The organism is Acinetobacter sp. IK23 (genome assembly GCF_035615275.1).
Classification (GTDB): Bacteria; Pseudomonadota; Gammaproteobacteria; order Pseudomonadales; family Moraxellaceae; genus Acinetobacter; species Acinetobacter seifertii.
On the sequence record NZ_JANBNX010000011.1, the window covers coordinates 1 to 57,671 of the forward strand.

General features: G+C 38.8%; 56 protein-coding genes, 1 tRNA gene, 1 rRNA gene and 1 pseudogene (1 of these 59 running past the window's edge). 23 read left to right on the forward strand and 36 right to left on the reverse strand.

Going from position 1 to position 57,671, the window contains the following annotated elements:
- Window positions 1-4 precede the first annotated feature (4 nt).
- A 5S ribosomal RNA gene (gene rrf, locus MSG95_RS09795) occupies window positions 5-119 on the forward strand.
- Between the two features lie 176 nt (window positions 120-295).
- Here rrf and MSG95_RS09800 read toward each other — a convergent pair.
- From MSG95_RS09800 to MSG95_RS09810, 3 genes are all read right to left on the reverse strand, one after another.
- Complete coding sequence (locus MSG95_RS09800; protein ID WP_324624783.1) at window positions 296-1,669, reverse strand: dihydrolipoyl dehydrogenase; 1,374 nt, start codon at window positions 1,667-1,669, stop codon at window positions 296-298.
- Between the two features lie 82 nt (window positions 1,670-1,751).
- Window positions 1,752-2,948, reverse strand: coding sequence for a hypothetical protein (locus tag MSG95_RS09805; protein WP_077165222.1), 1,197 nt, complete (start codon window positions 2,946-2,948; stop codon window positions 1,752-1,754).
- A gap of 380 nt (window positions 2,949-3,328) precedes the next feature.
- A complete protein-coding gene (locus tag MSG95_RS09810; RefSeq protein WP_004705641.1) occupies window positions 3,329-3,664 on the reverse strand; it encodes a TIGR01244 family sulfur transferase in 336 nt (111 codons plus the stop codon).
- Between the two features lie 192 nt (window positions 3,665-3,856).
- On the opposite strand from MSG95_RS09810, the gene MSG95_RS09815 reads away from it, so the two are divergent.
- Genes MSG95_RS09815 through MSG95_RS09825 form a run of 3 tightly spaced genes read left to right on the forward strand, consistent with a single transcriptional unit; the run spans window position 3,857 to window position 5,609 of the window.
- Window positions 3,857-4,753, forward strand: a complete 897-nt coding sequence (locus MSG95_RS09815; RefSeq protein ID WP_077165221.1) for an alpha/beta hydrolase — start codon at window positions 3,857-3,859, stop codon at window positions 4,751-4,753.
- Entirely contained in the window at window positions 4,754-5,191 is a 438-nt protein-coding gene (gene trxC, locus MSG95_RS09820) for a thioredoxin TrxC (RefSeq protein WP_002051446.1), read from the forward strand.
- A 1-nt stretch (window position 5,192) separates the two neighbouring features.
- Window positions 5,193-5,609, forward strand: a complete 417-nt coding sequence (locus MSG95_RS09825; protein WP_002051216.1) for an acyl-CoA thioesterase — start codon at window positions 5,193-5,195, stop codon at window positions 5,607-5,609.
- A 49-nt stretch (window positions 5,610-5,658) separates the two neighbouring features.
- Here MSG95_RS09825 and MSG95_RS09830 read toward each other — a convergent pair whose 3' ends face one another.
- From MSG95_RS09830 to MSG95_RS09840, 3 genes are all read right to left on the reverse strand, one after another.
- A complete protein-coding gene (locus MSG95_RS09830; RefSeq protein ID WP_077165219.1) occupies window positions 5,659-6,165 on the reverse strand; it encodes an ester cyclase in 507 nt (168 codons plus the stop codon).
- Window positions 6,166-6,240: 75 nt separating this feature from the next.
- On the reverse strand, window positions 6,241-6,735 hold the full coding sequence (locus tag MSG95_RS09835) for a DUF4442 domain-containing protein (RefSeq protein WP_049063462.1): 495 nt from the start codon (window positions 6,733-6,735) through the stop codon (window positions 6,241-6,243).
- 35 nt (window positions 6,736-6,770) lie between these two features.
- Window positions 6,771-7,259, reverse strand: a complete 489-nt coding sequence (locus MSG95_RS09840) for a YajQ family cyclic di-GMP-binding protein (RefSeq protein WP_002051423.1) — start codon at window positions 7,257-7,259, stop codon at window positions 6,771-6,773.
- Window positions 7,260-7,350: 91 nt separating this feature from the next.
- Here MSG95_RS09840 and MSG95_RS09845 point away from each other — a divergent pair, with 91 nt between their 5' ends.
- The gene (locus MSG95_RS09845; protein ID WP_019457454.1) at window positions 7,351-7,665 is read left to right on the forward strand and encodes a rhodanese-like domain-containing protein; all 315 of its coding nucleotides are present in this window, start codon (window positions 7,351-7,353) and stop codon (window positions 7,663-7,665) included.
- A gap of 52 nt (window positions 7,666-7,717) precedes the next feature.
- Here the strand turns inward: MSG95_RS09845 and mnmC are convergent, their stop codons facing one another.
- From mnmC to MSG95_RS09865, 4 genes are read right to left on the reverse strand one after another with little or no spacing between them, the layout of a single operon-like run.
- Window positions 7,718-9,589, reverse strand: a complete 1,872-nt coding sequence (mnmC, locus tag MSG95_RS09850; RefSeq protein ID WP_324624782.1) for an FAD-dependent 5-carboxymethylaminomethyl-2-thiouridine(34) oxidoreductase MnmC — start codon at window positions 9,587-9,589, stop codon at window positions 7,718-7,720.
- 23 nt (window positions 9,590-9,612) lie between these two features.
- Window positions 9,613-10,092 carry a hypothetical protein gene (locus MSG95_RS09855; RefSeq protein ID WP_077162368.1) on the reverse strand — a complete coding sequence of 160 codons (480 nt, stop codon included), beginning with the start codon at window positions 10,090-10,092 and terminating at the stop codon, window positions 9,613-9,615.
- Window positions 10,093-10,096: 4 nt separating this feature from the next.
- A complete protein-coding gene (locus tag MSG95_RS09860) occupies window positions 10,097-10,399 on the reverse strand; it encodes a YciI family protein (RefSeq protein WP_077165217.1) in 303 nt (100 codons plus the stop codon).
- A gap of 34 nt (window positions 10,400-10,433) precedes the next feature.
- The gene (locus MSG95_RS09865; RefSeq protein ID WP_004705653.1) at window positions 10,434-11,048 is read right to left on the reverse strand and encodes a septation protein IspZ; all 615 of its coding nucleotides are present in this window, start codon (window positions 11,046-11,048) and stop codon (window positions 10,434-10,436) included.
- Between the two features lie 44 nt (window positions 11,049-11,092).
- On the opposite strand from MSG95_RS09865, the gene MSG95_RS09870 reads away from it, so the two are divergent.
- Complete coding sequence (locus tag MSG95_RS09870) at window positions 11,093-11,944, forward strand: PHP domain-containing protein (protein ID WP_077165216.1); 852 nt, start codon at window positions 11,093-11,095, stop codon at window positions 11,942-11,944.
- 7 nt (window positions 11,945-11,951) lie between these two features.
- Here MSG95_RS09870 and MSG95_RS09875 read toward each other — a convergent pair whose 3' ends face one another.
- Both MSG95_RS09875 and radC read right to left on the reverse strand, forming a co-directional pair.
- Window positions 11,952-12,863 (reverse strand): bestrophin family protein, encoded by a 912-nt coding sequence (locus MSG95_RS09875; protein ID WP_077165215.1) that lies wholly within the window; start codon window positions 12,861-12,863, stop codon window positions 11,952-11,954.
- 62 nt (window positions 12,864-12,925) lie between these two features.
- Window positions 12,926-13,645, reverse strand: coding sequence for a RadC family protein (gene radC, locus MSG95_RS09880; protein WP_077165226.1), 720 nt, complete (start codon window positions 13,643-13,645; stop codon window positions 12,926-12,928).
- A gap of 100 nt (window positions 13,646-13,745) precedes the next feature.
- On the opposite strand from radC, the gene coaBC reads away from it, so the two are divergent.
- A complete protein-coding gene (gene coaBC / locus MSG95_RS09885; RefSeq protein WP_077165214.1) occupies window positions 13,746-14,999 on the forward strand; it encodes a bifunctional phosphopantothenoylcysteine decarboxylase/phosphopantothenate--cysteine ligase CoaBC in 1,254 nt (417 codons plus the stop codon).
- Window positions 15,000-15,066: 67 nt separating this feature from the next.
- On the opposite strand, the gene secF is transcribed toward coaBC, so the two are convergent.
- From secF to queA, 7 genes are all read right to left on the reverse strand, one after another.
- Window positions 15,067-16,032 (reverse strand): protein translocase subunit SecF, encoded by a 966-nt coding sequence (gene secF, locus MSG95_RS09890; RefSeq protein ID WP_077165213.1) that lies wholly within the window; start codon window positions 16,030-16,032, stop codon window positions 15,067-15,069.
- Between the two features lie 8 nt (window positions 16,033-16,040).
- Entirely contained in the window at window positions 16,041-17,942 is a 1,902-nt protein-coding gene (gene secD, locus MSG95_RS09895; RefSeq protein WP_039253059.1) for a protein translocase subunit SecD, read from the reverse strand.
- 51 nt (window positions 17,943-17,993) lie between these two features.
- A complete protein-coding gene (gene yajC, locus MSG95_RS09900; RefSeq protein WP_000051669.1) occupies window positions 17,994-18,323 on the reverse strand; it encodes a preprotein translocase subunit YajC in 330 nt (109 codons plus the stop codon).
- A 98-nt stretch (window positions 18,324-18,421) separates the two neighbouring features.
- A complete protein-coding gene (tgt, locus tag MSG95_RS09905; RefSeq protein WP_004705660.1) occupies window positions 18,422-19,555 on the reverse strand; it encodes a tRNA guanosine(34) transglycosylase Tgt in 1,134 nt (377 codons plus the stop codon).
- A 243-nt stretch (window positions 19,556-19,798) separates the two neighbouring features.
- Window positions 19,799-20,368 carry a LemA family protein gene (locus MSG95_RS09910; protein ID WP_049064262.1) on the reverse strand — a complete coding sequence of 190 codons (570 nt, stop codon included), beginning with the start codon at window positions 20,366-20,368 and terminating at the stop codon, window positions 19,799-19,801.
- Between the two features lie 86 nt (window positions 20,369-20,454).
- Window positions 20,455-21,483 carry a hypothetical protein gene (locus tag MSG95_RS09915; protein WP_077165212.1) on the reverse strand — a complete coding sequence of 343 codons (1,029 nt, stop codon included), beginning with the start codon at window positions 21,481-21,483 and terminating at the stop codon, window positions 20,455-20,457.
- 153 nt (window positions 21,484-21,636) lie between these two features.
- Window positions 21,637-22,674, reverse strand: coding sequence for a tRNA preQ1(34) S-adenosylmethionine ribosyltransferase-isomerase QueA (queA, locus tag MSG95_RS09920; protein WP_077165211.1), 1,038 nt, complete (start codon window positions 22,672-22,674; stop codon window positions 21,637-21,639).
- Window positions 22,675-22,856: 182 nt separating this feature from the next.
- Here queA and MSG95_RS09925 point away from each other — a divergent pair.
- The 3 genes and pseudogenes from MSG95_RS09925 to MSG95_RS09935 all read left to right on the forward strand — a co-directional run bounded on the left by MSG95_RS09925 (window position 22,857) and on the right by MSG95_RS09935 (window position 24,139).
- A tRNA-Leu gene (locus MSG95_RS09925) sits at window positions 22,857-22,943 on the forward strand.
- Between the two features lie 93 nt (window positions 22,944-23,036).
- Window positions 23,037-23,135 (forward strand): annotated as a pseudogene (locus MSG95_RS09930) (XRE family transcriptional regulator); the annotation flags it as partial.
- A 20-nt stretch (window positions 23,136-23,155) separates the two neighbouring features.
- Window positions 23,156-24,139 (forward strand): hypothetical protein, encoded by a 984-nt coding sequence (locus MSG95_RS09935; RefSeq protein ID WP_077165210.1) that lies wholly within the window; start codon window positions 23,156-23,158, stop codon window positions 24,137-24,139.
- A gap of 15 nt (window positions 24,140-24,154) precedes the next feature.
- On the opposite strand, the gene MSG95_RS09940 is transcribed toward MSG95_RS09935, so the two are convergent.
- A complete protein-coding gene (locus MSG95_RS09940) occupies window positions 24,155-24,370 on the reverse strand; it encodes a hypothetical protein (protein ID WP_077165225.1) in 216 nt (71 codons plus the stop codon).
- A 275-nt stretch (window positions 24,371-24,645) separates the two neighbouring features.
- On the opposite strand from MSG95_RS09940, the gene MSG95_RS09945 reads away from it, so the two are divergent.
- The 7 genes from MSG95_RS09945 to MSG95_RS09975 all read left to right on the forward strand — a co-directional run bounded on the left by MSG95_RS09945 (window position 24,646) and on the right by MSG95_RS09975 (window position 33,507).
- Window positions 24,646-25,917, forward strand: a complete 1,272-nt coding sequence (locus MSG95_RS09945; protein ID WP_077165209.1) for a sensor histidine kinase — start codon at window positions 24,646-24,648, stop codon at window positions 25,915-25,917.
- Window positions 25,918-25,985: 68 nt separating this feature from the next.
- Window positions 25,986-28,736, forward strand: a complete 2,751-nt coding sequence (gene glnE, locus MSG95_RS09950; RefSeq protein WP_324645032.1) for a bifunctional [glutamate--ammonia ligase]-adenylyl-L-tyrosine phosphorylase/[glutamate--ammonia-ligase] adenylyltransferase — start codon at window positions 25,986-25,988, stop codon at window positions 28,734-28,736.
- Window positions 28,737-28,760: 24 nt separating this feature from the next.
- Complete coding sequence (locus MSG95_RS09955) at window positions 28,761-29,687, forward strand: branched-chain amino acid transaminase (protein WP_004705670.1); 927 nt, start codon at window positions 28,761-28,763, stop codon at window positions 29,685-29,687.
- 67 nt (window positions 29,688-29,754) lie between these two features.
- The gene (locus MSG95_RS09960; RefSeq protein WP_077165207.1) at window positions 29,755-30,642 is read left to right on the forward strand and encodes a mitochondrial fission ELM1 family protein; all 888 of its coding nucleotides are present in this window, start codon (window positions 29,755-29,757) and stop codon (window positions 30,640-30,642) included.
- Window positions 30,643-30,655: 13 nt separating this feature from the next.
- The gene (locus MSG95_RS09965; protein WP_004705672.1) at window positions 30,656-31,465 is read left to right on the forward strand and encodes a polysaccharide deacetylase family protein; all 810 of its coding nucleotides are present in this window, start codon (window positions 30,656-30,658) and stop codon (window positions 31,463-31,465) included.
- A 2-nt stretch (window positions 31,466-31,467) separates the two neighbouring features.
- Window positions 31,468-32,451, forward strand: coding sequence for a glycosyltransferase (locus MSG95_RS09970; RefSeq protein ID WP_004705673.1), 984 nt, complete (start codon window positions 31,468-31,470; stop codon window positions 32,449-32,451).
- A 12-nt stretch (window positions 32,452-32,463) separates the two neighbouring features.
- Entirely contained in the window at window positions 32,464-33,507 is a 1,044-nt protein-coding gene (locus MSG95_RS09975; protein ID WP_077165206.1) for an ELM1/GtrOC1 family putative glycosyltransferase, read from the forward strand.
- 107 nt (window positions 33,508-33,614) lie between these two features.
- Here MSG95_RS09975 and MSG95_RS09980 read toward each other — a convergent pair whose 3' ends face one another.
- From MSG95_RS09980 to MSG95_RS10000, 5 genes are all read right to left on the reverse strand, one after another.
- The gene (locus MSG95_RS09980; protein WP_077165205.1) at window positions 33,615-34,634 is read right to left on the reverse strand and encodes a glycosyltransferase family 2 protein; all 1,020 of its coding nucleotides are present in this window, start codon (window positions 34,632-34,634) and stop codon (window positions 33,615-33,617) included.
- Between the two features lie 37 nt (window positions 34,635-34,671).
- A complete protein-coding gene (locus MSG95_RS09985; protein WP_077165204.1) occupies window positions 34,672-35,610 on the reverse strand; it encodes a CgeB family protein in 939 nt (312 codons plus the stop codon).
- Window positions 35,610-35,828: a hypothetical protein gene (locus MSG95_RS09990; protein ID WP_077165203.1), complete on the reverse strand. Its 219-nt coding sequence runs from the start codon at window positions 35,826-35,828 to the stop codon at window positions 35,610-35,612. The genes MSG95_RS09985 and MSG95_RS09990 overlap by 1 nt, the downstream gene beginning before the upstream one ends.
- Before the next feature lie 146 nt (window positions 35,829-35,974).
- Window positions 35,975-37,759, reverse strand: coding sequence for an aspartate--tRNA ligase (gene aspS / locus MSG95_RS09995; protein WP_077165202.1), 1,785 nt, complete (start codon window positions 37,757-37,759; stop codon window positions 35,975-35,977).
- Window positions 37,760-37,929: 170 nt separating this feature from the next.
- Entirely contained in the window at window positions 37,930-38,694 is a 765-nt protein-coding gene (locus MSG95_RS10000; protein WP_077165201.1) for a DUF4184 family protein, read from the reverse strand.
- A 125-nt stretch (window positions 38,695-38,819) separates the two neighbouring features.
- Here MSG95_RS10000 and znuD point away from each other — a divergent pair, with 125 nt between their 5' ends.
- The gene (gene znuD / locus MSG95_RS10005) at window positions 38,820-40,820 is read left to right on the forward strand and encodes a zinc piracy TonB-dependent receptor ZnuD (protein WP_077165224.1); all 2,001 of its coding nucleotides are present in this window, start codon (window positions 38,820-38,822) and stop codon (window positions 40,818-40,820) included.
- A gap of 73 nt (window positions 40,821-40,893) precedes the next feature.
- Window positions 40,894-42,357: a phospholipase D family protein gene (locus MSG95_RS10010; RefSeq protein WP_077165200.1), complete on the forward strand. Its 1,464-nt coding sequence runs from the start codon at window positions 40,894-40,896 to the stop codon at window positions 42,355-42,357.
- 273 nt (window positions 42,358-42,630) lie between these two features.
- Here MSG95_RS10010 and MSG95_RS10015 read toward each other — a convergent pair whose 3' ends face one another.
- Window positions 42,631-43,077 carry a hypothetical protein gene (locus MSG95_RS10015; protein WP_077165199.1) on the reverse strand — a complete coding sequence of 149 codons (447 nt, stop codon included), beginning with the start codon at window positions 43,075-43,077 and terminating at the stop codon, window positions 42,631-42,633.
- A 163-nt stretch (window positions 43,078-43,240) separates the two neighbouring features.
- On the opposite strand from MSG95_RS10015, the gene MSG95_RS10020 reads away from it, so the two are divergent.
- Entirely contained in the window at window positions 43,241-43,603 is a 363-nt protein-coding gene (locus tag MSG95_RS10020; protein ID WP_324624781.1) for an RcnB family protein, read from the forward strand.
- Between the two features lie 48 nt (window positions 43,604-43,651).
- Here the strand turns inward: MSG95_RS10020 and MSG95_RS10025 are convergent, their stop codons facing one another.
- The 4 genes from MSG95_RS10025 to MSG95_RS10040 all read right to left on the reverse strand — a co-directional run bounded on the left by MSG95_RS10025 (window position 43,652) and on the right by MSG95_RS10040 (window position 48,675).
- Window positions 43,652-44,134 (reverse strand): phosphate-starvation-inducible protein PsiE, encoded by a 483-nt coding sequence (locus MSG95_RS10025; protein WP_004705685.1) that lies wholly within the window; start codon window positions 44,132-44,134, stop codon window positions 43,652-43,654.
- A 119-nt stretch (window positions 44,135-44,253) separates the two neighbouring features.
- A complete protein-coding gene (locus tag MSG95_RS10030; protein ID WP_004705686.1) occupies window positions 44,254-46,035 on the reverse strand; it encodes an acyl-CoA dehydrogenase C-terminal domain-containing protein in 1,782 nt (593 codons plus the stop codon).
- A gap of 167 nt (window positions 46,036-46,202) precedes the next feature.
- The gene (locus MSG95_RS10035; RefSeq protein ID WP_004705687.1) at window positions 46,203-48,005 is read right to left on the reverse strand and encodes an acyl-CoA dehydrogenase C-terminal domain-containing protein; all 1,803 of its coding nucleotides are present in this window, start codon (window positions 48,003-48,005) and stop codon (window positions 46,203-46,205) included.
- Between the two features lie 292 nt (window positions 48,006-48,297).
- On the reverse strand, window positions 48,298-48,675 hold the full coding sequence (locus MSG95_RS10040) for a hypothetical protein (RefSeq protein ID WP_077165197.1): 378 nt from the start codon (window positions 48,673-48,675) through the stop codon (window positions 48,298-48,300).
- Window positions 48,676-48,807: 132 nt separating this feature from the next.
- Between MSG95_RS10040 and baeS the strand changes: the two genes are divergently transcribed.
- Window positions 48,808-50,469, forward strand: coding sequence for a sensor histidine kinase efflux regulator BaeS (baeS, locus tag MSG95_RS10045; RefSeq protein WP_077165196.1), 1,662 nt, complete (start codon window positions 48,808-48,810; stop codon window positions 50,467-50,469).
- 19 nt (window positions 50,470-50,488) lie between these two features.
- A complete protein-coding gene (locus MSG95_RS10050) occupies window positions 50,489-51,175 on the forward strand; it encodes a response regulator (RefSeq protein ID WP_019457495.1) in 687 nt (228 codons plus the stop codon).
- Window positions 51,176-51,245: 70 nt separating this feature from the next.
- On the opposite strand, the gene MSG95_RS10055 is transcribed toward MSG95_RS10050, so the two are convergent.
- The 3 genes from MSG95_RS10055 to MSG95_RS10065 form a co-directional block, all read right to left on the reverse strand.
- Window positions 51,246-51,827 carry a L,D-transpeptidase family protein gene (locus tag MSG95_RS10055; protein WP_151819252.1) on the reverse strand — a complete coding sequence of 194 codons (582 nt, stop codon included), beginning with the start codon at window positions 51,825-51,827 and terminating at the stop codon, window positions 51,246-51,248.
- Window positions 51,828-51,891: 64 nt separating this feature from the next.
- The gene (locus tag MSG95_RS10060; protein WP_077165632.1) at window positions 51,892-53,334 is read right to left on the reverse strand and encodes a protein adenylyltransferase SelO; all 1,443 of its coding nucleotides are present in this window, start codon (window positions 53,332-53,334) and stop codon (window positions 51,892-51,894) included.
- Window positions 53,335-53,448: 114 nt separating this feature from the next.
- Window positions 53,449-54,621: an acyl-CoA desaturase gene (locus MSG95_RS10065; protein WP_019457498.1), complete on the reverse strand. Its 1,173-nt coding sequence runs from the start codon at window positions 54,619-54,621 to the stop codon at window positions 53,449-53,451.
- A gap of 208 nt (window positions 54,622-54,829) precedes the next feature.
- On the opposite strand from MSG95_RS10065, the gene MSG95_RS10070 reads away from it, so the two are divergent.
- Complete coding sequence (locus MSG95_RS10070) at window positions 54,830-55,360, forward strand: META domain-containing protein (RefSeq protein ID WP_139344781.1); 531 nt, start codon at window positions 54,830-54,832, stop codon at window positions 55,358-55,360.
- A 28-nt stretch (window positions 55,361-55,388) separates the two neighbouring features.
- On the opposite strand, the gene MSG95_RS10075 is transcribed toward MSG95_RS10070, so the two are convergent.
- From MSG95_RS10075 to MSG95_RS10085, 3 genes are all read right to left on the reverse strand, one after another.
- Window positions 55,389-56,102 (reverse strand): glycerophosphodiester phosphodiesterase, encoded by a 714-nt coding sequence (locus MSG95_RS10075; RefSeq protein ID WP_077165630.1) that lies wholly within the window; start codon window positions 56,100-56,102, stop codon window positions 55,389-55,391.
- A gap of 73 nt (window positions 56,103-56,175) precedes the next feature.
- The gene (locus MSG95_RS10080; RefSeq protein WP_077165629.1) at window positions 56,176-56,754 is read right to left on the reverse strand and encodes a cob(I)yrinic acid a,c-diamide adenosyltransferase; all 579 of its coding nucleotides are present in this window, start codon (window positions 56,752-56,754) and stop codon (window positions 56,176-56,178) included.
- A 96-nt stretch (window positions 56,755-56,850) separates the two neighbouring features.
- Window positions 56,851-57,671, reverse strand: partial view of a TonB-dependent receptor plug domain-containing protein gene (locus MSG95_RS10085; RefSeq protein WP_077165628.1) — the 3' portion only. 1,030 nt of this gene lie beyond the right edge of the window; only the last 821 of its 1,851 coding nucleotides appear in the window; its start codon lies off the right edge, out of view — the gene reads right to left on this strand; it ends in the stop codon at window positions 56,851-56,853.

Consider the following 57,671-nt stretch of genomic DNA (forward strand, 5'->3'; position numbering starts at 1 on the left):
TTGTGCTGGCGACCATAGCAAGAGTGAACCACCTGATCCCTTCCCGAACTCAGAAGTGAAACCTCTTAGCGCTGATGGTAGTGTGGGGTTACCCATGTGAGAGTAAGTCATCGCCAGCTCATTATTCAAACACCCCGGTCTCGAAAGAAACCGGGGTGTTGCTTTATGGATAAAATAAAGATAAAGATAAAAAACAACTCTAAAAGAACATTTGTACAGGTACTCTGTTCTAGAAATTATTAGTGGGAAATGAATAAGAGCTAACTTTAAAATTAAGAAAGCTCTTCTAAATGTATTATTTTAACTGTCTACGTGCATGTTTTAGAGCCGTGCGGAGACCTTCTTCTAAAGTAGGGTGATAGAAAGGCTTTTCTAGAATATCATTTAAAGTTAATCCTTCACCAATAATCCAGCTTAACAAATGCGCCATATGTTCTGTTGCTTCTGTAAATAACTCGGCACCAAGTAGTTTTTGAGTTTCTCGTTCTATATAAACTTCAATAGCACCTTTATTTTTTCCTAGAACAATAGCTCTTCCTTGGCTTTCATAAGAAACTTCACCCGTAACAAACTGTACTCCATTTTCTTTTAGTTGCTTATAACTTTGCCCTACAATTGCCATTTCTGGATGACTGAACACTATTCCTAATGGAGTGAGTGTCTTAACTGGATTAACTTGTGGGTAATTCAAACAGTTATAAACTATTTTTCTACCTTCATGGGCTGCTTCATGTTGCAGTGGCGTTGAAGTATAAGCGTCCCCAGCAATAAAAATTGGATAGTTATCTAGCTGTTTTGTTTTCGCATTTATAGGCAATAATTTAATGTCTTTAAAAGATTTATCAATATTCTCTAATTGTAAGGTCTCTAGTAAGCTTGAACGGCCTGTTGCAGATAACACATACTCAGCTTGAATAGATTTTTCTTTTTCATCAATTTTATAATTTAATATAACGCCATTAGAAGTAGACTTAACTGCGCTAGGTAATGTCTCAAATAAAAAATTTAACTCTTTACTTAACTCTTGTTGAGCAAGTTGCTGTAATTTAGAGCTAGTAAATATTCCAATTCTTTTACTACGAGCAAATATAGTTGTTTCTACACCCAAGCGATGCATGGCTTGGGCAATCTCTAGGGCAATTACTCCACTTCCAATAACGGCAATAGATTTAGGTAGAGTGTCTAATTCAAATATTTGGTCTGTAGTAATAAGGCGATTACCTAATTCTTGTTTCCATGTTTGATCATGATTAGGAGTGGAACCAACCGCCAGAATAAAGCTTTTTGATTGGTATTGTTTACCATTCACTTCAATAGTTTCCGAATCAATAAAACGTACTTTACCTGAAATTCTATGTTCAGTTGGCCATTGCTCTACATCGTTAAGGGTCGCCTTCGTAAAGCGGTCACGTAAGGTTCTTACATGTTCCATAACCTGATCAGTATTAATATCTACTGAAGCATTCAACCCAACTTTTTGAGCATTTTGTATGTCATACATACGATTTGCAGTAGAAATTAAGACTTTACTTGGCATGCAGCCTACACGTGCGCAAGTCGTATCCCATGGCCCATCATTTATAATTAGAAGATTATTGGTGTACTTTACTGCTTCTTTATAAGCGCTAATACCAGCAGTACCTGCGCCAATGATAATAATATCGAACATTGTCATTAAGCTATTTTAATAGATATTTAGAATATATAGAAAAACCCTCTTAAGCAGAGGGTTTGATTCTAATTATTTAGCTTTAAAATGTAAATTTTTGCTCAAAAGGTGATTTTAAAGTAGTTGAAACAGTTCCATTTTGATTAGTAGACTGACCTTCAATATTTATACTATTAATTATATGTTTAAAATTTAATGTGGTTCCATTCGGAGACTGTTTAAAAGTGAAAATATTTTTTCCTTCCAGATAGATGCTACCATTAAATTTTTGCGTATTCGTTGTTGGAGATTGATTCTCAACACGACTTCCTTCAATACCAGTAATACTTGGTAAACTTAATACTTGATTACCGTTGAGTTTCAATTGATATGTCGCATTATTCGTATTGCCTGGAGTCGAATTTACAACAAATGAAATTGGTTCTGCGTAAGGAACATTTGGATTATCATTGATGAGTACGTTAAAACCTGATCCCCCTTGAATTACATATAGATCACCATCAGTTGATGTATTATCTTTATATACACTCATTGCACCTGTAGTGACCTCTTTTTCAGTTGGTTGACCTGTTTGTGGATCTTGAACTGTGGCCGTTGTAGTAATTTTATAATCACTTGTCGTTGAGTTAATTAATACAAATCTTTTTTGCTTGGTTTGTTGGAGTCCCCATGATTGTTGGAATGGGTATGCAAAAGCTCCAGTAATAGTTACATCTTGGAAATTTTTATCCTTATTTTCATTTTCAAAAATATAAATTCTGGTATTAGATTGATATTCCTGTAGATTTGGTGAGATATTGTCAGATGCTAGTTTAATATTCTTTAAATCATCTGCCGTAATATCAAAATCCCAATCGTTATAACCTGTAAGTAATGATTTTATTTCTTCCCCTTTGAAAACGTAGCAAGCGCGATAGTCTGTAGTACTATTAATAAAACATTTGTCACGATAGTGATCTGAATATTGCGTGAGATCTACTTTTCTAATATCTAGAGTTAACTTTAAGGGTCCTTGTGCGAAAGTATCTAATGCATGATCGATATAACCTTTTGATAAGTTTTCATCATTAAGGTCATAGGCACCAAATAAATATTTTCCTTCTTGCTGTACGCTTTTTAAAACAGTAGTAGCCAACTCTTGATCTGTTGATGGTGTGGTTGGTGTCGTTGTAGAGCCAGAATTTGAATTTTGGTTATAGTAGCCATCACCGCCACCTCCACCACAAGCTGTCAAAAAAGCAGCCAGAGTAATTCCACATACCCCATGAGTAAGTTTCATCATTATCCCCAATTAAAATGATAAGTTATTTAAAATAATTTTTTAGATTTATAAAATAACATATATTTCATGAGGTTGCTCATTATATTTATGAGCGGTTAGCTAATCAAATTCTTGTACCCATAGTTACTCCAACCGTAGGTTTTACTTGCATTGAGGAGCATGCTGTAAGAATTAAACAGCTTAAAAGTGCGAATATGAACTTATTCATAAAAATTAATAAATGATTCAACAAAAGACTTAAATACTTTAGATTAATATTATTATTGGTTCTGTTGAATTTGTGCAGACTTATGCAAAATAAGTTATTCAAAATAAGTTATTCAAAAACCCTACTTTAAGGAACAAATAGGGTTTTATAGAATATTAATTTCTTAAGATTAATCGTCTAACAAATCCATTTGTTTTGCTAATTGATAAAGATTGTTTGAACGGTTTCCTGTACGGCAGAACATAAGTACAGGTTTTGGAAGTTCATTATAGTGATTTGCAAAAGTACGGACATCAAGCTCAGTAATTTGACCTGCAACTACAGGTTGGTAAACGTAATCTAGACCTGCTTGACGTGCTGCTTCTTCAATTTGAGCACTTGTTGGTTGTTCTGGACCGCCTTCCATGTCAGGACGGTTATTTATAATAGATTTAAATCCTTTTTCTACAACTTGCTCCACATGTTCTGGACCAATTTGACCTGCGAAACCAACATTATCTGACATTTCGTCACTCCAAAATTTAATAAAACCTCTTATGCTGTATCATAGCATTAAGCTTAACCTGAGATACAAGACACTAAAACGTTGTTCCTACATAGATAAAAATTATGTAAAAGAACAGCTATAGATTTTTAAAAGGCGATCAGGATGTTTTTTGTAAATTCATTACTTCGACCATAATGCCACGGAGCACATATGCACGCTTATACGGTTGAGCCTTTATATGTTCCATGTGATCAGGAAATGATCGCAGCTGACTTTTATATTCCAAAAACAAATAATAAATCTGCGGTAATTATCATGGCACATGGTTTTGCCGGATTACGTCAATTCAAGCTTATCCAATATGCCCAGCGTTTTGCTCAGGCAGGCTATGCCGTTATTTTATTTGATTATCGATATTGGGGAGGGAGTACAGGTAAGCCACGTGAGATGATTTCTATCAATTCTCAAGTTGAAGACTGGAAGACCATTATTCAATACGCGTCTACCTGTAAATTAATAGATAATCGAAGAATTGTTTTGTGGGGTACATCTTTAAGTGGAGGATATGCTTTAAGTCTAGCTTCTGAACTGAAAAATATTCAGGCCATTATGGTACAAATTCCATATGTAGATGGTGCAGAAACTGCAAAACTATATCCGTTACAGCGTTACCCACAAGCTTTGAAGTTATCGAGCCAAGATTATATGGGTTCAAAAATGGGCCTTAATCCAAAGAGATTACCTGTTGTTGATCAACTTAAATTATGTTTTATGCCAACAGCAGATAGTTACTATGGGTATTTGTCGATTGTGAATCCAGATTATTATTGGAGTGGTGAAGTACCAGCTCGTGTCTTTTTTAATTTGATGCGTTACCGTCCAATTCAACTCGTACGTCAGATTAATATTCCCGTTTTATTTATTGCTGCTCAGCATGATTCTTTGATCCCGATTGAGTCGAGTCGTGAAGCTGCGACTAATATTGCACCTTTTGTGAGTTATCATGAATGGGATATGAAACATTTTGATATTTATCATGGCTCATGGTTTGAAAAAGCAGTGACAACCCAATTAGAATTTTTACATCAGCATATAGGAGTGATGTAAATGATTATTGTCTGTGCATCGTGTGGTGCAAAAAATAGAGTGCCAGAGGAAAAACTTAGCGCGCAACCGAGTTGTGGCCAATGCCATCAGCCATTACTTCCGCTTGCACCGATTGAGTTAAATGAACAAAACTTTAGTAACTACATCACGAATAGTGATCTGCCTATTTTGATAGATTTATGGGCAGAATGGTGTGGACCTTGTAAAATGATGGCGCCACATTTTGCACAAGTTGCAAAACAGAATCCACGTGTCATTTTTGCCAAGATTAATACCGAAGAGTCTCCTCGCTTAAGCCAAGCATTTAATGTGAGAAGTATTCCTACCCTTGTATTAATGAATAAAACCACAGAAGTTGCTCGAATGAGCGGTGCATTACGCGCGCCTGAATTGCAACAGTGGCTAGATCAACAACTTCAAACGAATTTCGGGAGCTAAGGTGTCAGAAGCTTATACCAAACCAGAAGGAATTTTATCCTTACAAACGATTGCCATGCCAGCAGATACAAACTGGAGTGGTGATGTGTTTGGTGGGTGGATCGTGTCACAAATGGACTTGGCTGGAGCAATTCACGCGGAGCGTTTTAGTCGTGGACGTTGTGCTACGATTTCCATTAATCAGATGACCTTTTTGGTTCCGGTAAAAGTAGGCTTTGTGATTAGCTGCTATACCAAAATCTTAAAAGTGGGTAATACCTCTATTCAAATGCAAATTGAAGTTTGGGATAGTCATGATGATTCTCGTGCTCCAATTCGTATTACCGAAGGGGTCTTCACTTTTGTCGCTGTTGATGTAAAAGGTAACAAGCGCCAAATTCCAGAAGAGGCGAAACAAAAGTTTTTAGAAACTCAATAATATGTATTATAAAGCCTGAATATCAGTATTCAGGCTTTAATTTTTATCACTAAAACATTGTATTAGAGTTCTTACTTTGCTCTGGAATGTTTTGTATAACATCCCAATGCTCTACAATTTTTCCATTTTCTACACGGAAAATATCAACAATTGCTCTGCCTCGATCTTTTTCGTTTTCAGTAGAATGGACATGTAAAACAACCAAGTTGCCTTCTGCGATTGCACGCTTAATTTCATTTTTTGCTTGTGGATTTTTCTGGAATTTCTCAGTAAAGAAATTAACGAATGGTGCTTTCCCATCAGGAACATTAGGATTATGTTGTATATATTCATGACCAATATAACGGTCGGCATATTCTTTAACTTGATGCTTTAAAAAAACACCTTCATAGAAATCGGTTACGATTTTTTTATTCTGGGCGCTTATTTTATCTGCTGCCTCAGTTTTAGTTTGAATAACTTTACTGGTTTTGTTTGTAGGTTCGGCAGCTTGAGTAGCCACTGCTGTAAATATAAAACTGGTAAATAACGAGGATAAAATCAGTGTTCTTTTCATTGTGACCTCAAGATATAAATTTGTAGTTTTATATCTTGAGGTAAATAACAATCTAAAAATATTTTAAATTAGTTATCATTTCTTACGTTTAGGTAACCATGCCCAGAGCATTTGGCATTGGATTGGTTCATTACCTGCATCATCAATAACTGTAACAGGAATGACAAGTTCGCCTTTTTCATGATCAGCAATATATTTTTGCTGTTCGATAGAGAGCGTAGCCGTTGCTGTTAAACCACCTTCTACCACTTTTAAATAATCAACATGTAATGATTTGATTAATAAAATACGGTTATCAGGAATATGTAAACCCGTTAAAAAACCTGTTGCAGTCTCTGCTAAAAGTGCCATTGCAGCAGCATGAACACCTTTAATATGGTTCTGCATGTTTTTCTGGTTTTCTAAGCGAACAGTCACATGGTTTACATCTACTTCTAGATAGCGAATATTGGCTGTACCCACCATTGGCACAATACGGCCAAATGCCTTGCTCCAAAGCGTACTTCGAACACCTTTAGGAAATTTTGAAGTTGCTTTTACCAGTTTTAATAGTCGATTGGATTGAGACACGGGATTACCTTAACTTTGAATGTCACTAAAAGATATTAATCTTTAAAGTTATTAAACTGTAATGGCACACCAAATTGTTGTTCACGTAAAAAAGTCATGACTTGTTGTAAAGTGTCACGTTTTTTATCGGTTACACGGATTTTGTCGCCTTGAATAGAAGATTGCACTTTAACGCCGCTTTCTTTAATGGCTTTATTAATTTTTTTTGCTGTATCAGAGTCAAGGCCATCTTTAAGTTTAATGACTTGTACAAAATTTTTACCTGAAGCAGCAGCTTTTTGTGGATCTAGTGCTTGCACATCAATTTTACGTTTATAAAAATGGTTTTCTAACATGTTATAAACTTGTTCACACTGGAAATCGCTTTCAGTGCTGATTTTAATCTCTTTATTTTTTTCGTTTAGTTCGATAGAAACATCGTGACCACGGAAGTCAAAGCGTGTTGCAATCTCTTTTTGTGTGTTTTGAACCGCATGATTAACTTCAAATAACTCTAATTCAGAAACAATATCGAAAGAAGGCATGGTTTAGACCTTTACAAAGTGAAAGAATATTTGAGATGCTAAGAGGGTTTTCTTCATTTGCCAAGTGTTGTTTACATCAAAGGAGTGCACAATGATCCGTAAACAAGAAATTACAACATTTGAGTTCCCAGAAAATGCTGTTATCTGGGATGTCCGTGATTCAAGTGCTTATGCAGAAGGGCATGTTAAAGGTGCGATAAGTCGCCCGATTAATGATTTAAATGCTGATATTTTGAGCCAAGTCGCTGCGGATCAGCCGATTTATATTTTATGTGGTGGTGGTAGCAAAGCTCCTCGTGCAGCTGAGAAACTAGAAGACTTAGATGCCTCGCGTGAATATGTCGTGCTGATGGGGGGGACGCGTGCAGCTCGTGATGCAGGTTTACCTCTAGAGCAGGGCGCATAAAAAAAAGCACCTTCGGGTGCTTTTTTATTGGAACCAAATTTTCTCAAGCGCACTATTGAGATTTAAAATAAGGTTTCTTTGATTTAACTTTCTTTTGAAAGCGTCGAGTACTTAATTTCTGTAATAGACTTTCCGGGACAGGACAAGTCTCCCCTAAAATTTCCGCTACAAGTACTTCACTGCAAAGCGGTGCAAATAGAAAACCTTTTGATCCTAACCCTGCAAAAGTTGAAATACGACGTTCACTCTGCATTTTACCTATTACTGGGAAATAATCTGGGCTTTGGGCCCGAACCGCTGCTCGACCTTGCCATTGTTCTACAGGTGGCAATTGTTTTGCATAAGTAGGGAAGATGCTGTGGATTAATTCAAAGTTATGCACATGATCGTCGCTAAGTACATCTTGATCTTCTCGGTTCGGATAGAAAGATGCCCCTAAAATGAGTTGAGATGAGTCAAGCTGCATACAGTAGCCACCATAGCTATACGCTTCATGCAAAGGTAGAGGCGCAAAAGAGTTATTAACCCAGCTCACTTGTCCACGTATGGGCTTTAAAGGGGGATAGTTCTCAAATAAAGCGGCACTTTCTCGGGAACAGCACACGACAACATGATCTGCCTCTGCAATAACATCATTATTAGTCTTTAATTGAACTGTATTGTCAAAAGATGTGAGTGCCGTGATATTAGCAATTTTTAATTTAATACCTGAATGCTGCAAAATTTCATCACGTAACTGGTGTGGAGAAACTGCTCCAGCCTCATTTAATACAATATGGGGATAGTCCGATTCAAGTGAGCTTGTTTGATGCGTAACAATATCAGCAGGATATTGATCAGCAAGATCGAGAAGATCTTGGGCATTTTTTAATGCCATTTGCTGTATTTGAATTGGGCGAAATACTTGAAATTTTTTATAGAAATTCAGCGCATGTTGCCAGCTTAAAGTCATTAGATGCTCATGACTTTGTTCAATTGGGCAGAGCTTTGGGTTGAGCAATGCTAGAGGGTTGCCAGAAGCTCCTGATAAAGGCGCTGTACGCTCGAATAGGGTAACTTGGTGCCCACGCTCAGCAAAAGCCCATGCTGTGCTTAAACCAGCAATTCCTGCGCCAATAACGGCAATATGCTGCTGTTTAAAATTGAAAGTATGGTTATCTGGTTCTAGTGCAGTGTCTTCACTTAACGGTTCTTTCCACACTGCTTTAAGCATTTCACGTTTATGCCCGAAGCCGCGAGGACGTGAAATATCAATGCCATGAGCTTTTAGTCCACGTTTGAGAACACCCGCTACACTAAATGAGGCAAAGGTAGTGCCATAGTCAGAAAGACGAACAATATTGTTTAAAACGTTTTGTTCCCACATGTCTGGATTGCAGGAAGGTGCAAAACCATCTAGGAACCAAGCATTCACTGCTTTCGTTTTTACCATACTTGGAAAAATATCTTGCGCATCTCCTAACCATAGGTCAATGCTAAAACGTTCCTCGGGAAAACTTAAACGATGGCAGCCAGCCAGAGGTAATGGATATTGTTCAATAAGTTGTTTAGCGAGCGGTTTAAGTTCATCCCATACATTGAGAGCACGAATGAGGTCTGTTTTACTTAATGGAAATTTTTCTACACTAATTGCATGTAAATGACTGTAGTTATTGGGGCGGACCTGTTGCCAAAGCTGCCAGAGTGCAAGAATATTTAAACCAGTTCCAAAACCGGTTTCTCCTACACTAAAATATTCAAAGTCTTGTAAATTGGCTAATCGTTCTGATAGGTCATTGCCATTTAAAAATACATGTCTTGTTTCAAGTAGACCATTATCTTTAGAAAAATAGACATCACCAAATTGTTTGGAAATGGGCACCTCAATACCATCAATAGATACCCAATCCAGCTCAGCAGTTTGTATACGATTTGATTTGTTCATTCGGTTTAATAAGTCGCTCAGGTTTACCACTGACGACGACGTTTTGTATGAATATAACTAGCGATAAAGAAACCAAGGAGTACGCCACCCGCTAGAGTTACCGCACCATATAGAAACATTTGTGCGCTACGTTCGCTCTGTAAAACTTGTACCTGAACAGACAAGTTATCATTTTTAAGCTGTAGCTCTTGGTTTTGTGCAAGTGCTTCAAGGTTTGCATGTTCTAGCTGTTTAAGGCGAGATGCTTGATCTTGAACTAAAGCTTTGATTTTTGCATCTTGCTGCTGCTTATTCTTTGCGATTTGTTCTGCTGTAAGCGGCTGTGTTGTGGCTGCCGTCGTGGTAGCCGCAGGTTTAGCAACAGTTGCAGAAGTAGGGGCTGGTTTGGCCGCCTGAGTTGAAGGTGCGGTTGTTGGTGTTGCTGGTGTCGCAGCAGGTTCAACTGCGCCAGCAGTTGAACATATCAAACACAAGCCAAGAAAGCTTTTGGTTGCAAGCTGCATGCGTTTACCCTTTTGGAAATGCTTTATTAAACGGTTTGACATCAATATGGCTATAAATGCCTTCTTTTAAAAATGGTTCTTCTTTTAACCATTCATCTAAAGCTTCACGGCTATCAAACTCTACGATCATGGTACTACCATAAAAACCAGCCTGAGGGTCATTCGGATCTTTAGGCATAGCTCCAGCGGCAACAAGACGACCTTCATCATCAAGCTTTAGTAAACGTTCGATGTGTTGAGGGCGAACTGCTAAACGTTTCTCTAGAGTTCCTTCGTTATCGGTACAGCTTAGAACAAAAAAAGGCATGTCATCGTATCTCTATAATCAAACCGAAATAACATTAAGCTTCTGGTGACTTAAAATGTTTACGTAAAATAATGAACTGAATAATGATAAATGAAAACATGACGATCATGTCACCAAATGCGGTAAATTCGCCCCAATATTTTCCGCCGTGAAATAAAAACGCGAAGAAAATATGTAAACCAGACATGACGACAAACATTGCAGCCCAAGCAAAGTTTAAGTTTTTCCAAGCTTTTTCGCTTAGGTCTAAAATCGGGTCAAATAATCGTTTAATAAGAGGCTTACGTTCTTTACCAAACCAAGGTGAAACCAAGAAAGCACCAGCAAATACCAAGTTCAAAATTGCAGCTTTTAAACGAATATAAAAATCATCGCTTAACATGAGCGTAATACCACCAAAAATAACGGTCATAAACAATACAAACCATTGTTGTTTATCTAGACGGAATTTTTGGAAAATAAATAAGGCGCCATATACCACAAGCATTGAAATAATTAAGCCTGTTGTTGCGACAAGAATATTATTGTTATTTACACCGCCAGCGGAACCGATCAGTTTAAGCAACGGGTGATGAGCATTTGCAGGATCAACAGTTTTATATAAATAGAAGAAAATAATTAATGGAACAAAGTCCAGAAGTGCTTTCATGTTAGAGTATCTGATCAGGTTTGGTGAATGGCATAGTATAAAAGATGCAAGGCATAGATTTACATACACATAGCAATATTTCTGATGGAACTTTGTCTCCGGAATTGTTGGTGCAAGCTGCTGTGGATGTGAAGTTGAATACTTTAGCACTCACGGATCACGACACAATGGACGGCTTGCAACGTGCGAGAAATGCTGCACAAGCTCATGATTTACAAATTATTTCTGGTGTAGAGATTTCAAGCCAATGGTCTAGACCAAGCACAAAAAAAAGCTATGGTGTACATATTGTGGCTTTGAACATGCAGGATGAAGCACCAATTTTGGAAGCATTAGAACAACAAAAAAGAATTAGGGCACAAAGGGCTGAAGTTATTTGCGAACTATTAAAAAAATGTATTGGCTTTGATATTTACCAAGATGTGCTTGATAAAGTTGAAAATCAGCCAGACCGTATTACCAGAACCCATATTGCCAAAGCCTTGGTGGAAAAGAATGTGGTGACTCGTCCTCAACAAGCTTTTGATCGTTTTTTAAAAGAAGGTAAGCGCGCCTTTGTAAAGTTTGAAGGATTGGGCTTAAAAGAAACAATTGAAGTTATTCATAACAGTCAAGGTTTGGCAGTTTTAGCTCATCCAACTCGTTATGATTTGTCGGCAACCAATACGCGATATCTGATTGAGTTATTTGCCAGTTGTGGTGGAGACGCTGTGGAGTTGCCGCCTCCTGTAGATCCATTATCTACTCGCCAAATGATTGATCGTATGATTGATCAGCATCATTTGGCTGTTTCAATTGGCAGTGATTTTCATGGTGAAAATATGCCATGGATTAAATTAGGTAATACCCCTAAACCAAAAAGTGACCAGCAGGGTATTTGGGAGCGTTTTCTCTAATACAGCTCTAGAGCAAGTTGTTATCTTGAGCTTGAATTGGAGGAGGCGTTGGTTTCCCCAGCGTTCCTAAGAGTTCAATTTCGATATTACGTACCATTGCATCTAAAGGTAAATCATTACTTTGAGTACCAAAAGGCTCTTCAATTTCAGAGCTTAGAGCATCTAAACCTAAGAATGTATATGCCAAAATTCCGACTAATAAAGGTGTTGCTAATCCAAGTAAAGAACCTAAACTAAATGGCAACATAAAGCAGAAAAAGTAAACAGTGCGGTTGAGCAAAACTGAATAGGCAAAAGGTATAGGCGTATTTGCAATACGGTCACAGCCAGTCTGTACCACACTTAAATCTGCAACATTTTTATTCATTTGAGCATAAATAATATCTGAGATTTCGCCTTCTTTAAGCGCTTGTAATAATTCCCACTGAATAAGGCTAAGCGTATATTGTGGCGCGTTATTTTGTTGATATAACTGGGTTATTGCTTGTTGACTCATGCCGCTAGTTTGAATTAACTCAGTTGGGTTGGCTGTTTGGCGGCGTAAACGGTCACGTAATACATTTGCAAAAACAATAACATGGTGAATGACACGTTCGCGGCGAGCCTGAGTTAAAATACGGCAGTCACGATCAAAATGACGTGAAGTCGCGATCAGGACACCCCATAGTTTGCGTGCTTCCCACCAGCGGTCATAACATGCAGTATTTTTAAAACCTAAAAAAATAGAAATGACAACGCCAATTAGGGTAAAACTAACTAAAGGAATTTCTGGAAAACGGTAGAGATTGATATATTCAACTCCACCAATGATTGACGAGATCAACATGAGTACCCCTAAAGAGGGTAGAATTTTTGGTAATATCGTCCCTCGCCAAGAGAATAAAACTTTAAAAATACCAGGCTGTTCACGAACAATCATTTTATTTTAAACGTCGCTATTTTTGTTTTTGATATTCTAAGCTTAGTGAAGCTTTGTCAATATCATTGAACGGCTATTGGGATGGAGTTGAGCAGTTGTTGTTCAGCAAATGAAAAGCTACCCTCTGGTGAGATAATAAAATGATCCAGTAAAGGTATTTCAACCAACTGACAAGCCTGCTGAAGTTGCTGTGTAAGTTTAATATCTTCAGGAGAAGGCTGAGCGGAACCAAAAGGATGGTTATGTGCTATTACCAGTTGGCAAGCATGTTGTTGTAAGGCATAACGTAAGGTTTGATTCACTGAAACAGCGCAGTGCTGAATTGATCCAAAAAATAATTTTTTAAAATGCAGTTTTCTTAATTCAGCATCTAAGCAAAGTACTGCGAAGACTTCTTGTTTTTCACCTTTTAATTCATAGCGCAAATAATCCAAAACTAAATCAGAAGAGTGAAGACTAAGATTATTTTTCTGAAAGTGATGATCGAGATAACGCCGTCCAAGTTCTTTTACGGCCATTAATTGCGAATACTTGGTGGCTCCAATACCATTAAATTGAGTCAATTCATTTAAAGATGCATCAAAAACGGCATTCAGACTTCCGAATTGTTGAATCAGTAAGCGTGCGAGTTCAACTGCTGAATGTTGACGTGAACCTGAGCGAAGAAAGATCGCAAGTAATTCAGAGTCAGAGAGGCTTTGTGGGCCATGTTGTAATAACCGTTCTCTTGGCCGTTCTTGTTCTGGCCAATTTTTAATAGAAGTATTCATATTCCCCAGCAATATTCTGCTTAAAATTTTATTTTGTTTGCCCAATCAATCTTGGGTCTGCGCGTATTTAATGCTATTGTGAGCGCCACTGCAACAGTAAGGTATCCTGTTCGTGAGCTTTGATTTAAGTGTTATTCCTCATAAAAACATTGTTTTAGCCGTTACAGGTGGAATTGCTGCCTATAAGAGTGCCATTTTGGTCCGTCGTCTTAAAGATTATGGTTTCGACGTTCGGGTCGTGATGACACATGGGGCTCAAGCATTTATTACACCTCTAACGTTTCAGGCTCTTTCGGGAAATCCTGTACATACCGAGCTTTTAGACCCTGAGGCTGAAGCTGGAATGGGCCATATTGAATTAGCTCGTTGGGCTGATTTGTTACTGGTTGCTCCTGCAAGCTGTGACACTCTGGCTAAGTTTGCTAATGGTTTAGCAGATGACTTACTCAGTACTCTATTTTTAGCGACTAAAGCACCTGTGTGGGTTGCTCCAGCGATGAACCAGCAAATGTGGGCTGCAAAAGCAACACAACGTAATTTGCAAACGCTAGTTGAAGATGGCGTGCATGTGATTATGCCGGATTCAGGTGAACAGGCTTGTGGTGATGTCGGTTTAGGCCGTATGCCAGAACCTGAAGAAATAGCCCGTCAAGTGGCTGGTTATTTCCATCAAGTCCAACGCGCCATTGCTGAAAAATTTGGTTTGTTGGCTGGTAAGCGAGTTGTGATTACTGCTGGACCAACACGTGAAGCGATTGACCCAGTTCGTTATATCTCAAACCATAGTACCGGAAAAATGGGCTTTGCTTTAGCGGCTGCATGTTATGCGGCAGGGGCAAAAGTCACTTTAGTTGCCGGACCTGTAAGTTTAGATACACCAAACGGTGTTCAACGTGTCAACGTTGCATCTGCACGACAAATGTTGGATGTCAGCATGAACTCACTTGAGACTGGTTGCGACATTTTTATTGCAACAGCGGCAGTAGCTGATTATCGCGTTGCGGAAGTCGCTGAGCACAAGATTAAGAAAGCAGGGGATGAACTAAATGTTTCCCTTGTAAAAAATCCGGATATTGTGGCAACCATTGCAGCTCAGGAAAAACGTCCATTCATGGTGGGCTTTGCTGCCGAAACGCAGAATGTTGAAGAATATGCAGCAGGTAAACTGGTTGCTAAAAAACTAGATATGATTGCGTGTAACGATGTTTCTCGTGCTGATATTGGTTTTGCTTCGGATGAAAATGCGATGACGGTTTTCTTTGCTGAGAACTATCACATGAAAAAACGTGAGTTAGAGAAAGCATCTAAGCAAGAAATTTCTCAACAATTGGTTGAAGCTATTTCGGATGCATTACGCCGTAAATAAATTTTGAGCTTAATAAAAAAAACCGCGAATAAATCGCGGTTTTTTTTTATATGTCTTGGTTTAACAATCAAGGAATTTCATCTTCAAATTCAGGTTTAACCTGAACGATGAAGTCTTGACGGTTAAGACCACGCCATAACGCAAATGCTGTACCGATATAAATCGAAGAGTAAGTACCGACAAAGACACCCACAAACATTGCTACAGAGAACCAGTGTAAGCCATCACCGCCCAAGAACATCATTGCAAGTACAACAAGCAATAAGGTCATTGAGGTATGAATTGTACGACGTAAAGTCTCAGTTAAAGCAATATCCACGATTTCACGTGGAGTCGCGCCGCGAATCTTACGGAAGTTTTCACGGATACGGTCTGAAACAACGATGTTATCGTTAAGCGAGAAGCCAATCACCGCGAGTACCGCAGCTAATACAGTAAGGTCAAATGGCCATTGGAATAATGCAAATGCACCAATAATAATGATAATGTCATGGAATAAAGACATTACAGCACCCATCGCGAGTTTAAACTCAAAGCGAATGGTCACGTAGATCAACATTAATATAAGCGCAAGAGCAACCGCTCCAGCCGAACGTACATAAAGCTCATTACCAACCTGACCGCCGACAGAGTCCACTTTATGAACTTCGGCAGCATTATTTGGTAATTGCACAGCTTTGGTAATCGCGTTATTAAGATCTTCAACCTTAACTTCTTGTACCGGCATACGCACGAGTAAGTCTTTATTACTACCTAGCGTTTGTACTACCGCATCTTTAAAACCAGCTTTGTCGAGAGCCTGAATAACGTCAGTCTGATTTGCTGGTTGCGCATAGTTAAGCTCGGCAGAAACACCACCTGTAAAGTCCAAACCTAAGTTAAGACCTTTAGTCGCGATAAAGAAAATACTCGCTAAAGTAATAAGGATCGAGAAGATTGCTGCTGGTTTAGCAATCTTCATGAACGGGATGATTTTTGCATCATCCGGACGACCATATTGTTTTGAAGGCTGTTGAGTCACTTTAGTCATCATAGATCTCCTTAAATGCTCAACTTTTTCAAATTACGGCGTTTACCATAAATGAGCTGTACGATTGCACGTGTTACTGTAATTGCAGTAAACATCGAACATACAATACCAATCATTAATGTTACGGCGAAACCTTTAATTGGGCCTGTACCAATTGCAAACAAAATGAATGCAACGAGGAACGTGGTTAAGTTCGAGTCAAAGATGGTGTTATAGGCTCGGTCATAACCTGCCACAATGGCCTGTTTGGGTGAGGCACCCCAGAGCATTTCCTCTCGAATACGCTCACATATCAGTACGTTGGCATCGACCGCCATACCAATGGTAATAACGATACCAGCAATACCTGGTAAGGTCAGGGAAGCCCCTATCCAAGACATCACGGTTAAAATCATTGCCAAGTTAACAACAAGCGCAAAGTTCGCAATTAAACCGAATACGCGGAAGAATACGATCATCCAGATTGCAACAAGCAAGAAACCGATTTGAGTTGATAATACGCCTTTATCAATGTTTTCTTGACCAAGGCTTGGACCAACAACACGTTCTTCAACGAAGTACATTGGCGCAGCTAAAGCACCAGCACGTAACATTAATGCAAGTTCAGATGCTTCTTGAGGAGAACTTAAACCAGTAATACGGAAAGTTGAACCTAAAACAGCTTGAACTGTTGCAGCATTAATGACGACAGATTCGGTATATGGCGTACGAACTTCTGTTTGAGCGCCAGTTTTTGGATCTGTAACGTAAGTAATCTTTTGCTTGTTTTCGATGAACAATACCGCCATGCGTTTACCAACAGCATTACGGGTTGCATCTGACATGAGCTTACCACCAGCACTGTCGAGCGTAATATTTACTTCGGCACCGCCAGAGTCTTGGCTAAAGCCAGAGCTCGCATTTTGAACACGTTCACCAGTCAAGATGCGGTTACGTTGCAACAAAAGTTGACGACCGCTATCTAAAGATTGATAAGCAAAAACTTCTGTACCCGGAGGTAACGGTTGACCGTTATATTTACCTGTATATGGGTCAATATACTGATCATTTAAGTCAGATACCAAACGGAATTCGAGGTTAGCAGTACGACCTAAAACACGTTTAGCTTCTGCTGTATCTTGAACACCCGGTAATTCAACGACAATACGGTTGCTACCCTGACTTTGTACTAATGCTTCTGCAACACCAAGTTCGTTAATACGGTTACGTAGTGTTGTTAAGTTCTGATTGACTGCATATGCCTGAATTTCTTGACGACGTACATCAGTATAAGTGAGTTTTAAGGTAGAACCTGTCGTGCTCGCTAATGCCTGTTGGGTATATTCATTACCATTACGGCGTAAAAAATCCATTGCTGCATCACGATCAGCATTGTCAGCAAATTGAACAGTGATCACATTATTATTTAACGCAAGATTGTTAAATTTAATTTTGTTTTCACGGAACTGACGACGCAAATCAGTTGCAGAGGTTTCCATACGTTGGGAAATGGCTTTGTCCATATCTACTTCTAGCAAGAAGTGGACACCACCACGTAAGTCCAAACCAAGTTTCATTGGTTTAGCCCCAATTTTTTGCAACCATTCTGGTGTAGTTGGTGCAAGGTTTAGGGCAACAACATATTGATCACCTAAGTCACGGCGTAATACTTCTTTTGCTTTTAACTGCGCTTCAGAAGAGCTGACACGCAAGAGAGCTGCATTATTTGTAAAAGTATTATCGTGGCTCGCAATATTTGCTGTTTTTAAAATTTGCTCTGCTTTTTGCACCACACTTTGATCAATTTGGGTACCAGCTTTGGCACCGGAAATTTGAACTGCGGGCTCATCCGGATATAGACTAGGCAGTGCGTATAATGTACTGACTACCAGAACAACCAGAATCAGTAAATATTTCCATGCAGGGTAACGCATTCGCTTTCTTCTTAAATGAAAAAGCCGTGCTAAAGCACGACTGTTTTATGATTAAAGGTTATTTAGAGTGCCTTCAGGTAATACAGAAATTACGCTGGCACGCTGAATTTTTACTTCTACACCACGGTTAAGTTCAACAACCGCATAGTCACCTTCAAGTTTGGTTACTTTGCCCATTAAACCACCAGCAAAAACAACTTCGCTACCTACACCTAGGCTTTCGATTAAAGAACGGTGTTCTTTTGCACGTTTTGCTTGAGGGCGCCAGATTAAGAAATAGAAGATTGCAACGAATACAACAATCATCAAAATGTTTGGCAAAAGACCCGGGCTTTGGGCTGCTGCTGGAGCTGCATGTGCAGTAGAAATGAACAAGCTCATTTTAATTTCCTAAAGTTAAAAAATATGAGTCAGATACCTGACATAATCCTAATTCGTTTTGCAATTTACCTTGTCTTGCGGTTGAGCGCAAATCTCGCTTATTCATCGACAGGGCAAGGTGGAACTTCTAATCCGCGGCGGGCATAAAAGTCCTGAACAAATTCATCAAAAGTGCCATTATCTAATGCATCACGCATACCTTCAGTTAAACGTTGGTAATAACGTAAGTTATGAATGGTACCGAGCATAGACGCTAACATCTCTCCACATTTTTCAAGATGGAACAGATAAGCACGGGTAAAGTTCTTACATGTGTAGCAATCGCAGTGTGGGTCAAGAGGCCCTTGGTCATGGCGATATTTACTATTACGAATACGTACCAGACCATCAGTGACAAAATAATGACCATTACGTGCATTACGAGTCGGCATTACGCAGTCAAACATATCGACACCACGGCGCACCGCTTCAACGATGTCTTCAGGTTTACCTACGCCCATTAAGTAACGAGGTTTGTCCGCTGGCATTTTATTTGGAAGATAATCTAAAACTTTGATCATCTCTTCTTTTGGTTCACCTACAGATAAACCACCAATTGCATAACCATCGAAACCAACTTCAAGTAAGCCATTTAAAGACTCATCACGTAAGTCTTCATACATGCCGCCTTGAATAATGCCGAATAAGGCATTTTTATTTTTAAGCTCATCATGGTGATGCGTTTTACAACGTTTTGCCCAGCGCAAAGAAAGCTGTAATGATTTTTGTGCTTCTTCGTGTGTTGCAGGGTACGGTGTACATTCATCAAAAATCATGACGATGTCAGAGTTCAATACATGCTGAATTTCCATTGAAATTTCAGGCGATAAAAACACTTTTGAACCATCGATCGGAGAGCGGAAAGTAACACCTTCTTCCTTAATTTTACGCATAGCGCCAAGACTAAATACTTGGAAGCCGCCAGAGTCAGTCAAAATTGGCTTATTCCATTTAATAAAGTCGTGCAATCCGCCGTGTTGCTTGATTACTTCAAGGCCCGGACGCAAATATAAATGGAAGGTATTACCTAAAATAATTTGTGCCTGAATATCTTCGATATCACGCGGCAACATGCCTTTGACTGTACCGTAGGTCCCCACTGGCATAAAAACAGGTGTTTCAACAACACCATGTTCTAAAGTTAAACGACCACGACGGGCACGACCCGACTGACCTAATTTTTCAAACTTCATTTAAAAATCCTGAACAATAGCAAGCAATACCGTAGGGTAGTGCAAGGGCGAAAAAACAGTTCGCTGCTAAATAAGGGCTGTAACATTATGAGCTTTAAAACGGGAAGACCAATTTAAAAACACAAATAGCCCTAAAAATAAGAGGGCTATTTTCCTTGATTCTGCCAAGTAGTTCTACTACTAAATGTAGCTGGCTATAAAATAGGTCAATTTTCCGATTGAATGACCATTTTTTTATTTAGACTAAAAGTTAGGTTTGTAGTCAAAATTGTCTGTAGCCAAATTATCGCGAAAAGGGCGAATTGCTTTTTTAGATAACGTCACTGTATTAATCAGATTATTTGGGAACACTTCAATCTGGTTGTTAAATACTTCGACGTTGCGGTTAAAAATGCTGATGGCAGCGCCAACATTTTCGTTTTGTTCCTGAATATCATCCATCATTTTGCTATAGAGCGTATCTGCTTTTAATTCAGGATAATTTTCAACCACGACATTTAGGCTGCGGATCAGCTCTTTGCTCATTTTTTCAATCTGCTGTAATTGAGCAATATCAGTATGGTCGACATTTAAACTTAGAATTTGCTGACGTAAAGCAGTTACTTTTTCTAAGGTCGATTTCTCGAACTGAGTATATTGATTGAGAGTAGTTTCTAATGCTTCAAGTGTTTTTACTTTTTGGCGTTCGAAATTTGCAACTTCTGCCCAAGCACGTTTGGTCGCGTTAAAATAACGCACAATGTTGTTACGAATGTGGATGCCCCACGCAATCAGTACGACGAAAATCCCCAAGAAAATGAATAAGCCTTTCATTTTCACTCCTCTTATTTTTATTCCCTCATTGGACCTTTTAACTTCTTATTTTTTTAATAAGTTGCTAGTTCGGCACTACGAGAGATTTATTTAATTAAATTAAGCATGAATTGCTGAAATTTTTCATATTGCGGCATGGTCATGGTACGTAAATGTCCACGTAATGCTGGAATATCATGAATTTCACTACGTTTGCTGGTGGTTTGAAAAAGATCTTGCTCACCGAGATAACATAATATTTGCTCTTCATGATGATAAATTAAATCACCGGTAAAATGTTGAAAAAAATCATGAAGTTTTAAAGTTAGACTTGGGCTAATTTCTTTAGCTAACTGGTGTTGGTCAGTACCGAAAATATTGAGCTCTTGATTAATCAGAATGTCAGTACTTTGCCATTCGCTTAAGTAGGGTACAAAAAAGCGAGAACGTTGATTACTTACGGCAATACCTAAGGCTGGTATTTGAAAAATAAAAGCGCCCCACAAATCTTTATGAATCTCTTTTACTATTTTTTTATCGCTGTTCTGATCTTGAAGAATAGCTAAGTTATTTACATAGTGATATTTAAATAGCAGGACTTGATGATCTGTAATGCCATCATTCCATGTCACTGAAGCAAACTCTGTAATTTCATTAGCCTCATTGCCTCGATTAAACAATGGGAAATATTGTTTTAGTCTGCTCAAGACTAAAATGGGTTGGGCTTGAATTGGAAGATAAGCTGGTAAGTGTTGAAACTGTAAGCCATAACGTAAAGCAGTCATACGCTGCTCTAAATAGTGAATGACTTCGCTTAGAGGTTTTTGCGGTTCATAGAGCAAATAGGCTAGAAAACCAGTTAAAAATGCCCATAGGAGACTTAAAATATATTGAAGATGAGGATGAAAAAAGTATCCAAATAATAAAGTCGTAATACTGCAAATACCTAATAAATACGGCAGTACATTTACAAAACGAAGGTTATGATCTTCACGCCATGGATGTAACGCGTTTAAGAGCTCTTGATCTGTTTGTGACTTTTGACCCGCGTCCCAAAGTCGAGCAATATTACGAAAGACCTGTGTATTTTTTTTACGTCTTATATGAAGTGCTTGTTGTACGGTATCAATTGGCATGAAATTAATGAGTTGATTATCATAAAGTGCTAACTCTAGATTATCTTTTAAATTGAAAGAGATAAATAGAAATACCAAGACTATTTTTATTTTAATTATAGATGCTGGGTTAAACCTTAAATTAACTTAGTAGGTTTAACCCATTTATAAATTTTAAACTTCTAATTTATCAATTAGCATTGCATCGCCATAACTAAAGAAACGATAGCGGCTTTTAACTGCATGTTCATAGGCAGCCAAAATGTTGTCTCGATTCGACAGTGCTGATACCAACATGAGCAGGGTAGACTCAGGTAAATGGAAGTTGGTAATTAAACGATCTACGATACAGAACTCATAGCCCGGATAAATAAAGATCTGCGTATCACCATTCCACGCTGCGATTTTGCCGCCGTGTGCTTGAGCTGCACTTTCTAAGGCACGTGTTGCAGTTGTACCGACAGCAATCACTTTATTGCCGCGCGCTTTAGTCGCCAAAATCAAATCAATGGTTTCTTGAGGAACATCGCACCATTCACTATGCATGACATGATTGGTAATGTCATCAGTACGAACAGGCATAAATGTGCCAGCACCGACGTGTAAAGTCACAAAAGATTTTTGAACATTTTTTTGCTCTAACTTTGCTAGTAACTCTTCGTCAAAGTGCAGGCTCGCAGTTGGCGCAGCCACACTGGCAATTTTCTCAGGGTTATGGAAAACCGTTTGATAGCGTTCAGTGTCAATTTCTTCTGCTTCACGGTTAAAGTAAGGCGGAATAGGTAACTGACCATATTGCTCAAGTACAGGCAAAATTGGCTGCGAAAATTCAACGACAAATAAGTTTTCGTGACGGCCACGCACAATCACAGGAATATTATCTGCACCTACATAAAGCTCGGCACCCGCTTTAGGCGAGTTGCTCGATTTAATGTGACAATACGCTGTGGTGTGGTTCAGCATGCGCTCAACCAAAATCTCGATAGCACCGCCTGTCGAGCGTTTTCCTTTAAGTCGTGCTTTCATGACTTTGGTGTCATTCAGCACCAACAAATCACCTTCTTCAAACAGATCAATAATGTCTGTGAACATGTGATCGTGATATTGACCCTTTGAATCTAGGTGCAATAACCGTGAAGCACTACGTGATTCAAGAGGGTAACGGGCAATAAGTTCATCAGGTAATTCGAAGGAAAAGTCAGACAGTTGCATATTTAGGAAAAAACACCGCAAAAATTGGGCCTAGTATAAACTTTTTCGCTTTTTTATGGCTGTGCTTCTAGCTTAAATCATGAAAAATGTTTAAATGATCTAAAAGTGAACGATAATATTCACTTAGGGTTTGACAAGTTTTACAAACGCGCTAATATACGCAACACAAACATACTTCCTCTCCCGAGGTGGTGAAATTGGTAGACGCGGCGGACTCAAAATCCGCTGTCAGAGATGACGTGTCGGTTCGAGTCCGACCCTCGGGACCATATTCAGAATCGTAAGATTCTACGAAAACCCCTAAGCTAACGGCTTAGGGGTTTTTTGTTGGGTAAATTTTTTAAGAAATTTTGATAATATATGATGAAGCAACGCTGATTCAGTTATACCGTCAAACACGTAGAGAAATGCATTCTGGGTTAGTCTCTATTGCTGAGACTTATGCAAATCAATTTAAATAAATTTTAAGACTTTAAGTATTATGGAAATAATTATACAAATAAGTGCTTGGGTTTTCTTGGCAGTTGGATTATTCGCACTGGCACAGAAGTTTTTTCCGAATTTTAAAAATTGGATAACCACTGGAAAAGTAAGTTATATTTGGTTGATTGTAATTACACTTGGATTGTTTGTATTTCTTACATATCCATACTTTTTTAATTGGTGGGCTATCAATTTTTGGGGAGTACCTGAAAAAGAGCTAAGTGATTTAACAAAATTAGGTCCTCTTGGGGATATTTATGGAAGTTTAAATACTCTTATCTCTTCTATTGCATTATGTGCTGTTGCCTTTTCAGCTTATTTACAAGTTACTTCTTTAAATGAAACTAGAATAACTAATAAGCAGCAATTGGTTTTAGCCGAAAAATCCCACCAAGAGCAATTAAAAGAATCTAAACATGCGGTTTTTTCAAACACGTTCAATACATTGTTGAACCTTAAACAAGATAGATATAATGGATTAAAAATAAGAAATAAAGACACGGGTACGGAGTATATTTCAGAAGAGATATTTGTTGAAATAGCTTTAAGATTTCTATGGTTACTTGATAATTATTTTCATGAAGAAAACTGTGGACGTTATCAAGTTGGGTTAAAACTTGATGAATTTCTGGAACTTTTAGGGGGTAAAAAAAGAGGTTTTGGTGAAATAACAAGTTATTTCATGGTTTATGGGGATTTAATAAAACTTATTAGAAAATCTGATTTAAGTGATGAATCTAAGTTTTTTTATAGAGATATAGTTTCTAATTCTATGTCGATTCACGAACAACTTACTTTACTTTGGGTAGCCGTAAATAACAAAGATTGCCTTGATTTAGTACATGGAAGTGAAATTTTTAATAACTTTTATCGAGATAATATGATGTCTTTTTTAATAAAATATTTTGATAAATCATGTTTTAGTCATCCAGATATTTTAAGTAATTGGGATAAATATCAAAATAACCAAAACCCAGCCTAAGCTGGGTTTTTTAATTCATTTGGCATGAACCGCGCGGTTAATGTTGACCACTTGGTGATGTAATGTGTTGATGATAGCGCTAAATTCTTGTTCTTTTAAAATATCATCGACTTTCATTTTTGAAAAGGCAAAAAGTAATTTTTGAAGTTTCTCAAGTGGATATTCAATTTCTTCCAATATTTCTTCAGCCGTGATTTTCTTATTGCTATTAATGTCTAGTGTTGAGTGCATTTCTCCGTGCTGTCCATTGAACAAGAAACTATTTTTACGAACTTGCATTTCTAACATCTTACAACTCATCACCTTCAAATAATTGTTGTATTTTTCTCAAGCATACCCACTTTATGTATCTGAAAACCTTTAATTGAAACTTCACATTTCTATTTTGAAAAGAACGTTGCTCTTTTTATGTACTGTGTTAAAGTTTGTATTAGATCATAATGATTATAAGTACATTTCTTGAAAGCGGTTCCGACCAACAACGACAAAATCTGTGAGGCGGGCAAATGACATTCCAGCGTTTAGAACTACATCAGATCGAGCAGTTAAGTGCTTGTAGAATATCACTATTACTTGGATTAAATGCCGAGCAGAACTATATCGAGCAATTTTTCCGATTTAGTCTTCGTCTGTTGAAGTGTCAAAAAGCCTTATTAACTTTTAATCAGGAACCTTACTTTTGGCACCGTTGCCCTGAAGGTATAACTGCAATTTCGTTTAAGCCTTCGAAACATTTGAAACAGTGCTTTGCTAAACAACAGGTCATTAATCATCTGCATCCTTCCTATCAAAACTTAACCAATTATTTAAAAGAACTAAACATCGAGTGCAGTAGGGCATTGGCCGTGCATCTTTTTCATCCAGATAAGACTTCGATGGGCTTTGCTGTCTTTTTTGATGATGATGCAGCTACCTTTGAAGATGATGATATTCAATTGCTGCTCGATTATTGTTCTACGTTTATGCAACAGGTTGAGTTGAAGTTTAACTATGAAGAGTTAAACGAACTTTATGAACAACAGGTGGCAATTAATTCAAGTAAAACAAAATTTTTCTCGATTATTTCGCATGACTTACGTGCGCCGTTTCATGGGTTACTTGGTTTTTCCGAGGTGCTTGCCAAAGAGCGCGAGACTTTAGATGAATCTAGCATTCAAAATATTGCAGATTATTTATATGAAACCTCGCAATCGACCTATAACTTGCTTGAAAGTTTACTGACATGGGCCATGGCAGAGGGTGGACGTTTTGTATATCACCCAATTAACTTTAAGCTGAGACAAGTGAGTAATATTGTTTGTGATGTACTGCGTACCTTAGCGATAAAGAAAAATATTGAACTAGTGAATGATGTTCCAGAAGATTTAAATATCTATGCTGATATTAATATGATGACTTCTGTGATTCAAAACTTGGTATCAAACGCGTTGAAATTTACCGATATTGATGGCTCAGGCAAAGTTTTTATAGAAGCTAGACAAGCTGATAAAAATATAGAAATAACAGTTCGAGACACCGGTTTGGGTATGACAGAGCAACAAATCAAAAATTTGTTCCATCCACGTATTACAGCCAGCTTTAAAGGTACGGCAGGCGAGAAAGGCGCTGGTCTAGGTTTAAGCCTTTGTAAGCGTTTTATTGAAATTAACCAAGGGCAAATTAATGTTGGTTCCAAAGAGGGCGTAGGAACAACATTTAAGGTTTTACTACCTTCAGCTCAAGAAAGTCATGACGCACTGACCGAACATCATTCTTCACCAGAAGCAAAATTAGTTTAATCCCTTTTCCTATTACTACGTGAACTGCTATAACTAAAAAGAGAGTCTGAGGAAAAGAGCTTTTTTATATGAATGCGGAGCAGTTACAAAAAACATTGCGTGCTAGTCAGTACGCTGAACAAGTTTTAGGCTTGCATCAAGCTGTTTTAGAACAAGATTATCAAATAGATCAATTTGCTGCACCGCTCTCGACCGAACAGATTTATCAATTTGTCCAAACTACATTAAATGGAATTGCTGACGAAATATCTTGGATGCGTGGATTACGCATTTTACGTAGTCGTTTAATGTTTCGTTGGATTTGGCAGGATGCCAATCAGCTTACCGATGTTGTGACACTCACTCGTGAACTTTCTGACTTTGCCGATGCCAGTATTTGTGTAGCAAAAGACTTTTCACGTGTTGCACTTGTGGCGAAACATGGTGAACCTGTGGGCTACTCTGGCAAAGTTCAAGATTTAATTGTGGTTGCTATGGGGAAGCTAGGGGCGCAAGAGCTTAACTTATCGAGTGATATTGACCTGATTTTTGCCTTTGATGAACAAGGTGAAACCAATGGCCGAAAATGCATAGATGTACAGCAATTCTGTATTTTGTGGGGCCAAAAACTTATTTATTTGCTTGAGCATATTACTGCCGAAGGTTTTGTATTTCGAGTAGACATGCGTCTACGCCCTTGGGGTGATGGCTCGGCATTAGCGATTAGTCATGCCGCTTTAGAAAAATATTTAAGTCAGCATGGTCGTGAGTGGGAACGCTATGCGTGGATTAAAGCCCGTGTTGTGACTGGTGGCAAAGAAGGACAAGACTTGTTAGAGATGACACGTCCTTTTGTATTCCGCCGTTATGTCGATTACACCGCTTTTGCCGCTATGCGTGATATGAAAGCCATGATTGAGCGTGAAGTCCTGCGCAGACATATTGAAGATGATATTAAGCTCGGGGCGGGGGGGATTCGCGAAATTGAGTTTATTGTTCAGGTCTTCCAGCTTATTTACGGCGGATCTAAACGTGAGTTACAAGACCGTCAGTGCTTAGTCAGTCTAGAGCACATTGGCGAAGCAGGCTTATTAGAAAAACAGGCGGTATTCGAGCTTAAAGATGCTTACTTGTTTTTACGACGTGTTGAACATGCAATTCAAGCGCTCAATGACCAGCAAACTCAGCTATTACCAGAAGAAGTTGACCTAAGACAACGCATTATAGATACCTTAGGTTTTGTTAGCTGGAATGAATTTATTAATGTTCTTGACGAGAAACGTCAAAAAGTTAAAGTTCAATTTAAACAACTGATTGAGGATACAAGTTCTAATGCTGCAACTGAAAATTTTGGGCAGTTAGAACAACAGCTAGATGAAGTGCTAGATGACAATGCGAAAAATTTGATTCATGAGTTTTGGCATGGACATGCACTTAAAAAACTTCCTTCAAATGCGGTGCAGCGTTTAAAAACGTTCTGGCCTCACTTGATTGAAGCGATCTTGCAGTCAGATCAACCGCAAACTGCACTGTTACGTTTAATGCCGCTCATTGAATCGGTCATGCGTCGAACCGTATATTTGGTAATGCTGATTGAAAGTAAAGGGGCATTGCAACGCTTAGTGAAAATGGCGACGGTAAGCCCATGGATTTGTGAAGAACTAACGCAATATCCGGTGCTGCTGGATGAGTTTTTATCGATGGATTTTGAGTTGCCAAAACGTAAGGATTTAGAAGACTCATTACGTCAGCAGTTGCTTCGTATTGAAATTGATCAAGTCGAAGACCAAATGCGAGCACTTCGCCTGTTTAAAAAGAGCAATGTACTCACGGTTGCTGCAAGTGATGTATTAGCTGAAAGCCCTCTTATGAAGGTATCTGATGCACTAACCGATATTGCTGAAGTGAGTGTTAATGCAACCCTATATTTAGCTTACCAGACCGTAGCAAAACGTCATGGTTACCCTAAAGATGTTGAGGGAAAGCGCTGCTCACTCGACTATAAAGCCTTTGCTGTTATTGGTTATGGCAAAGTGGGTGGCATTGAACTGGGCTATGGTTCTGATTTAGACCTTGTCTTTATTCATTATCTAGATGAACAAGCTGACACCGATGGAACTAAGGCTATTAGTGGCTTTGAGTTTGCCATGCGTGTTGCTCAAAAGTTCATGTCCCTCATGACCACTCAAACGCTTGATGGTCGTGTCTATGAAATTGATACACGCTTAAGACCTTCTGGTGAGGCTGGTTTATTAGTGACCAGTCTGAAAGCCTATGAACATTATCAGTTGAAAAGTGCATGGCTTTGGGAGCACCAAGCACTCGTTCGAGCACGCTCTATCGCTGGTGATGAAACGCTTTGCCAAAAATTTGAAATATTTCGCCGCGAGATATTGACTCAATCTAGAGATGAGGCTTATGTTCGTGAGGAAGTGTTGAAAATGCGTCAGAAAATGAAAGACCACCTAGGTTCGTCTTCTGAACAAAAAAAACATGGTATTTTTCATTTAAAACAGGACGCAGGTGGTATCGTAGATATCGAATTTATGGCACAGTATGCTGTACTTGCATGGAGCGGGACGAAACCCGATCTCGCCCATTATTCTGATAATGTAAGAATATTAGAAGATGCTGCTAAAGCAGACTGCTTATCCAGTGAAGATGCCACAGCATTAATTCGAGCCTATCTTAGTGAACGTGCCGAAAGCCACCGCTTAGCCCTTGCAAATCAATCCATGCAAGTCAGCGCAGCGGACTGGCGTAGTACCCGTGCGGTCGTTTGCAATTTATGGCAAAGATTAATAGACCCAACCGCCTCGGTTGAGTGGGATAGTGAATGATTTTATAACAATTTGGAGTGTTCCATGAATTTGGCTGATCGTGATGGTTTTATTTGGCAAGATGGAAAATTAATTGATTGGCGTGATGCAAAGATTCACGTTTTAACCCATACATTACACTACAGTATGGGCGTATTTGAGGGTGTTCGTGCTTATGAAACGCCTAAAGGTACTGCCATTTTCCGTCTTCAAGACCACACAAAACGTTTGTTAAATTCAGCAAAAATTTATCAAATGAAAGTGCCGTATGATCAAGCAACGCTTGAACAAGCACAAATTGATGTTGTTCGTGAAAATAAATTAGCTTCTTGCTATTTACGCCCATTAATCTGGATCGGTTCAGAGAAACTAGGTATTGCAGCAACAAATAACACCATTCATGCCGCTGTTGCTGCATGGGCATGGGGTGCATACCTTGGTGATGAAGCGATGGCTAAAGGTATTCGCGTTAAAACTTCATCATTTACTCACCATCATCCAAACGTGACTATGTGTAAAGCAAAAGCATCTGGTAACTACACGTTGTCAATTCTTGCTCACCAAGAAGTTGCACACTCTGGTTACGATGAAGCAATGCTCATGGACCCACAAGGTTATGTATGCCAAGGTTCTGGTGAAAACGTATTCTTAATTAAAGATGGCGTTTTGCACACTCCAGATATCGCTGGCGGTGCACTTGACGGTATTACACGTCAAACTGTAATGACGATTGCTAGAGATCTTGGTTATCAAGTTGTTGAGCGCCGTATTACACGTGACGAATTCTATATCGCAGACGAAGCATTCTTCACAGGTACTGCTGCTGAAGTAACACCAATTCGTGAATATGATGACCGTCCAATCGGTTCAGGTACTCGTGGCCCAATTACCACTGAAATCCAAAAAACTTACTTTGATGCAGTTCAGGGTAGAAATCCGAAATATGAACACTGGTTAACTTACGTAAAATAAGTTAATCCGTTAACATAAAAAGGCGAACTTTAGTTTCGCCTTTTTATTTTTGGGTTAGGGAGCTTTTATGCATATTGTCTATGTCTCTGATGGTAAAGCAGGGCATCGTTCACAGGCTTTGGGTTTATTTCAGGCGATGCAAAGACAACAGGCAAATGCAACTTTTGAAGAAGTTTCCATTCATGATTTGCCTATTTTTTCTTTAATTAATGCTTTTTTCTCTTCAAAAAATACTTTATTTGAACAAGCACCCGATTTTATATTTGGAGTCGGGAGCCATACGCACTTTCGTGTCTGGTTGCTAGGCAAAATTTTCAAAAAGGCCAAGACCGTTATTTTAATGAAGCCGAATTTGCCGATTGCTTGGTTTGACTATGCCGTAATTCCCGAGCACGATGGTATTCCAGCAAATAGCCGCGTTATTGTTACTCGTGGTGCATTAAATCCAATTCGTAATGAAAACCGCCATCAAAAAGCCAGAATTTTAATTGCATTGGGTGGTTCATCTAAACGACATCAATGGAATCAAGAAAAAGTATTATTGTCTATTCAACAAATTGTTGAGCATAATCCAAACTCTGAAATTATTTTAACGACCTCACGTCGTACCCCTGCAGAATTTATCGACATTTTAAGACAGCAAAGCTTCACCAAGTATTTACAGATATGTCCGGTTGAGCAAACCCCTCAAGGTTGGATTTTTGAGGAAATGCAAAAAGCAGAAGCGGTGTGGGTAACAGAAGATAGTGTTTCTATGATTTATGAGGCACTTACTGCGGGTTGCAGGGTTGGGGTCATAGAAATAGATCGCTTGAAACCAGATCGAATTACTCTATCTATTGATAAAATGATTCAATCTAATTTAATTTCAACGCAGATGTCGATTGCAGAGTTGTCACAACCTCATCCTTTTAAAGAGGCAGAGCGTGTGGCAACATATCTATTAGCAAAATAATGAGTTTGGCACTGTGATTTATATACTGATTTTACTGGTTCTTTTGACTGTGCTATTTAGCTATAAATATGCTTGGTGGAAACCCACAATTAACTGGAATAGGCCACGTGTTTTGATGTACCACATGGTGAGAGATCATATTGATGGTGCCAAATTTAATAAGCTTCGAGTAAAACCAATTGAGTTTGAGAAGCAAATTGCATGGATGAAATCAAAAGGTTTTCATTTCGTAACTATGCAAGAGCTACAGGAAAATTGGGGTAAACATCCTGCTAAAACTGTTGCAATCACTTTTGATGATGGGTATTTGGATAACTTGCAAAATGCTTATCCGGTTTTAGAAAAATATCAGGCAAAAGCTACAATTTATATTGTGGTAGACCGGCATCACCGAGATTGGTCAACTTATAAAAAAGAGCACCACAATAGTGGTGAGTTAATGCGTGAGCCAAAGCTGAATGACTTAGAGGTTAAACAGCTTGTAGAAAGTGGGCTTATTGAAATTGGTTCGCATACATTAACCCATGCCAATTTAAATAAACTGGATGATGAAAGTTGTTTAAAAGAATTAACAGATTCAAAGCAACAGTTAGAGGAGTTAACAGGTCGTACTGTAACAAGTTTTGCTTATCCATTCGGTATTTATTCTGATCGAGATGTCAAATTCGTTAAACAAGCAGGATATCTTAATGCGGTAACCACAAGTGAAGGTATCGATGGTATCCAGCCTGATTTTATGCAGTTGCAGCGTATTAAGGTTAGCGGGAAAGATTCTTTATTTGCAGTCAAGCTGCGTTTAAAACTGGGTAAGCGTGAGGGTTAATCATGAAAATTACGCTTATGATGGCAAGTGATGAGGAAGGTGGCCTAGAAAAGCATGTACTTGAGCTGGTTGCTGGTTTATCACAAGAACATGAAGTTTCTCTAATTGCACATCAGAAATATCAAAGTCAGGTGGAAAGTTCGGTGAACTTTGTTGCTTTTGATATGAGTGGCAGTCGTTATAACCCGTGGACGAAATATCTGCTTAAAAAAACAATATTGGGGACAGAACCACAAGTACTACATGCTCATGCTTCTAAAACGGCTAAACTGTTGCAAGGCATGATTGCAGGTTTTGATTTCCCTTGTGTGGTGACTATTCATGGTGCAAAGAAAAAGATTGATTGTTACTTAGCATTTGATCATATCATTTGTGTGAGTAAGCGACTTGCACAGCTTGTGGGGCAGCCGGAAAAACTCAGTGTGGTCTATAATGGCATTTCTTTGAATATGCCTGCTCAATCATTTGTAAAAAATAGAAAATTTATTGCCATTGGGCGTTTAAATGAAGTGAAAGGTTTCGATCTTTTACTGGCTGCTTGGCGGAACATTTCACACCAATTAACTATTGTTGGTGATGGTGAAGAACGAGAGAAGCTAAAGCAATTGATTCAAGACTACCAATTAGCTGATCGGGTTCACTTATATGGGTATAGTGGCAATATTCACCCTTTGATTACAGACCATGAGGCCTTGATTGTGTCGTCCTTGCGTGAAGGGGGGCCGTATACACTTGCTGAAAGTTTATTGCTTCAACGTCCTGTGTTAGGGACTGATGTCGGAATGATGGCTGAGTTTATTCCTATTGAGTTTCTATGTGAGCCAAATAATATTGAAGCATTGCAACAAGTAATTCAAAACTATTTGGATATGGTAGCCCCTGAGGCAAGTTTTAAACAGGCTTATGCTCTGGCACAAGAACAATTGACTTTTACAAAAATGATTGATCATACGGTCCAAGTTTATCAATCATTGCTTTCACCATAGGATGATGGATTAATGGCACAACAAAAACCTTTTATCCTAGCGTTGACCGATGGTAAAGCAGGCCATGAAACTCAAACTCAAGGAATAGTGCAACTACTGAATCAACAGCAAGAGTATCAGGTCAAATGGGTTCAATTAAATCTACCTAAAAAATGGTTGTATCGTGTTCTGAAGTTACTGATCAAGTTTTCAATAAATACGCAGTGGCTGCGTTATTTTCTTGATACCCAAACCCTAAGAGCATTAGAGCAGAAACAGGTTGCTTATATTGTATCGGCAGGGGGAAACACTCTACTTCCTAATCTATTGCTCAAACAACATTTATACAAAGATCAAAATGTGAAAAATTTGGTCGCGAGTTCGTTACGGGGGATTAGCGCTAACTTGTTTGATGTGGTATTTACCATTCATGAACAACAAGCCTTATCGCCTCATTATTTTTATTATCCAATTGCACCGAATAAAATGAGTGCTTTACCTCTAACACGCGAGCAGGCACGGGAAAATTTGGGTATTCAAAATGCTGAGCAAGCGATTGCAATTTTGATTGGTGCTGACACCAAAACAGTAAAAATTGGTGAAGCCGCGCAATGGGCAACTGTTTTACAGCAGATTCGAAAGCAATATCCAACAGCGAGATTATTAGTTACGACATCGCGTAGAACGTCAGTTAATTTTGAAAATGAGTTACAAGAGCTTGCTGAACAGTACGATATTTTTCAGGCAAATGACTGGCTAACATGGGTTGCACAAGGGCAAAGTTGTGATATTAAAGACTACATTAAAGCAGCTGATTGGATTTTAGCGAGCCCAGACTCAACTTCGATGGTCGCAGAGGTTATTATGTCAGGAAGCAAATTGCTAGTACTTTATAATGAAGTTGCAGTACAGGATGTGGCTATCAAACAACAATTAAACTCCTTAGCTCAACAGCATTGGTTATATTTATTAAATTTTTTAGATGCTCATCAAATTGTTGAGGCTGTCCAAAAATTAAAAGTACAAGACCATACGAGAGAGATGACTCGAAAATTAAATACTATTTTGGGAAAATAAACTAAGCATTTAGATTTTATTTTTTAATAATCGCCAACTTGATCAGTCAATATATCAAATTCTGGATAAATTTAAAAAATAAAAAAGAGCAGGGAATCTCCTCCTTTTTATTTGGGTTGCTTTAATAATGTTTTATAAGGAGCAACGAAGCAAACTGATAAAATAAGTTGTATAAGTAGTTTTAGAATATAAATAGGTGCAATATAGAAAGGTAAAGTCTCTAGCGCTGTTATGCAGGTTGGCATAATACGATTATAATAACGACGACGAATAGCTAAAGAGGCATTTTTTCTTAATTCTTTTGATAAACATCTTTGGTTAATTTGATAAGCCTTACTCGCTTCTGGATGCGTCTTCGAATAATCTTTTAAGAATTGTGACATACTTTGGCGGAACAAAATCACTTGCCGTCTTACTTCAAAATGATCTTTTTTCTTTTTGGCTTGAGCAATAACACTGGTGTCGTGGTAGCGGAAATAATTTAAACATTCATGCGTAAAGAAGATGTCACCTTGCGATACGATTTTTGCCCAAATTTCCCAATCACCAATAAAGCGTAAACTCGGATTAGCTCCACCTACATCGAAATAAGTCTGTTTTTTAAAAATGACACCACTGGCATTTGGAATGGTGTTTTGAGCATTTAAAAATCTTTCGATATATTCGAGACCATTCATTTCAAAATCATTTTCAAATAATTTTGAATCAACTTGATCAGTAAAATCTTTCCATGAACCTGTGACTTCACCTTGTACATTCATTCGATGAGATTGGCTGTAGGCAAGAACAAGCTTAGGTTTTTTTTCAAAATGAGGGACTAATTTTTCTAAGAACTGTAGATCAGCAACATCATCAGACTCTGCAATCCAGATCAGATCGCCTTTTGCCAGATGCATGCCTTTGTTCCATTGGCAAAATGTTGAGCCTGAATTTTGTTGATTAATAATGCAATGTGAAACTCTCGGATGGCTTTTGTATTTCTCTAAAATTTCAGCACTATGATCGGGTGATAGATCATCTAAAAGAATCACTTCAAATTGCGAATAGCTTTGGTTAAGAATGCTCTCAATTCTGTCTTCTAAATATTGGGCATGGTTATAACTTGGAACAATAACACTAACAAACACGTGAGGGTGGCCTATACAAAATTAAAAAAGCTAAAACTTAAGCTTGAAGAAATAAGTCAACGACGGTCTCTAACCTATTTTTATAAGTATGACTCTGTTGAACTTTATACATGGCTGCTTCAGCGCTGATTATTGGATCTTTTAACTTCAATCGCAATTCTTGCGGATTCTCAAATGAAATAATATCATTTTTGATATCAAAAGCATAGTTGAGATCTTCAACATACTCGCTTACCAAAATACAACCACAAGCCGGAGCTTCGAAACAACGCATATTCATACCTTGACGAATATTTTTCTTGTTAATGACATTCAAGATGTAACGATGTGTCCTGTAGAGTTCGGCAACTTCGGTCAAAGGAATATTGTGAGGGTGAACAATACTGTTTGTTTTGCTGAGTTTATCCCATCCTTTCCCATAGACAGTGATGGGAAGGGGAATCTGTTCAATGAGCTCTTGTCGATCAGGCGACCATGCGCCTACAAATAAAAGACGATCATCTTTTTGTTCATTGCTAGAAAAGAAGACATCTGGATTATAAGCAAGAGGCAGATAAATGGCATGATTTAGTCCCATTGCTCTCGCATCTTCGATAAAGCTAGAATCAGTAAAGCAATATAAATCAATGACGTCTTTAGATTTTAATAAGCGCTCATCAAAAAAGTCGCCAATCCAATGAGCTTTTTTGCATGGAAAACCTGCTAAAACTTGCAGTAAATGATCATTAAAATAAAAAAGATCGGCAATGAGTATGACATCGGGTTGGAATGCTTGTAACTTCTTTTTGAGTAAATTTGCAGTATAGACATCTTTATTCGGCAAGATTTTTTTGAGGAAACGCTCAGTGGTATTATTATGGTTCAAGGCAAAGCCCTGAATTTCATAATCAGAGCTATGATGGGCAGCCGCAAGAATGTTTTCGTACCATTGCAATATGCCACCACGTTTACCAATGACGAGTAGCTTTTTTGGCATTACTCTTTATCCGCATTCCCTTTGAGTACCATATAAATCAGGGCAACAAAGATCAGCAATGCCCCAGCCAAACTACTGATGCAGAAATACAAAATTCTTTCGTTCGTGCTCATGTTAAAGAGTTCATTTGCAAGGATGTAACGCATAAAGAACCATTGTGCAAGTGAAAACACGATAATCACAATTGTGTGTCGACGTACATCTTGACGCATTGTCATAAAGCTGACCTGTTAGTAAAAAGCAGTGTATTATGCCATTGTGCTGCTTATTCGCAAAGCATCACCTTAGGTAAGTCGAATATGTGTTTCATAACATACAATAAAAAACCCTGCTTAAGCAGGGTTTTTTATTTAAAATCTAAAAATTATTTAGATTCTTCAGCTTTTGGCTTTTCACGTAAACGAATGCCCAAGTCACGAAGCTGGTTAGCTTCAACTGGAGCAGGTGCTTGAGTAAGTGGACATTCAGCAGTTTTCGTTTTAGGGAATGCAATAACGTCACGAATAGAAGTCGCGCCAGTCATTAACATTACTAAACGGTCAAGACCAAATGCCAGACCACCGTGAGGAGGAGCACCGTAACGAAGTGCATTAAGTAAGAAGCTGAATTTCTCTTCCGCTTCTTCATCAGAAATACCAAGCGCTTCAAAAATCGCTTTTTGCATTTCTAATGTATAAATACGTAGAGAACCACCACCAACTTCAGTACCGTTCAATACCATGTCATAAGCAACTGAAAGTGCTTCACCTGGATTGTTCTTCACTTCTTCTACGCTTGATTTTGGTAGAGTGAATGGATGGTGAACAGAAGTCCATTTGCCATCGTCAGTTTCTTCAAACATTGGGAAGTCAACAACCCAAAGTGGAGCCCACTCACATGTTGCAAGATTCAAGTCGTGACCAATCTTGACACGAAGTGCGCCCATTGCATCATTTACAACTTTAGCTTTATCAGCACCGAAGAATACGATATCGCCATCTTGCGCACCAACACGTTCCAACAATTCAAGTACGATTGGTTCAATGAATTTCACGATTGGAGATTGAAGACCTTCAATTCCTTTAGCGAGCTCATTAACTTTGATGTAAGCCAAACCTTTTGCACCATAGATGCCAACGAATTTGGTGTATTCATCAATTGCGCTACGTGGCAATGAAGCTGCACCAGGAACGCGTAAAGCAACAATACGACCTTTAGGATCTTTTGCAGGTCCAGCAAATACTTTGAACTCTACTTCTTGCATTAAGTCTGCAACGTCAATGAGTTTCAACGGAATACGCATATCAGGTTTATCTGATGCATAGTCACGCATTGCATCTGCGTAAGTCATACGTTGGAATTTATCGAATTTAACGCCAAGAAGTTCATCGAACATCTTCACAGTAAGGACTTCCATTAAGTCCATGATCTCATCGTCACTCATGAACGATGTTTCAACGTCGATTTGAGTAAATTCTGGCTGACGGTCAGCACGCAAGTCTTCATCACGGAAACATTTCGCGATTTGGTAGTAACGATCAATACCACCTACCATCAACAATTGTTTGAATAATTGTGGTGATTGTGGAAGTGCATAGAAACTACCATTTTGTACACGACTTGGTACTAAGTAGTCACGTGCACCTTCAGGAGTTGCACGTGTCAAAATAGGTGTTTCAACGTCTAAGAAACCATTATCTTCGAAATAGTTGCGAATAAGGTTGGTCAATTTAGAACGGAAGCGTAAACGATCCAACATTTCAGGACGACGAATATCCAAGAAACGATATTTCAAACGAATTTCTTCAGAAATATTGGTATTTTCATCATTTAAAGGGAATGGAGGTGTTTCTGAAGTGGCAAGAACTTCGATGTCTTTACCCAAAACTTCAATTTGACCACTCACCATATTGGCATTTTCAGTACCTTCATAACGGCGACGAACACGACCTGTAATTTTTAATACATATTCAGAACGTGCTTTATCTGCTGTTGCAAATGCTTCTGGAGTATCTGGGTCAATAACCACTTGAACGAGACCATCACGGTCACGCATATCAAGGAAAATAACACCGCCATGGTCACGGCGACGATGTACCCAACCGCATAATGTAACGGTTTGGTCGATTTGGGCTTCAGTTAAAGAGCCGCAGTAATGAGTTCGCATCATGATGAAGATTATCCAAACTATATTGGCTGAAAAGACGGATGCGTAAACCGCGCACCGTCAAAAAAGTAAGTTTTCGATTATGCCCTGTTGAGTGGCATGCGACAAGAACTAGATCAAAAAACAGCTATAATTTAGCTAAAAATGAGCAATTTGGCAGCAAGTTTACCTATTCATCCCATTCTTTGTTGTCTATCTAAAAACAAGAATAATAAGCATCCTAAACTAAAAGTACTTAACCAACCTTGCATGAACTCATTGATAGATCGACCTGTGAAATAATAGGTGTCGGTGTGCCAGACTTCATGAGGAATGTAATGGGCATAATCCCAAAGAGAAAATAAGCCTAAAAGTGTAGATAAAGTAAACAGGAACCAAGCAAAAATTTTAATTTTACGGCTTATTTTCCAGTGCTGTTTATATTTGTGATAGTAATGAATACTCATCCAGCCTAAAAAAGGTAGTGCCAGTGCAGAAGAACCGAGCTGAAGAAGGCGATGCAAAGGATACGGGCGGCCAAAGAAGTGAACCGTTTGGGATAAAAAATCTTGGAAGATAAACGTTCTAAAGTCAGAGTGGGTAAGACCATCCCAAATGAGATGAGTGGCAATACCGATAATGAGCGAGAATACAACTCCAATAAAAAAGTATATAAAACGTTTAATAGAGTCTAATTTCAAATCATGTTGAATGCCAAAAAAACGGTAAACCGCAGGCCTATATAAAACATACCAAATTGTGCAGAACAATAAACCTAATGCAAGGTTTGGATAGAGTAAACCTTTCCATTGATGCGTCAGCATACCTGATTGAACTGTAAATAGGCGATAAAGATCAGGTGTCATACTGCCAATCGCTAAGGCGGCAATAGGTAGATTATTTCTGCTTAATTTGGCAATTGGTGGTGCAATAACAGCATGAGAGATTGTAAAAGGCATTGGAAACGGACGCTTCTCACATCATCAAAAACAACGAGTCTAACGAAACATACCTTGGGTTAATGTTTTTTATTGCAAAACGTTTGGAATGTTATAATATAACAAAAAAATACGGGTCATTCATTATGCAGCTCAAAACACAGCTTTTTGTTCTTTCATTATTATCATTTTCCATTCAGCAAGTGATGGCAGCGGATGATACAAATACTAAGGGTGAGAAACCTGCCGAATTGGCAACAATTAAGGTTAAGGCAGAACCAGTTAACAACACGTCTTTGGCGGAAGGGGCAACAAGTATTGGTAATGCCTTAAATGGTCAGGCCGGAGTTTATGCGGCTCAATATACAGGTGGGGTGAGCCGTCCAGTCATTCGTGGTCAAGATGGTACACGCGTCAAAATTGTACAAAATGGTGGCGATGTAATGGATGTTTCATCTGTATCGCCAGACCATGCTGTTACTGTTGATCCAAACTCTGCTCAAGACATCCAGATATTAAATGGCACTGAAGCATTATTATATGGTGCAGGTTCAGTTGGGGGACTGGTAAATGTTGTTGATGAAAAAATTCCAACAGCTATGCCAGATAAGGGTTACCAAGGTAAAGCCGGTGTTCGCTATAACTCGGGTAGTGACGAGTTGCTTTATTCGGGACAAACAACAGTCGGTTTAGGCGACCATGTTGCGCTACGTGTTGGTGGTTTAAAGCGCGATGCGAATGACTATATCTTGCCTAAAGATTTGCAAACAGACGAGCGCCGTCAAGATAGCACTTTTGCCGATTCTAAAAATTATAATGCTGGACTGTCTTGGATTGGAGACCGTGGATTTATCGGTGCATCATTTAGTCAACGTCATGATCAATATGGCATTCCTGCTGAGAATGAGCTTTTTGGTTCATGTGAGCGTGATGGCTTGCATCTTGTGTGCGGTTCAGATGATCCAACCGATCATGGGCATGACCACGAACATGATGCTTCATGGATTAATCTCAAAGAAAAGCGTTATGACTTAAAAGGTGAGTTAAAAGATCCATTTGCAGGTTTTGCTAAAGTTGCAGCGCAAGCAAGCTATACAGATTATCAGCATGAAGAAATGCATGGTAGTGAGGTAGGAACAACTTTTAAAAGCAAAGGTGTAGACAGCCGAGTTACGTTAGAAAATAATGCTTGGGCAGGTTGGACAGGGCAGATTGGCGCGCAATATACCCAACAAAAACTAAATATTGTTGGTGATGAGTCGATTATGGACCCAAGTAAAACCCAACGTTACAGTGTATTTGGTTTGCAACAAAAACAAATCAATAACGTCAATCTTGCAGTTTCTTCACGTGTTGACCACCAAACTATCGACATTGAGTCAGATCAAAAGAATTACACGGGTACTGGATATTCGGTTGCTGGTACTGCAAGCTGGGAATTTGTTCCACAATACAAATTGTCCTTCACAACGTCACATCAAGAGCGTTTACCATTTGCCCAAGAGTTGTATTCAGATGGTGTACATATGGCGACCAATACCTATGAGTTGGGTAATGATGACCTGAAGAAAGAACGCTCAAATAATGTCGAGTTGGGTTTGCACTTTGATAATGACCTTTTGAAATACAATGTAAGCGTTTTCCACAACCGTTTTGATAATTTTATTTATGCCAATACCTTAGATGAGTTCCAAGGATTCCGCCTCATTGAATATAGTCAAGATGCAGCAAAATTTTATGGTGTCGATGCTGACCTAAGCTATCAAATTTCGCCTGTATATAATTTAGGATTATTTGGTGACTATGTCCGTGGCAAAATTGATAATGAAAATGCACCGCGTATTCCTGGTGGACGTTTAGGTACTAAAGTCAAAGCAGATTTTGGTGATGGTTGGGATGGTTCTGCCGAGTATTATCATGTATTTAAACAAGATGATATTGCTAATTATGAAACAAAAGGGCAGAGCTATAACATGCTGAACTTGGGCGTTGGATATAATGGTAAATATAGCAATATTGGCGATTATCGAGTGTTCTTGAATGCCAATAACTTGTTAGATAGTAAAATTTATCAGCATGAGTCTTTCCTCGCAAATGTTCCGCAAGTCGGACGTAATTTTACTGTAGGCGTAAACTTTAGTTTCTAAGGCTAACACGAAACTAAACTTGAAAAATCAAGCTAAAAGACCTAATTTGAAATGATCAAGTTAGGTCTTTTTTATGCGTATTTTTCAGCGAATTCATCAAAAAATAAATTGGTCAGGGCGTCGTTATATGGCGGTATTACTTTGCGTTGTTGCTATTGCATATGTTGCATCGGCAATTTACCACACAGTAAAACCATTACCACAGGGCATTAACTTTAGTGGCAAGCTTAGACATGCCGATGTCAAATTTTTAGCAGATAAAACCTATCTGGATGCCAATGGTCAACAGAAGCTTGATCAGCATATTTTCGATGAAATCTTGAAAATGATTGATGAGGCAAAGACTACTATTGTGGTCGATATGTTCTTATTCAATTCAGAGGTGGGGGATTCAAAAATAAAGCAAAGACCATTGATGCAAGAGTTAACCGATGCATTAGTGAGTAAGAAAAGACAAAACCGTCAAATTCAAATTGTACTAATTACTGACCCGATTAACTCGGTTTATGGTGGTTTAAGCCCTGAGCATTATCGTCAGTTACGTCAAGCTGGGGTTGATGTTATCGAAACGAATCTGATCCCTTTACGTGCATCTAATCCACTTTGGTCAGGGTTTTGGTATATCTGTTGTCAGAGTGTTGGAAATAACCCTGAAAAGGGCTGGTTACCTAACCCATTTGGTAATGAAAAAATTACGCTACGAAGTTATCTCAACTTATTTAATTTTAAAGCCAATCACCGTAAAACATTAGTTGTTGATACCGATGCTGGCTGGAAATCATTGGTTACGTCAGCAAATCCACACGATGGTAGTTCTAGACACTCTAATGTTGCGTTGGTGGTAACGGGAGCCACGGCTTCTGATGTTCTCCAGACAGAGGCTGCTGTTGCACAAATGTCTGGAAGTAGTTCACCTTCACTGATTTTAGGTGACTTTGAAAAAGATATAACCAAACCTCAAGTTCAAGTGTTAACGGAAGGTGCAATCTATGAATCTGTACTGAAACTAATTAACTCGGCTAAACCCAAAGAGCATATTGATTTAAGTATGTTCTATTTATCTGAACGCAAGATTATTCAAGCTCTAAAAAATGCACAAGCACGAGGTGTGATTGTTCGTGTTTTACTTGATCCAAATAAAGATGCATTTGGAAGACAAAAGAATGGTATACCAAACCGTCAGGTTGCTTCAGAGTTACATGCTGCGGGCATTCCAATCCGTTGGTGTGACACGCATGGTGAGCAGAACCATAGCAAAATGATTGTGAAATATAACAACCAGCAAGCTGAGTTGATTGTAGGCTCTGCCAATTTCACTGCTCGTAATTTAAAAAATTACAACCTTGAAACGGATATGTTGGTTATAGGCAAAGCTCAAGATCAAGTTTTTAAAGATGCTCAGGATTACTTCAATACTTCATGGTCAAACTTGCAAGGGAAACAGATGAGTGTCGATTACGCGAAGTATGCCGACGAGTCTAAAGTGAAATATTGGATTTATCGCTTTATGGAATGGTCAGGGTTATCGACTTTCTAATTCTATTTTTTATATAAACGTTGAAGTGATATGTTCACTACGGAGTCTTGCTTAGTTTGGTTCTATACTTGGAACTTATTCGTTGCCGTGATTTTGTACAGAATTGGCAAGGTGATTGGCGACATGGATGTCGCCGTTCCACTGTGTTGCAGGGAAGCAACATCAGTGGAACAAAGGTTTTTTGTCACTTTTGACCTTTCAAAAGTGAGGCATTAGCCTATACAAAACATATTAGAACATCACTGTAAGTAAAGGCTGTGCCATAAGTCCGATTTAAGGCGCTGGTGGAATCAATTGATCCAAAGCCTTATCATCTAACTTTTCTATTTCACTCAAATCAGTCTTAATTTTCCATTGAGATTGATCATCTACCGGATTTGGTAAACGCGCCTCAAGCCAATCACAAACCACGTCAGGATTAAACTCAGGGTGATTACACTGAATAATCCACGATAAAAAATCTTTGGCTTCACCATTCATATAAGGTGGTGGTGAAACAGGAAAGAATAATGTTGGTAGGCGTTCATTTGTCGAGAGATAATTTAAAACATGGCCGAGTTCTTGCACGGTTTGCCATGCAAGTGGGTGTTCTACATCAATACTGAACTTAAACCACCAAGCGTGTTCGCCATCTGCTCCATGAGCCATAATACGGGCTTCTTGTACACTTGGAACTTTGCAGAAAAATTGATGAAGACGTTCAAAACTGATTTCAGACACAGCAATTGACCTAGCTTGGAAAATGCTAATGGTAGCATAGATACAGATTCTTCATATTTTCTTTATAGTCATTACAAACAATATCAATCAAGCCTGTTTTATTCATGGTTTCTCCTTGACTCTCTTTTAATCTAGCTCTATATCAAGACAAAAGGGATGCACCATGAAAAAGCCAATCGTTCTTGTACTTTTAACTTTAATGTTGGGTATATCTGCTACTGCGATGGCGGATTCAAATAATCGCTGGGATAATTATCACGGCAACGATAATCGACATTATGATCAGCGTTATGACCACCGCGATGAACATAGAGGACCGGGTTGGATCAAAGCAAACCGTGGTGGTGAATATGTCGTAGTCAAGCGAGGGGAGCGTATTCCTGTAGAATACCGTGATCACCGTTACTTTGTTTCAGACTGGCGCGCACATCGTTTATATGAGCCACCACGTGGGTATCACTGGGTGAAAACGCCGAATCAATATTTATTAGTTGATTCATATCATCAAGTTTATCGTGTGCGTTAAGTGTAAAATATAGAATATTAAAAAGGCCTCAGTATCGAGGCCTTTTTTTTATGCTAATTCATCATCTTGTGGCTGAGGAGTTTTGAGTGAGACTGGGGTCTTTGAATGCTTTTCTTTCATGACAGATGGATAATTCCATGAAGCAAAACGAACGACTAAAATGGAAATCGCTAAAATTAAAATTGAACCAGTAATAATGACTTGATCGATATCCGCTTTATGGTCATGTTGAATATCGGAAATGAGTAGGCGGGTTAAGGCTGTAATTGCAACATAAATAAGAAAGCGTACAGGCATGTGATTGGTTTTAAAGTAAATTCCAACCATTGCGCCAAGTTCTAGGTAGATAAATAATAGTAAAATATCATCAATTGATGCATATTTTTTGATAGTTAAAATTTCAAAAACAGTATGTGCCGCTGACCATGCGACCATACAGCCGATAATGAATAAAGCCAAATAATGAAAAGCCTCAACAGCATAGTGTCCAAATCGGTCGAGCGTTCTTTCAAACTTTTTAGGATCAGGCATAGTAAAATCTTTTTTGATATGTGTATGCCTAGAAAATAAACAAATTTTATGCCAATAGAAATAGTAAATACAAAATAAAAAACGCCTGAGTAATCAGGCGTTTTCTATGAAAAATTTAATTATGCTTGGTTGGTAAAGTAGTCTTCACTAAAGCCCATAATTAAGTCAGCACCCGCTTTAATTTTAGCAATACGTGCATCAATATCTGGCAAGATACGTTCAACAAAGTATTGAGCTAAAGCAAGTTTGTTTTGGTAGAAATCACCAGACTTATCTTTAGCTGCAGCAGAAATTTTTGCAAACATATAAGCGAAGCTGAGTAAGCCCACTGCATGTAAATAATCAACAGCAGCAGCATTTGGGAAGTCTACGTTTTCAGCAGCTTGCTCAATAATAAACTGAGTAATCGCTTCAATTTCAGTTGCAGCATCTAATGTTGCGTCTTTAATGAAGTTCAGATCTGTGTCTAGGTCATTTGCAAAGTCACGAATCTCAGTGATGTATTCAGCAATGAATGCGCCGCCACATTTAATAGTTTTACGACCAATTAAATCTTGAGATTGAACGCCGTTAGTACCTTCGTAGATTTGAGCAATACGAAGATCACGAATACATTGTTCCATACCCCATTCACGAATATAACCGTGACCACCAAATACCATCTGAGCATCTAAAGTTGCTTGGAATGCTGTATCTGTGAGGTAAGCTTTTGCAATTGGTGTTAAAAGCGCAACGCGATTATTGGCTTTTTTCACCGCTTCTGCATCAGTTGAGAACTTAGTGATATCGAGCTGTTGGCCTACATAAACAGCAAATGCGCGAGAAGCTTCGTTGTTGGCACGTACGTTAAGTAGCATACGACGTACATCACCATGTACTAAAATGCTGTCAGCAGGTTTATTTGGTGATTGAACGCCCGCAGCACTACGACCTTGTAAACGGTCAGTCGCATATTGAGCAGCATTTTGATAAGCAAACTCAGAAGCGCCTAAGCCTTGAATACCCATTGATAAACGTTCGTAGTTCATCATCACGAACATTGCAGCAAGGCCTTCGTTTTCTTTACCAACGAGGTAACCTTTTGCGCCATCAAAGTTCATTACACAAGTAGCCGATGCTTTGATCCCCATTTTATGTTCAATAGAACCTGGGCCAACATGGTTACGGTCGCCTAACGAGCCATCTTCATTTACTAGGTATTTCGGTACAATAAATAGTGAGATACCACGTGAACCCGCAGGTGCATCAGGAGTTTTAGCAAGTACCAAGTGAATGATATTTTCTGCTAAATCGTTATCACCGCCTGTAATGAAGATTTTAGTACCAGTAATGTTATAAGTACCGTCTTCGTTACGTTCTGCTTTAGTTTTGATAATACCTAAGTCAGTACCTGCATGTGGTTCAGTCAAGCACATGGTACCTGACCATTCACCTGAATAAATCTTAGGTAAATAAGTTTCTTTTTGTTCTTGAGATGCATAGCTACTTAAAGCCATGCCAGCACCCACTGAAAGAAGCGGGTAGAGCATGAAAGATGGGTTTGTCGCAAATAACATTTCATCGGCAAGAACGGTCAGCATTTTTGGCATGCCTTGACCGCCCCATTCTTCATCTGCGCCTAAGCCAATCCAACCACCTTCTGCATATTGACGAAATGCATCTTTAAAGCCAGCAGGAGTAAAGACTTCGCCGTTTTCGTAGCGAGCGCCTTCTTCATCACCAGTACGGTTTAATGGATGAGTCACGTTCTGAGCAAATTTAGCCATTTCTTCTAAAATTGCTTCAGCAGTTGCAGCATCTACATGAGCGAGTTTCTCATTAGACTGCCAAAATTGTTCTGCTTTAAATACATCATTTAAGATGAATTTCATATCAGCTAAAGGAGCATTGTAAATTGGCATAATCGTTCACCTTTTTTATGCACATCGACCTGTGCTAGATATCCTGTAAAACGAAATGGATATTGAATTTAAAGTCTAAATTTATCACTGATTTTATAAAAAAAGGACCGTCAAAACTGAGCAGTCCTTTTTTAGTTTTTAACATTGCATATCGCAACTAACTATGGTTAGAAAGCGAAATGTTCAGCATCTAATGACATCAATGGGTCTAGACCACCAGCAATCACGTCTACATGAGAACGTACGCGTGGCAAGATTTTCTTGAAGTAGAAGCGAGCAGTGGTAACTTTCGCGTTGTAGAAATCAACGTCAGTTGTACCTTCTGCCAATTTCTCTTGTGCTACAAGCGCCATACGAGCCCATAGATAACCTAAAGTCACGTAACCAGCGAAGTATAGGTAATCTACAGCAGCAGCACCCACTTCATCCGGATTTTGCATTGCACGCATACCGATTTGCATAGTGAGATCGCCCCATTCTTTGTTTAGCGCAGCAAGTGGCTCAACAAATTCTTTCATGGCAGCATTGTCTTTATTTGCTTCTACAAACTTATGAACAATCTTAGTGAAATCACGAAGCATTGCACCTTGAGTTTGTAAAACTTTACGGCCTAACAAGTCTAGTGCTTGAATTTCAGTTGTTCCTTCATACAAGCAGGCAATACGTGTATCACGTACGATTTGCTCCATGCCATGCTCAGAAATAAAGCCATGACCACCGAAGACTTGAACACCATGCTTAGCAGACTCAGAACCTGTTTCAGTTAAGAAAGCTTTTGCAATTGGAGTCAATAAAGACAAGATGTTGTCAGCAAACTTACGCTCTTCTTCAGTTTCGCCTTTTTCAACGATATCTGCATATTGAGCGAGTAAGTAAACAAGTGCACGACCGCCTTCAGCAAATGCTTTTTGAGTTAAAAGCATGTTGCGAACAGCAGGGTGAACAATAATTGGATCTGCTTCTTTTTCTGGAGCTTTAGGACCAGAAAGTGAACGCATTGCTAAACGATCTTTCGCGTAAGTTAAAGCACCTTGGAAAGATGACTCAGACGCTGCTAAACCTTGAACAGCAGTACCAATACGTGCTGTGTTCATGAAAGTGAACATACAGTTCAGGCCACGGTTTTCAGGTCCAATCAAGTAACCTTTAGCTTGGTCGAAGTTGATGACACAAGTCGCGTTACCATGGATACCCATTTTGTGTTCGATAGAACCACAGCGCACAGCGTTACGCTCGCCCACAGTTCCATCTGCATTTACATGGAATTTAGGAACGATGAATAACGAAATACCTTTAGTACCTTTTGGTGCACCTGGAAGGCGAGCAAGAACAATATGGATGATGTTGTCAGCCATGTCATGTTCACCAGCAGAGATAAAGATTTTCTCGCCAGAAATTGCATAGCTACCATCTGCATTTGGTTCTGCTTTAGTACGGATAATACCTAAGTCTGAACCTGCATGAGATTCAGTTAAGCACATCGTACCTGTCCAGACACCAGAAACAAGGTTAGGCAAGTACGTATTTTTTTGTTCATCAGAACCATGATGTTCTAATGTACGTACTGCTCCGTGAGATAAGCCTGGGTACATACCCCATGCCCAGTTAGAGCTACCAACCATTTCTGAAATTGCGATACCTAAAGAGTTAGGTAGGCCTTGACCGCCGTATTGTTCTTCTGCTGATAAAGACGGGAAGCCAAGTTCAATATATTTTTGATAAGCTTCTTTAAATCCTGTTGGAGTAGTGACTACACCATCATTCCAAGTACAACCTTCGCGGTCGCCAACTTGGTTTAAAGGAGAAAGTTCATTTTCACAGAAGTCTGCCGCAGCTTCTAAATATTGATCAACCAATTCACGGCTTACGTTACCTTGGAAATCAGGTAATTTTGCATAGTGCTCTTCTGCATTTAATAATTCATGCAAAACGAATTGCATATCACGTAAGGGCGCTTTGTATTGTGGCATATCGGGTTCCTCAATACTGGTGAAACCAGAGTTATAATCCTAATCTACGATAATGTGCCATAAGAGGCACCTTGAACCATTACATCGTGCAACAACTTGCATAACTGTACAAGCACCTCAGGGCCTTTACTTTGTGACTGCAAAGTCAAGAAAAAAATACTTGAACTATGTAAGTGCTTTGAGTGTAAACACTTTTAGTGAAGTTTAGATGATACAAATAGTCAAAATCGTAAGTAGTTATGTACATAAAAAAAGGCGCCTAGAGGCGCCTTTTGCTTTGTTCGATTATGCGTTATTTTGCTTGAACTGGTGCAGGAGCTGGGGCATTAACTGGTGGTTGAGGGCGCTTTGGTTCAAAACGTAAGTTACACGTACCTTCAAGTGTTCTATCTCCAACTTGAACATTTACAGCTTGACCATTTGCTTTGCCTTCACATGCTTTTTGAATTTGTTCAAAACGAGCTTGACGCTCTGCGCGGTGCTGCTCCCACGCTGCTTTTTGTTCAGGGGTAAATTCACGGTGCTTCATACGGTGATGACCATTTCGTGGACCATCTTGCATCATGCCATGTTCTGGTTTAGGAGGTTGATTCATTGATTGACACGCAGCCAAACTACCCATAGTTACAATTGCTGCACTGAATAATGCAATTTTAGCAGTCATTTTCATATCTAAAGCCCTTTTAATGTTTGTTTCCACATACCTTAAAGATTAGATAATAAAGATGAAGAAACAATGGAGAGTTTTTCTTTTGGTTGTTAGTTACAATGAAAAATATAGGGTAAAAATGAGAGAGTACTTTTGAACGTACTACGTGTTCCAATTGCATTGCGGCTATTTTTAACAGTCTTGCTGACTACATTGTTAATTGCAACCGCAAGTTTGAGTGTTCTGCACTGGACGATGCAAAAGAACTTTGCCAAATATGTGGCCGATGTTGAAATGCAAAAGCTAGATCGGCTCATGACCAATCTTGGAAATGTGTATAGCGTTTATCATGATTGGGGAAATGCAATTCAGGCGCAAATCTTACAAATTGAAGGAACGGCAGCGCCAGACGATTATGACCGTCTCTCACAGTGGTGGTTAAGACGTCAATATGATATTGCGATTCAGCAGCATTCGTTCGATGAACACACGCTCATTAATGTTTCTCCAGATGGAGCGACAGCAAATAAAAATTCTATTTTTAGTGATGAAGAGCTACGCACACTTGAAAAGAACTTACCTTCAGAATATCAACCATTTGAAGGCTTAAAATTTCCATTAAGCGCCAACCAGTTTCGTCCGCGTGATGATAAAAAAGGTAACTCAAAAAAAGGGAGTCTTAAAGATATTGAGACACAAAATGGCAAAAAGCGCTTTATTGCTTTGCCAGACCGTCTAGGCTTAAGTTCTCGTTTATCTTTATACGATGCCAAACATCAATTTGTAGTTGGTGAACCTCCATCTTCAGATCAAATGTCTTACCGTCCCATCATCGTCAACAATCAGGTGGTCGGTTATTTAGGTCTAAAACCAGTTCTAGATAAAGAAGATGCTTTAAGTATTAATTTCTTTAGTAATCAAAAGCGTTATTTACTTTTAATTTATGCTTTAACTTTACTATCGAGTTTAGTTGCAGCACTTTTAATGGCGACTTATTTTAAAAAGCCAATTCAACGTTTATTAAATGCAACAAGGGAGTTAACAAAAGGTAATTACCAACATCAAGTAGTGATTAAACGAAATGATGAACTTGGTGATTTATCAACTCAATTGAACCATTTGTCCGAGATTTTACATCAACATGAAGAATCACGCCGTCAATGGGTTGCAGATACGTCTCACGAGTTGAAAACACCGTTGGCTGTATTGCAAGCGCAAATCGAAGCAATGCAAGATGGTATTCGAAAGGCAACTCCTGAACATCTCGATGCCATGATGAGACAAGTTTCAAGCTTAAAGAAACTTACCCAAGACCTAGCAGATCTAGCACAGGCTGATGCTCAGCAACTTAAATGTTACTTAGGTTCAGTGAATCCGTGGGATGTTGTATTACAAGAAGTTGAAAACTTTAGACCTAAACTTGAGCAAGCAAATCTGGAAATTAAGGTTGAAGGTGAAGGGGTATCTTTACTGTTAGATCGTGATCGCTTTAAACAAATTATTGTTAATTTAATTAGTAATAGTATTCGTTACACAGAAACAGGTGGCAAAATTCATATTCATACAAGTCAAACTGCTCAAGAGTGGACTTTGTATGTTGATGATAGCCCGTTTGGTTTAAGTGATGAGCAACTATTACGTTTAGGTGAGCGTTTTTATCGAGTAGATGATTCGCGTACGCGTAGTACAGGTGGAACAGGATTAGGCTTAGCTTTATCTTGTAAAATTGCGCAAGCGCTTGGTGGTACACTAAGTTTTGAACACTCTCCGTTGGGTGGTTTACGCTGTGTACTTACCTTTAAAAAGCAGAGTTAAATAAAAGGAAAAATGGCCCATGAAGCATGTAATGTTGGTTGAGGATGAAGTAGAGTTAGCGCATCTGGTACGTGATTATCTTGAAGCTGCTGGTTTTGAAGTAAGTATGTTTCATGATGGTCAAGATGCTTACACGAGCTTTCAGCAACGGAAACCTAATTTAATGATTCTGGACTTAATGGTTCCAAGAATGGATGGTTTAACGATTTGCCGTAAAGTACGTGAACAGTCAGATTTACCGATTATTATGGTGACTGCACGGACTGAAGAAATTGATCGAGTTTTAGGTCTCAATATGGGTGCTGATGATTACGTTTGTAAGCCATTTAGTCCAAAAGAGTTAGTTGCACGTGTACAGGCCGTTTTACGTCGTTTAGAGCGTAAGGCCGAGCCAGAGCAAAATGACTCCTTCCGTATTGATAAAGCTCAGCAAAGAATTTGGTATCAACAAAAGTCGTTAAGTTTAACGCCGACAGAATTTCGCCTACTTGAGCTATTTTTAGAACATGTCGGACAAGTTTATTCACGTGCTCAATTATTAGACCATATTAATCCAGACAGCTTTGATGTTGCTGACCGAGTTATTGACAGCCATATCAAAAACTTGCGCCGAAAAATTAGTGAAGCAGCTGAAACTGGTAACCGTCATGAATGGATTCAAGCTGTTTATGGCGTTGGTTACCGCTTCGAGTATCCAGAAGAGTAAACTGTTCAGAAAAGTTATTCTGTGGATAACCACAATGTTATCCACAGAAAATGTGGATAGTTTTCAAAGATTATGGATAAATTATAATCTTGGTATGATTAGGGACTAATTGCCAAATTTCATCTATATCTACATTTCTAACTGCGATACATCCTAAAGTCCAATCTTTGTGTGGCATATAACTTGAACTAAAAGGTATCCATAAAAAGGACTTTGGGGCAGATCCATGGATCATGATATTACCACCTGCCGGCTGATTATGCTGTTTAGCATAGGCAACATCTTGTGTATTAGGATAGGAAATATGCAATGATTTATAGAAAGCGCTTTGTGAGTTGCGCCAATCTATAGAATAAACACCTTCAGGTGTTTTACCGTCATTTTCAAAGTTTTTATGGCCTTCAGGGTTGAAGCCTAAACGAATAGGGTAACGACGAATTACTTCCTGATCACTTTTAAGTAGAAGTATGCGTTGATTTTTAAACACTTCAATTGAGGTTATAGGTTTTGTCTTTATAAGGTGAGATATCTCATTACTTGTGAGTTCTTCATGAGAAGAGACAAAAGTAGGTAAATATTTTTCATACTTATAAAAAGCAATTCCAAGTGGAATGAATAGAAGTGTACAAATAATGATAGGTCTAATTTTCATATATTATTCTTTGATGTTTAAGAAACTCTCTTAAGTGACTTAAGAGAGTTTTAGTTTTTTAATATTAAGACGAACAGCTCACCGCTACATCAGGCACATCACTTGGTAAAGGGCCTAAATCTTCTGGTTTTTCCAAATCTGGCTGCCTTATATAAGGATGATTGAGTAGCTTAAACAAACGGTCTACCTCACTAAAATCATCTCGCTCCGCTGCTTCAATAGCACGCTGTGCCATATGATTACGTAAAATATAAACTGGATTTGCTTGTTGCATGTTTGCATCAAGTTCATCTGTATCTTGATGTTCACGGATATTTTCATATTGGCTAAGGAACTCGTCAAACTGTCGAATATCGAGGCAATCATCACGTAGAGCCTTATACTCTTTATTTTGCAGTCGAATAAAACTTTGAGTGTAATCTAGCTGCTCTGTTTGTAAGATTCTTAAAAAAGCAAAACTACAATCAAGGCTATCTTTATGGAAATGAGGAAGGCCCATTTTTTGACACAATCCAGTGGTGTACTGCTCAATAAAGGTAGGCTCAAACCCTTCTAAGCAAGTAGCTAACTCTTCTTTGAATTGCTCTTTTTGTTCAGGTTCAGCAAGTGGAACTAGATTATTTAACCAAGTCCATAGGTTCCAGTGTGCAATACTTGGCTGGTTTTGGTAGGTATAGCGCCCTTGATAATCGGAATGGTTGTTAATCCAGTTCGGGCGGAAACGTTCCATAAAACCATATGGACCAAAATCGAGTGTAGAGCCTGTAATATTTAAGTTGTCAGTATTCATTACGCCATGAGCAAAACCGACCAGCTGCCATTTGGCAATCATGATGGCTGTATTTCTAATCACAGCTTTAGCAAAAGCTAAAATAGGCTGTTCTTCTTTTTGGCATTCTGGATAGTGCCATTCAATACATTTTTGAGTGAATTCTGGGAGTAAGTCAGGCGCATATTGATTGATCCATTCAAAATGACCTAGACGAATATGACATTCAGAGGTTCTAAGCAGCATTGCACCAGGCTCTAATGTCTCGCGTTGCACACCTTGAGCGGAACTTGTAAAACCTACTGCATGACTAGAAGCAACTCCTAAAGCGTTTAACGCATGTCCTGCTAAATACTCTCGAACAACTGAACGTAAAACTGCTCGACCATCTCCCATACGTGAATAGGGGGTAGGGCCAGCACCCTTTAAATGTAAATCGATGGTTTGGCCATTTTTATTCAGAATTTGTCCAATGAGTAAACCACGTCCGTCGCCTAGCTGACCTGCCCATTGCCCAAATTGATGGCCTGCATAAACCATTGCTAAAGGTGGAAAGTCTGAGAAAGTCCGCTGACCACTGCAAATTTCTACCCATGCCTCTTTTTCTTCATCCGTCCATTGTAGTTCTTCGGCTAAAGCTAAATTGAAGTGTCCAGCTTTCGCTCCACGAAGAGGAGTGGGCTGCTGTATATGAAAAAGCTTAGGATTGAGTGAGGAATAAAGCGGATTAAAGTGCATAGACTGGACTAAATATTTGAGGCGAACTTCACTATACCATAGTTAAAAACCAGCCAAAAAAATAGCGCCTGTAAAAGCCATGCTTTACAGGCGCTATTTCGAACTAGAGTCGTATTAGTCTGGTACGACGTTAGTGTTCTTTTTAATGTTGCGCATTAAAGTTTCTAAACACTCACGGTGATGACTCAAACGATGTTCAAGCAATTGGAAATCAACCTTTAACTTATGATCCATTTTATGAATCTTTTCAGCCATAGCTGCTTTCTTCGCTTGTAACTCTTGTTCTTTGAGTTTCGCCCAGTCATTTAAAGTGTGGGTAAATGCTTCATATTCCTGAGCAATGCGTTGCTTCATTTGGCTCATGTCAGCATTTACATCATGGCCATAAATAGCAAGGTCTTGTTCAGCATATTTAAACTTCATTGCCAATTCTGCTTTTTTAATATTAAAGCTTGGAATACGACGTAAGTTCTTTGCTAAACCAACTTTAGAACATGTCCAGATTAACCATTTAGTTGGATCATATTGCCACCACTTCACACCATTACGATAATCGTATTGGAAAATATGGTGATAGTTATGATAACCCTCGCCCCATGTTGCAATCGCTAACCAGAAGTTATCGCGTGCTGAGTTTTCATCGGTATAAGGGCGTTTACCAAACATATGGCAAAGTGAGTTAATGAAGAATGTTACTTGATGGCTAATGATTAAACGCAATAAACCACCGAGAAGTACAACTCCCCATAAGTCGCCAGTTGCCCAGCCAACTAAACCTAAAATACCGACATGAACTGCTACAACCATTAGACCGTAGTATTTATGTTGGAACATCACCAGTTTGTCATTGAGCAAATCAGGTGCGTTTTTAAAGTCAGGTTTAGATGGAGAATGATCGCGGATCATCCAACCCATATGGGCATACCAGAAACCACGTTCAATCGAGTATGGATCTTCATCCACATGGTCAACATGACGGTGATGAGTACGATGACCAGATGCCCAAAACAGAATACTGTTTTGTACAGCAAATGTGCCTGCAATCATTAAAAGAATTTTAAGTGGTAATGACGCTTCATAAGCACGGTGTGCCCAAAGACGATGGTAACCAGCAGTAATCCCCATGCTACTTAAAGCTAAAAGAAAAAATAAGCTTACCCATGCGCTTACACTAAAATCATAATAATACGCATAAATCGGGATTATGATTGCAGCAAGAATTGGTAAACCAATTAAGGTAATGCTAGCGGTCCAGTTAATTGGGGCCTTGAGTGGGGCGGAAGTCATATCCGGCAGCGCTCCTAGAAACCTTGTTAAACAAGGTAAAAAGACAAAACGACATAGCAAAACCAATCATCAAGATTTATTGCTATTTTGAACATTATATTAGCATGTGCTTAGTGAGAATCACTAATATTATTGTACAGATGTACTGAAAGAACCGTAACAGAATTAAACCATGCTTGGCAACATTTCAGATAGGAGAAGTTGTGTAATGAAAATACAGCGATTGAGAAAAATGAATAGCATTGATATTGCAAAGAAATTGCCATTGAAATGTCTTTTCATCACAATCAGCCTTGTATTGGCAGCATGTCAAAGCACGCCGCAACAAAATATTCAAAAAGGCCATGTAAAGTCTACACACCATATACAAACCCAAGTAGTCAAGAAGAAAGTGAGCCCAGAAGGTGTTCAAGACATTGATTGGCAAATTACTCAGATCAATGGGCGTAAGGCAAAATTCTTTAACCAATGGCCGACTCTTTCATTGAACTCAGCGGTCAAAACTGTGTCTGGTCATACGGGATGTAACCGTATTTTTGGTCGATATACTTTCGACTTCAACCAAAAGAAACTAGATATGGAAGTTAATGCCGGTCATTCGAGTTGTGATGGCGCTTTGGCTCAAGAAGCAGAATTAGTTGATTCCTTACAACGTATTCAACGCTTCCAGTTGGTAGGTAATACTTTGTATTTACTTGATCAGAACGGACAACGCCTGATTCAGGCAGAGAAAAAATAAAAGGTGGTTAATACCACCTTTTTTCTATTTAAAGCGCTTCGAGCATTGTTGTAGGAATATCCGTAATTAAACCTTGAATATCTAAATCACGGAGCCTTTTCGCTCTTTCTACATCATTTACTGTCCATACACTAATGTTTAAACCTGCTTGATGAGACAGTTGAATCATTTCATCTGTAGCAAGTTGGTCATGCCAACCAATATGACCGCAACCATATTGATGAGCGAGTTCAATTGCTGCGGCTCCCACTGGAATTTCAACTAACAAGCCGCGTTTAAATTGTGAGTCGATGTCACGTAAGGCAGTTAAAATTTGAAGATCGAAACTTGTGATAGTCACGACTTTTTCATAACCCTGTAACTCAGTCTCGAGCTTTTGAACTAACTTTTCTGCAAATGCCATATCTCTTACTGCTTTAACTTCAACTTCAATATGCTCGAAGTTATCAAGCAATTTTAAAACACCTGTAAGAGTTGGTGTTGGCTCTGGATTTGGCCAATTGGGCCAGTTTTGACGATGATCAAATGTTAAAGCTTGAGCTAAAGTAGATTGCTCAACAATTTGATCGACTCCAGCTGTACGTAAAAAATTATCGTCATGAATAACGATCAGCTCTTGGTCTTGAAGCTGACGAATATCAAATTCGACACCACGAATACCTAAGTTTTTTATGTGCTGAAAACCACCTAATGTATTTTCGGGAGCTTCTCGGCGTGCACCACGATGACCAATAATACGCATAATTTTCTTCTATTCAGTTATTGTTGGTTATGGTCTCTTCATAAGCAGAGACCATACTTAAATTAGTCTATTTTTAAATAATCTCATTAATATTTTTTTGCCAAAGGACTTCTTGTCCACCTTCGGCACGTTGTAAAGCACGAGATGCGACAAATAACCAGTCAGATAGACGGTTTAAAAGTTGGAGCGCTGTGGCTTGAATATTTTGATCACGAGTTTGTACCGACAGCAGAGATCGTTCTGCACGACGACAAACAGCACGCGCTTGATGAGCGTAACTGCAAGATAAAGAGCCAGATGGCAGAATAAACTCTTTCAGCATAGGCAAATCTTCATTCATACGGTCAATTTCTTTTTCCAGAAACTCAATACAAACGGGCTGAAGTAAATTGTAGTTTGGAATACAAACTTCGCCACCTAAGTCGAAAAGCCAATGTTGGATCAAGCTCAGGCTTTTGTCCCAATCTGCTTTATTGGTCACTTGGCTGGTCGTGATTTGTGCGCGTAGTACACCAATAATCGCATTGAGTTCATCGACATCACCAAGTGCCGCAATTCGTAAATCATCTTTGGCAACACGAGAGCCATCGCCTAAACCTGTTGTACCTGAGTCGCCTGTGCGTGTATAGATTTTACTTAAACGGTGTCCCATGATGGATATCCTGAACATAAAAAAGGGGATAATGTCGGTCAAAACATTACCCCGAAACTGGAGTTAAGAAAATATTTTTATAATCTAGAGTGAAAATTAATAACGGAAAGTTACGCCAACAGAAGCTTGGCGGCCTGTATTAACATACCAGTCATTTGAAGGATATGTATTTAATACTTCACGATATTGAACATCACCTACGTTTTGAATATTGGTAAATAATTTTACGTTAGGAATAACATTCCAATAAGCATTTAAGTCTACTGTTGCATAACCTGGTACTCGCATAGAGTTTGCAGAATCTGCATAAGATTTAGCTCTAGCGATTAACGAAGCACTAATTCCATACACTGCATTTTCTAGACCTGTGCTTACAGTGAGAGTCTGGCGAGGTCGATAAGCAATTTCTGTATTGTCTTTTTCATTTTCTGTTTTTACGTAAGCATATTCAGTAGATAAGAAAAGATCATCTTGATGCCACTTTATTCCAGCTTCGCCACCAGTAAAGTTCGCCTTAGCTATATTTGTATTTGTGCCTGCATTGTAGGCAATAAGATCTTTAATTTTTGTATGATAAACAGAAAAATTAGTACTCACATTAGAGGTAAGATCATAGTTCACACCCATTTCATAGGAAGTACTTTTTTCTGGCGTTAAATTTTCATTACCTCCCCATTGTGAATATAGTTCATTCAAGGTTGGAGCTCTGAAAGCACTACCGATATTTGCATATACACTAGCATTAGGTAGGAAATGATAGCGGATAGCACCTTGTCCAACAGTATGAGTACCAAAGCGCTGGTTGTCTTCTAAACGAACCCCAACTTGCGTGTCAAAAAGATCATTTTTGAGTTGATGCTGTAAATAGTACCCCGTGCTATTCACACTTTTATCTGAGTTAAGAATGGTATTACTTT

Bases quoted from the DNA above. Each gene is read 5' to 3' on its own strand.
- MSG95_RS09800 (WP_324624783.1), bottom strand. From the start codon at position 1,669: ATGTTCGATATTATTATCATTGGCGCAGGTACTGCTGGTATTAGCGCT.
- MSG95_RS09805 (WP_077165222.1), bottom strand. From the start codon at position 2,948: ATGAAACTTACTCATGGGGTATGTGGAATTACTCTGGCTGCTTTTTTG.
- MSG95_RS09810 (WP_004705641.1), bottom strand. From the start codon at position 3,664: ATGTCAGATAATGTTGGTTTCGCAGGTCAAATTGGTCCAGAACATGTG.
- MSG95_RS09815 (WP_077165221.1), top strand. From the start codon at position 3,857: ATGCACGCTTATACGGTTGAGCCTTTATATGTTCCATGTGATCAGGAA.
- trxC (WP_002051446.1), top strand. From the start codon at position 4,754: ATGATTATTGTCTGTGCATCGTGTGGTGCAAAAAATAGAGTGCCAGAG.
- MSG95_RS09830 (WP_077165219.1), bottom strand. From the start codon at position 6,165: ATGAAAAGAACACTGATTTTATCCTCGTTATTTACCAGTTTTATATTT.
- MSG95_RS09840 (WP_002051423.1), bottom strand. From the start codon at position 7,259: ATGCCTTCTTTCGATATTGTTTCTGAATTAGAGTTATTTGAAGTTAAT.
- MSG95_RS09845 (WP_019457454.1), top strand. From the start codon at position 7,351: ATGATCCGTAAACAAGAAATTACAACATTTGAGTTCCCAGAAAATGCT.
- mnmC (WP_324624782.1), bottom strand. From the start codon at position 9,589: ATGAACAAATCAAATCGTATACAAACTGCTGAGCTGGATTGGGTATCT.
- MSG95_RS09855 (WP_077162368.1), bottom strand. From the start codon at position 10,092: ATGCAGCTTGCAACCAAAAGCTTTCTTGGCTTGTGTTTGATATGTTCA.
- MSG95_RS09860 (WP_077165217.1), bottom strand. From the start codon at position 10,399: ATGCCTTTTTTTGTTCTAAGCTGTACCGATAACGAAGGAACTCTAGAG.
- MSG95_RS09865 (WP_004705653.1), bottom strand. From the start codon at position 11,048: ATGAAAGCACTTCTGGACTTTGTTCCATTAATTATTTTCTTCTATTTA.
- MSG95_RS09870 (WP_077165216.1), top strand. From the start codon at position 11,093: ATGCAAGGCATAGATTTACATACACATAGCAATATTTCTGATGGAACT.
- MSG95_RS09875 (WP_077165215.1), bottom strand. From the start codon at position 12,863: ATGATTGTTCGTGAACAGCCTGGTATTTTTAAAGTTTTATTCTCTTGG.
- secF (WP_077165213.1), bottom strand. From the start codon at position 16,032: ATGATGACTAAAGTGACTCAACAGCCTTCAAAACAATATGGTCGTCCG.
- secD (WP_039253059.1), bottom strand. From the start codon at position 17,942: ATGCGTTACCCTGCATGGAAATATTTACTGATTCTGGTTGTTCTGGTA.
- yajC (WP_000051669.1), bottom strand. From the start codon at position 18,323: ATGAGCTTGTTCATTTCTACTGCACATGCAGCTCCAGCAGCAGCCCAA.
- tgt (WP_004705660.1), bottom strand. From the start codon at position 19,555: ATGAAGTTTGAAAAATTAGGTCAGTCGGGTCGTGCCCGTCGTGGTCGT.
- MSG95_RS09910 (WP_049064262.1), bottom strand. From the start codon at position 20,368: ATGAAAGGCTTATTCATTTTCTTGGGGATTTTCGTCGTACTGATTGCG.
- MSG95_RS09915 (WP_077165212.1), bottom strand. From the start codon at position 21,483: ATGCCAATTGATACCGTACAACAAGCACTTCATATAAGACGTAAAAAA.
- queA (WP_077165211.1), bottom strand. From the start codon at position 22,674: ATGCAACTGTCTGACTTTTCCTTCGAATTACCTGATGAACTTATTGCC.
- MSG95_RS09935 (WP_077165210.1), top strand. From the start codon at position 23,156: ATGGAAATAATTATACAAATAAGTGCTTGGGTTTTCTTGGCAGTTGGA.
- MSG95_RS09940 (WP_077165225.1), bottom strand. From the start codon at position 24,370: ATGCACTCAACACTAGACATTAATAGCAATAAGAAAATCACGGCTGAA.
- MSG95_RS09945 (WP_077165209.1), top strand. From the start codon at position 24,646: ATGACATTCCAGCGTTTAGAACTACATCAGATCGAGCAGTTAAGTGCT.
- glnE (WP_324645032.1), top strand. From the start codon at position 25,986: ATGAATGCGGAGCAGTTACAAAAAACATTGCGTGCTAGTCAGTACGCT.
- MSG95_RS09955 (WP_004705670.1), top strand. From the start codon at position 28,761: ATGAATTTGGCTGATCGTGATGGTTTTATTTGGCAAGATGGAAAATTA.
- MSG95_RS09960 (WP_077165207.1), top strand. From the start codon at position 29,755: ATGCATATTGTCTATGTCTCTGATGGTAAAGCAGGGCATCGTTCACAG.
- MSG95_RS09970 (WP_004705673.1), top strand. From the start codon at position 31,468: ATGAAAATTACGCTTATGATGGCAAGTGATGAGGAAGGTGGCCTAGAA.
- MSG95_RS09975 (WP_077165206.1), top strand. From the start codon at position 32,464: ATGGCACAACAAAAACCTTTTATCCTAGCGTTGACCGATGGTAAAGCA.
- MSG95_RS09985 (WP_077165204.1), bottom strand. From the start codon at position 35,610: ATGCCAAAAAAGCTACTCGTCATTGGTAAACGTGGTGGCATATTGCAA.
- MSG95_RS09990 (WP_077165203.1), bottom strand. From the start codon at position 35,828: ATGACAATGCGTCAAGATGTACGTCGACACACAATTGTGATTATCGTG.
- aspS (WP_077165202.1), bottom strand. From the start codon at position 37,759: ATGATGCGAACTCATTACTGCGGCTCTTTAACTGAAGCCCAAATCGAC.
- MSG95_RS10000 (WP_077165201.1), bottom strand. From the start codon at position 38,694: ATGCCTTTTACAATCTCTCATGCTGTTATTGCACCACCAATTGCCAAA.
- znuD (WP_077165224.1), top strand. From the start codon at position 38,820: ATGCAGCTCAAAACACAGCTTTTTGTTCTTTCATTATTATCATTTTCC.
- MSG95_RS10010 (WP_077165200.1), top strand. From the start codon at position 40,894: ATGCGTATTTTTCAGCGAATTCATCAAAAAATAAATTGGTCAGGGCGT.
- MSG95_RS10020 (WP_324624781.1), top strand. From the start codon at position 43,241: ATGAAAAAGCCAATCGTTCTTGTACTTTTAACTTTAATGTTGGGTATA.
- MSG95_RS10025 (WP_004705685.1), bottom strand. From the start codon at position 44,134: ATGCCTGATCCTAAAAAGTTTGAAAGAACGCTCGACCGATTTGGACAC.
- MSG95_RS10030 (WP_004705686.1), bottom strand. From the start codon at position 46,035: ATGCCAATTTACAATGCTCCTTTAGCTGATATGAAATTCATCTTAAAT.
- MSG95_RS10035 (WP_004705687.1), bottom strand. From the start codon at position 48,005: ATGCCACAATACAAAGCGCCCTTACGTGATATGCAATTCGTTTTGCAT.
- MSG95_RS10040 (WP_077165197.1), bottom strand. From the start codon at position 48,675: ATGAAAATGACTGCTAAAATTGCATTATTCAGTGCAGCAATTGTAACT.
- MSG95_RS10050 (WP_019457495.1), top strand. From the start codon at position 50,489: ATGAAGCATGTAATGTTGGTTGAGGATGAAGTAGAGTTAGCGCATCTG.
- MSG95_RS10055 (WP_151819252.1), bottom strand. From the start codon at position 51,827: ATGAAAATTAGACCTATCATTATTTGTACACTTCTATTCATTCCACTT.
- MSG95_RS10060 (WP_077165632.1), bottom strand. From the start codon at position 53,334: ATGCACTTTAATCCGCTTTATTCCTCACTCAATCCTAAGCTTTTTCAT.
- MSG95_RS10065 (WP_019457498.1), bottom strand. From the start codon at position 54,621: ATGACTTCCGCCCCACTCAAGGCCCCAATTAACTGGACCGCTAGCATT.
- MSG95_RS10070 (WP_139344781.1), top strand. From the start codon at position 54,830: ATGAAAATACAGCGATTGAGAAAAATGAATAGCATTGATATTGCAAAG.
- MSG95_RS10075 (WP_077165630.1), bottom strand. From the start codon at position 56,102: ATGCGTATTATTGGTCATCGTGGTGCACGCCGAGAAGCTCCCGAAAAT.
- MSG95_RS10080 (WP_077165629.1), bottom strand. From the start codon at position 56,754: ATGGGACACCGTTTAAGTAAAATCTATACACGCACAGGCGACTCAGGT.